Origin of the sequence: Funiculus sociatus GB2-C1 (assembly GCF_039962115.1) — a bacterium.
GTDB lineage: Bacteria > Cyanobacteriota > Cyanobacteriia > Cyanobacteriales > FACHB-T130 > Funiculus > Funiculus sociatus.
Map to the genome: position 1 here is coordinate 1 of NZ_JAMPKJ010000023.1, position 57,671 is coordinate 57,671.

Below are 57,671 nucleotides of genomic sequence, written 5' to 3' on the forward strand. Positions count from 1 at the left end.
TAACTCAGGATGGTTAGCATTGACCATTTTTTGAATTTTTCTCTACGCCCTTTTTTTCAGATTTTTACCCGCTTTGCAACCCCACTTCTTGAGAATGGTGCAAGATGTCAGTTTTAACGGGTTTTAGCTTTAAGCCTGAACTTTAGTTCAAGGCATTTATGCAAGAGGTCTATTGATTGTCATGCGTGAGCGATAATTTTAGCGTTTATCAAGGTAAAAATTCTATCTAGTTCTAATATTGCAGCTAATTCGGCTACTTCTTCTGGTGTCAGTAAGTCAGCCTTTTTTTCTGCAAAAGTTCTTCCATGCGAGACTGTAGCTCATCAGTAAACTTAAAGAGATTCAGGTTATCTACTTGACTAATCTGGATACCTTTGGATACTAAGGATGAGGGGTTAATAATTGATTTAGTAGTCATAATATTTTTAGAGCGCTGGTACTATTGTAATAGGTTAGCGATCGCGCCTTACTCTTCCATCATCTTCTCTCTAATCTAACCCTCGATTCTTGCAACTAAATTAGCTTGAATGAGCAAGAAAGATTGCCAGGGAATATTTGAGCGATCGCTCACACAAATATACTATCAACTTTGCTTACATTTAACTTAACGAGTTGTTTCAGCTCGAATTTCTCTCAGAATTAATAAAACTTCTTCTTCTGATTCTATATGCCGCGCTAAAACTTGAGCGGTTGATTCAATCAGGCGGTCGGAAAATGCTTTGGCTAAGTCTTGCCGCAGACTTTGCCCAATATAAAATTTAAGTAAGGCTTCAAGAGACATATCTCGACTGGCTGCAACTTTTTTGAGCGATTCCAAGGTGTCTGTTGGTATTTTTATAGATACTGTCTCTGCTGCACGGGGTCGTAAATGGAGTTCAAATTCTTCTTCAGGCATCTTCATATAACTTCCTTTCAGTGCGAGTAGCGGGACGGGCGGAAATTAGGCGCGTTCGCCTACCACGTTCTATATAAACTACGAACAAGAGGCGTTGAGAAAGAGAATATCCAAGGATGAAATCGCGCTGTTCTTCATTAGCAGTAGCGTCACCGACTTGGTAGAAAGGGTCAAAGAAAACCTCTGCGGCTTCTTCAAATGTAACATCATGTTTTTCAATATTGCTTTGCGCCTTGTTTTCATCCCACTCAAATTCAACGCCTTGCAATCGATAAATAATATCCATGTATAAATTTGACGGTTATATTAATCGCGCTTTATTCTTCCATCATCTTCTCTCTAATCCAACTTACAATATCGGCAACTAAATTCGGCTGACTGGGGGAAAATGTTTGGAGATTACAAGGCTGTTCGCTCACTACACAAATTCTCCTCGTGTTATGAAATTTGCTCAGAGATGTGAGGAAAGTTTGGCTGAAGCCTTGGGGTGGTTCGCCACTTGTATCTTCGTAAAAAATTAGGAAGACTCCCTGGCATTTTAGCTGACAATAAACTTTGAGAGCCTGCATGGTTTCCGGTTCCCCATTTTGACGTTCGGGACAGCCTTGCATTACCATCTCGGCGTAAATTTCCGAGGCGGGGTTATCTGGGTTATCGAATTTGCTGGCGTCGATGCAAATGGGTTGTACTTTTTCCCTAAGATGAGGATCGTTGTTAATGGCCGCGTGAAGAAGTTCGGGTAATACTGCCAAGTTATGGCATTGGGTGAAGGGAGTGAAACCAACTTCGGTAGTTTCTGCAACTTGTGGATGGGGAGTGATAAGTGGATGATGCCAAGCTTGATAAAAGGTTGGGTAAGGCAGAGTTTGAGCGCACTGCCAGATAACTTTGTAGCAGTTTTCGTAGAGGTCAGAATTGCTTTCAAAGACTTCATCTGTTAGACAGTGCCGTAAATCTGAGACAGCTGAGAGCATCTGGTGGTTTTGTAAGATTTCCCCCAAAATCTCGGCAGCGATCCTACGGGTAAACTCATTTTCAGTAGTTTCCAGAAGCCTGAGTAACCCAGCAATTGCCACTTCGTTTCCTGGGTCAATTTTCCCCAAAATCTCGGCAGCCATCCTACGGGTAAACCCATTTTCAGTAGTTTCCAGAAGCCTGAGTAACCCAGCAATTGCCACTTCGTTTCCTGGGTCAATTTTCCCCAAAATCTCGGCAGCCCCCGAACGGATAAACTCATTTTCAGTCGTTTCTAGAATCCGGAGTAACCCAGCAATTGCCACTTCGTTTCCTGGGTCAATTTTTCCCAAACTGTCGGCAGCTATCATACAGGTAAACTCATCTTCAGTGGTTTCCAGAACCTGAAGTAATCCAGCAATTGTCACTTCGTTTCCTGGGTCAATTTTCCCCAAACTCTTGGCAGCAGTCCTACGGGTAAACTCATCTTCAGTGGTTTCTAGGATCCGGAGTAACCCAGCAATTGCCACTTCGTTTCCTAGGTCAATTTTTCCCAAACTGTCGGCAGCTATCATACGGGTAAACTCATTTTCAGTAGTTTCCAGAAACCGGAGTAACCCAGCAATTGCCACTTCGTTTCCTGGGTCTATTTTCCCCAAACTCTCGGCAGCTCCCGAACGGGTAAACTCATCTTCAGTGGTTTCTAGAAGCCGGAGTAACCCAGCAATTGCCACTTCGTTTCCTGGGTCAATTTTCCCCAAACTCTCGGCAGCAATCCTACGGATAGACTCATCTTCAGTGGTTTCTAGAAGCCGGAGTAACCCAGCAATTGCCACTTCGTTTCCTGGGTCAATTTTCCCCAAACTCTCGGCAGCAATCCTACGGGTAAGCTCATTTTCAGTCGTTTCCAGAAGCCGGAGTAACCCAGCAATTGCCACTTCGTTTCCTGGGTCAATTTCCCCCAAACTCTCGGCAGCCTCCGAACGGGTAAACTCATTTTCAGTCGTTTCCAGAAGCCGGAGTAACCCAGCAATTGCCACTTCGTTTCCTGGGTCAATTTTTCCCAAACTCTCGGCAGCCATCCTATGGGTAAACTTATTTTCAGTCGTTTCCATAAGCCGGAGTAACCCAGCAATTGCCACTTCGTTTCCTGGGTCTATTTCCCCCAAACTGTAGGCAGTCTTCCAACGGGTATCCTCAGATTCTGTGGTTTCCAATAAGTTAATGAGTTTATTAATGGCTATACCCCGGTTAGTCTGCAACAGCGATGCTCTCGCTGCCTCTGCACTCGGATCGAGATATGTCCGCCACTCTTGTTTTTCAATGTTGAAATAACCAAAGCCCCACTTAACGATTTGCGCTACTATTTCATCTGCCCAAGGGCAATCCTGAAACTCAACAACCCCAGATGAGGCTAGAAAATAGGCTCGATCTCCATAAAAATTTGTATTTCCGCACCCGTCCTCAAACTCTACCAATGCCTGAATAAACTTCTCTTTCTGCTGCTTTACCACATCCTCTCGCCCCAGCCATAGCAAAATCACCTCCTTCCACTGCGGCTCAAAAATGCGGTAAATATTGCCCGGTAACGGTTGAGGATTGTCATTTTCATGAGTCAAGAAAAAGTGCCAATCCTCAATCGCCAGCGCTGCAAAATATTCCTGAAACGTCAGATGATAGAACGCATAGACAGGTTCATCGGTTTCCCCATCTCGGTACACCAAATTCAGCCAACCAATCTGTCGCGCTAACTCAAACAGACATTCCCCCATTAGCTGATATGCCAGCGATTCCCTCAGCGGTGTCTGATTCTCAATTGCCGCAACTGCCAACCTTCCTAACGCTGCATTCAAATCCTGCCGTTGCTGCCAGCCGATGGGAAACTCGTTTTTTTTCCACTCATAGAAATCCTCTCGAAATCGCAGGTAAAGCGTCGCCTTCGTCTTCGGCAACTCCCCTTGCTTCACCGCCCAGGTTTGACACAACAGCGCCAACCGCAAAGGATTTCTAATCAAATCCCGAATCCGTTCCCGCCCCGTTTCCCCTAACTTCTCACCTAACTGCTTCCCTAACTGGCGTTTCCCCGCCCTAGCAAACCACTCCCCAATAAACTCCCCCACCTGCGAATCGTCAAAATCCAGGGTGCGATAGGTATCACAATTCGGCACTACCCGATCGTTCGCCTGCCAAACATTCAGCCGACAGGTTAACAGGGTTTGCGCCTGTGCCACCCAACCCCTCAGCTGATTTGCAATTCCTTGTAGGGGCGAATTTGCCCCCGTGGATGTATTCCCCCGTATTTCATCCACCCCATCCAACAGCAACCACACCTGATGAGAATTAAATAACTGCATCAACTCAGTTTGCATGTGGGCTGATACCACCATTCCTTGAAGAGACAGCACCTCCTTCAGCCAAACCTGAAGTAAATACTCTTCCAAGGTTTTTCCATCCAAACTCCCCAACTGAATGCAAATCGGCAACCGGGAAACATTTTCTGAATCCTTGAGATGACGCGCAATTTGCTCTAACCACGTACTTTTCCCCGCCCCCGGTTCCCCAATAATTGCAATCGTCTTGCCTTCCCCCGCCTCAATCACCTCCCGGAGAAACTCATCCGCTTCAAACCGCTTCTCAATTTCCTTCTCATTCAGCTGATATTGTGAACTCCCCTCATCTGGAGATGGGCCAGACTCCTCACTCCGTCGCGGCTGAGTTGTCGGTTTCACCAATCCCAATGGCACATAGATACCCACCTCATGACCCAACCCCGTACCCGTCGCCTGTCGCCGGAATTGGTAACGCTTGAGCTGTTCCTCCAGCATTTTGTGGCAGATATCGCCCCAGTCAATCCGGGTTTCTGGTGGTGGAGGTGGAGGATCTGACTTCGGATCGATTAATTCTTCTAGTTCTAAATTTAGGGATTTAGCGATCGCGATCGCAGTATCACAATCAACAGATTGTCCCGCAAAAAACCGCTTAACCGTCTTTTCACTCACGTTAGAGGCTTCAGCGATGTCCAAATACCTCCAAAGCTTGTCCTCATAATTACGTTTAGCAGCCTTAACCTCTATGAGTTTCTGCTTTCCAGCCTCGTTTACCTGGACGCTGTTGCGATTGCGGATTTCAGCCATAGTCAACGGATAAGAGCAATTGCGGATATTAATAGCTTAGGTGGCTTCAGCCGTTGGATGAGGGTCAGAAAGGGTAACTTAATCTCTGTCCCTAAGAGTTCGGCGGTTTCTCTAGTCGATTCGCTTTCGTGGAATTGTAGGGTTCAGCAATTCCACAAATGACCACCAACCTGTTTAAATATCTCCTCGTAGTTGAAAATTCCCAATTTCAGACTTTAATCCTACTTGCTCTTATTCTGCCTTTACAGCCAGTCAATTCTAAGGAAATTAGCGATGCTTTATTTCTGGTGCAAGGCGGAATAATCGTTGTGACAGGCCTTATCTCAATTTTGTCGGGAACTCCCTTGCCATTGGTAATCTTTCAAATGACGGCGCAAGGCGGCTGTTTGATTATCGATGCCCACCGCGCCCAAAAAAGTGCCAAGTAGACGAAGCGCGATCGCATCCTTCGTTTGTACAGCCCCAAGTTTCAACCTGCGGGTTGGATGAATTTGGCAGAATTAAGAGAGTGCCAAAATAGCTTCTCACTCTCCCAAAAATGAAACACCGCCGATGGTATTGGTTCTTTAGTATGCTCTTTGCTTCGTTTTTCGCCGTTACCAGCTGCGCTAGTCAACCCGAAACTGTTAAAAACCTTAAAGCTGGTGCTGGTACGCAAATCATTGCTTTAGGCGATAGCATTACCGCTGGATATGGCGTAGCGCAAACCGAAGCTTATCCCAGCGTTCTCTCTCGTCAGTTGGGTATACCAATTGTAAATCGCGGTGTCAGCGGTGATACAACTGCAATGGCACTTAGTCGCTTGCAAAAAGATGTGATTTCCGCCCAACCTTGGATAGTTATTGTGGGAATAGGTGGAAATGATTTCTTGGGAAGAATTCCCAAAACTGAGACAGAACAGAATCTGCGGCAAATAGTGACAACAATTCAACAACAAAAAGCAATTGTTGTGTTGTTGGGAATGAACCTTAGTTTACCGGAGCTGGGGTTAGCTAGAGATGAATACAACGAACTTGTCCAGCGCGTTGCTAAAGATACACAAGCGTACTTAATTCCAGATGTGCTGAAGGGAATAATCGATAATCCGCAATATCGCCAACAGGATATTATTCATCCAAACGCAGCCGGACAGAAACTTTTAGCGGTTCGCGTTGCCCAAGGTTTACAGCCATTATTAGCAGATGCTACTTTTCCGAACGCTTTATTGCAATATCGAAAAAGTAATGAATAATTGATAATTGGCATCTCTTAACTAGGTCAGTGTAATTAAACTTACAACTCGCTCTCCTCAAGGAAAACCCGGTTTTTTAGAAGAACCGGGTTTCTCTATTTTTGGTTTAATTTAACAATGAGTTTTTTTAACCAGTAGCCCCTATTTAGTCGCTAAAGTAATAGAATAGGTAGTTGCCTCTGGAGCCGACTTTCATAGCTCAAAGGCAAAAATTTTGTAACAAAATTGACAGAATTGGAGCATGGAAAGTCTGTATCCAATAGTATTTCGCATCTAATCCACCTGAGATTTTTTTTATGAGTTCCCCGATCCGCTTTTTGATGTGCGCTCCCGATCATTACGATGTGGATTATGTGATTAATCCCTGGATGGAGGGCAATATTCACAAGTCGTCACGCGATCGCGCCGTCGAGCAGTGGCAAAAGCTTCACCACGTCCTCAAAGACCATGCAATTGTTGATTTAGTTAAACCCCAACGCGGCGTGCCTGATATGGTGTTCACAGCCAACGCTGGGCTAGTGCTGGGAGATACTGTCGTTCTCAGTCGCTTCTTCCACAAAGAGCGACAAGGGGAAGAGCCATACTTTAAAGAGTGGTTTGAGTCGCAGGGCTGCACCGTGCATGAATTGCCCAAAGACTTGCCCTTTGAAGGTGCTGGTGATGCGCTGCTGGATCGGGAAGGGCGCTGGCTGTGGGCGGGGTACGGTTTCCGTTCGGAACTCGACTCGCACCCGTATCTAGCAAAGTGGTTGGATATCGAAGTGCTTTCCCTGCGACTGATGGATGAGCGCTTCTATCACTTGGATACCTGCTTTTGTCCCTTGAATGGCGGCTATCTGCTGTATTATCCCCCGGCGTTTGATTCTTACTCAAACCGCGTCATTGAAATGCGAGTCGCGCCAGAGAAGCGAATTGCGATCGCAGAAGCGGACGCTGTGAATTTCGCCTGCAACGCCGTAAATATTGACAGCGTTGTAGTGATGAATAAGGCGAGTGAAAGCCTGAAAAAACGCCTTACCGATGTTGGTTTCCAAGTAATTGAAACGCCGCTAACGGAATTCTTGAAAGCAGGCGGTGCAGCTAAGTGCTTGACGCTGCGGGTGACGGAACCTGTGCGAACGGAAGTTCATGAATCTGTCTCCGTAGAGAGCCGCACGGTTCGCATGGAAGGGCATTTGCTGGACACTGGCTTAATCAACCGGGCTTTAGATTTAGTTGTGGAAAATGGGGGTAGTTTCCAGGTTCTCAATTTCCAACTGGGAGCACAGCGACAAAGTACCTCAAGTGCTGAGGTGAAGGTGTCGGCTCCTTCCCACGAAGTGATGGAAGCGATTTTATCGCAGTTGATTGATTTGGGTGCGGTGGATCTGCCTCAAGACGAGCGCGATGCGAAACTGGAACCAGTCCTGCAAGCGGGTGTAGCTCCCGATGATTTCTACGTATCAACTATTTATCCGACACAAGTACGGGTAAATGGGGAATGGATCAAGGTGCTGGGACAGCGCATGGATGGCGCGATCGCGATTACCGAAACTTCCAACGGGATCGTGGCGCGGTGTAAGCTGCTGCGAGATTTAGAAGTTGGTGATCGCGTAGTTGTCGATGTCGTCGGTATCCGCACCGTGCGTAAAACAGAATCGCGGGAAGTGCGAAATACCCAGGAATTCAGCTTTATGTCTGCTGGCGTTTCCAGCGAACGCCGCGTAGAATTGGTGGTTGAGCAAGTTGCTTGGGAACTTCGCCAAGTCCGGGATCAAGGCGGCAAAGTGGTTGTGACGGCTGGGCCTGTTGTGATTCACACTGGCGGCGGCGAACACTTGGCACATCTAATTCGCCAAGGTTACGTGCAGGCGTTGCTAGGAGGAAATGCGATCGCAGTCCACGACATCGAACAGTCAATGATGGGAACCTCCCTTGGTGTGGATATGAAACGCGGCGTTTCTGTGCGCGGCGGACACCGCCATCACCTGAAGGTAATTAACATGATTCGTCGTTGTGGCAGCATCGAGAAAGCGGTTGAGCAAGGTGTTGTTACCAGTGGTGTTTTATACGAGTGCGTCCGTGCTGGCGTGCCGTTCTCCCTAGCTGGTTCCATCCGCGATGATGGCCCTTTGCCAGATACTCAGACGGATATGATTAAGGCGCAGGAAGAATATGCCCGGTTGTTGGAAGGCGCAGACATGATTCTGATGCTGTCGTCTATGCTACATTCCATCGGTGTCGGAAATATGACCCCAGCTGGGGTGAAGATGGTCTGCGTCGATATTAACCCAGCAGTGGTGACGAAGTTAAGCGATCGCGGTTCTGTGGAATCTGTCGGCGTTGTCACCGATGTGGGTTTATTCCTCAGCTTGTTAGTGCAACAGTTGGATAAGTTGACGAGTCCTTATCAAACTGTTCACACTGTTTAATTTACTTGTAAGGTGGGAAATAAAAAGGCAAAAGGAAAATATCAAGACTTCTTTTGTCTTTTTATATCAAATGTGGTTTATTGCTGATAAAAAAAGAACCCCACCCCCAACCCCTCTTTGCAGGCGATGGACAGGTGGGGTTCTTCTTAATTACGGGCAATCAACCGGATTTGATATTATTCCTCATCTTTATTTCTAAAACTGGTGAAAACTGACTCGATTTTCTATCAACTATTTCAAAAGTTTCCCGGCATCTTCTTTGAACTCATCGGACAACCTCTCTCAACAGGTGATGCCTATGAATTCAAATCAGTAGAAGTCAAACAAACTGCCTTTCGCATCGATGGTATATTTCTACCTGCTGAAGATTTGCCCGACCAACCTATTTACTTTGTAGAAGTACAATTTCAACGCGATACCAGATTCTATCAGCGGTTTTTTGGCGAAACATTTCTCTACCTTTCTCAATATGAACAATCAAACGATTGGCGGGGAGTAGTTCTGTTTAAAACTAGAAGCCAAGATCCAGGCGTAAAGTCACAGTATCGGGAGTTACTGACAAGTCCGCGAATTAGGCGGATATATCTAAATGAATTAGGGGAAGCGGCAGAACAATCCCTTGGCGTGGGGGTGGTGAAATTAATCGTAGAAACTAGAAAAAAAGCAATTGATACGGCAAGACAGCTATTAAACAAAGCTGGACAGGAAATTGCCGATGCAACCCTGAGAAAGCAAATTATAGAATTGATAGAGACAATAGTCTTGTACAAGTTGCCGGAAATGACTCGTCAGGAGTTAGAAGCTATGTTTGGATTTAGTGAGTTAAAGCAAACGAGAATCTATCAAGAAGCCCTCGAAGAAGGTGAAATGAAAGCCAAGTTAGAATCAGTTCCCCGCTTGCTGGCAATGGGGTTGACTGTGGAACAGGTGGCTCAAGGTTTGGGGTTGACAGAGGAACAAGTAAGACAGGCATCTTCCTCTGGGCAAACTTCCGATTAATGTTATGCCAAATGAGTCGAGATTTTAGGGTGCGCTCGCATTCTCCCCCAAACGCGATCGCTTACTAAAATCTCGCTATCCCATTAGTATCACCTATAACAGACATGATTATTTTTTACACTGCTTTTCAGCCATAACCCGCTTTGCTAATAAATAAATATGTGCTTCATAAAATGCTTGAAATTTGGCTCTATGTAAATTTTGGTAATTATTAAAATATTTAACCAAAACTTTAATTTTAAATTAATGATAATACCTACGAATTTAAAGTAGGCAATCGAGGGATTCTACTGAAGTAAAATTAATAAAAATAGAGAAAAATGTAAGAGGTAGTTTTATGAATATTATTGTATGTTAAAGCTTTCTACTTTAACTTTAGCTTTGACCGCAGCCTATGTTTTTTTACCAAGCAAGGTTGGTTTTACTCAAACTCCCGCCCCTGTTAATAAGTCCCGACCTGAGACACCATATTGCTATATGCAAACTCAGGCGGGATCAACTCTTGATTTAAGCAAATTGTGTGTCTCTAATACTCCTATTCCTAATAGAAGAATTTATACTCCTCCTATTCCTAATAGAAGAATCTATACTCCTCCTATTCCTAATAGAAACATTAATACTGGAGGTGCTGCTGCCAGTAGTGCTAGTGGTTTCAGTAGGAGAGGTGGGATGAATTGTGTAACTGCTGCCAGTAGTGCCAGTGCTTCGAGTAGTGTAAGCCGTGGAGGTGTTACAAGTAGCACCAGTGCTGCCAGCAATTCCAGCGCTTACAGCTGTGTCGGTTACTGAGGATTCATCGAGTCGCTTTGAACCATTGAGTAATGCCATTTGCGATTGCTTGCGCCATTCTCTGCTGTTCGGTGGGATTCGTAATCCATTCAAATTCCTCTGGATTGCTCATAAAACCGAGTTCTAGCAACACTGAAGGTGCGGAGGCGGGACGAGCAAGCGCTAGATTATTCCAAAAAACACCATAGGAAGGACGACCCCCTTCCTGCACTATGTGGTTATGTAGAAATACCGCTAAATCCTGAGCTTGGGGATGATACCAAAAAGTCCCGAATCCTTTGGTGTTTTGAGGATCGCCATCGTCGGGAAGAGAATTGTAATGGATGGAAAGCGCGATCGCGGGTTTCACTGCATCAATGAGCGCCGCCCGTTGGGGCAAGGACAATTCCTTATCCGTCTCGCGGGTAAGATACACAGTAGCCCCCCGTGCAATCAGCTGATTTGCGATCAGCTTCGACACATATAAATTGGCATCTTTTTCCGCATAACCCGTAGGCCCCGCCGCACCCGATTCTTTACCGCCATGTCCGGGATCGAGAAGAATTTTGATCCCAGATAAAGGCTTGCTAGAGGACGCAGAACTCAAGCGAGGCGGATGGCGCAGAGAAAGCACCAAACTCGTTCCCTCGTATCTGACTGTATAACCCCATTGCTGCGCTTGTTTCAGATTAAAGGTATATTGCACCATTCCCGGCATTACCTGTTCCCAGTCGAGGCGAGAAATCACGGGATCGGGATCGAGGCGAATAATGTCTGTTTGGGCGGTGGTGTTGTAAAGTGTTAATCTCAAAGCGCGATCGCCTTGCTGCACAACTAGCGGTACTGGCACTTGCAAGGGAAAAATCACCTCTGTCGCACCGGGAACCTGACGCGCGCGGATACTGCGAATGAAGGTGCGCGGCGGTACTGCACCTTTAACAATTTGAACTTCCTGACTATTAATCCAACCGCCATAGTCTAAGCGCACCCATTCCCCTTCTCTACCTGTAACCGTTGCTTGCGTTCCTTTCGGTAGCGGCGTGAGGCGAGAATAATCTGTACTTGGCCCAGTTCTGGCGACACCAGCATCAACAATCACAGAAGCAACCTCTAGATTGGCTGGATTCAAAATCTGCACCTTACCAGGCCCAGTCTGAGTCGTAGAAGCGGGTGTTTTTGTAGTAGTCGGTTTTGGTTTGTCGCTTTCGGCAGGCTTTTGTGTAACCTGTAGGGGTTTTTGGGGAAGGGGAATGGGAAGACCAGGATTTGCTGTTTTCGGATTCATCGTCAATTGAAATTGAGGATGTCCTAAATCTGCTGCTGCTGCTGCTGCTGCACAACCTAGATATTGTCCGGCTCCAGCAATAGCATAAGGTTGATTTTGTTCGGTCAACGCCGCCGAATTTGCTGGTAATTGTACCACCTGCGGCTGTTCCATCAGGGGAATAGTTTGACCGCCCAGCATGACAGAAACATCGCCGTTTTCCGGAGCAATCGCGCCAAAACAAATTAGCTCTCCGGGCAGTCTAGCAATATCCACCGCTGGAGTCAGAGAATCTTTCGCAAATCCCAATCCTTTCGGTGGAGTTGGCTGTGTTGAAGTCCGCGTGACTTTTATTTTGACTTCTTGATTCTGATATCGAACCGTCAATAAATTCTCTCCCGGCTTCAGCCCAAAGCTAGGCGCAAAATGCCCCTTTTTACTTCGTACAATAGCCTTTCCATTCACCAAAACCTGTCCTGTCGGTGGAGCCGTCCCTATCAGGAAAATCTTGTCAGATGTGGTTTTGTGGTTAGTTGGAGGATAGGAAATGTGGAGAGATTGTTTCGCCGATGCTGGCGCTGCCATGACCAAACTTAATACAGCAATTCCCAGGATGTTTTTCATTTGTCATTCTTCCCTAGTTTATTGCTAATGGCTAATTGTCTTTCCATTAGCAAATGACTAATATCTCAATCTTCTAAAAGTTTTGTTTCTAGTCCGTCAATACTTTTTTTATTCTTCGCTTGCCAATATTCAAATATACCCTGTTCTCCTTTTTTATCCGCCCATTCTCGAATAGTTTTTCTTTCTTCTTGCAGTTCATAAAGTGGTACGCCATAACCGCAAGATGTTTGCACAGAGTTAATATTTAATACCATTATTTGGCGTTCCCCTAAGATGGGAGTGAAAAAAGCATAAAAATGTTCCCATTCTTTATCTCTGGGTAAAATAACTCTTCCCTGACCGTATAAACGAAGAATCATCGGCTTTTCAGAAAAGCTGCAAAACATAATTGTCATTCGACCATTTTCATTAAGATGTGCCGCTGTTTCGTTGCCACTACCAGTTAAATCAAGATAAGCCACTGTTACATTATTAATACAGCGGAAAGTATCTACTCCTTTTGGGGATAGATTAATCCGACCTTCCTTTGGTGCTGTGGCTGTAAAGAAGATTTTCTGTTCTTCGATAAACTCTCTTAATGATGGATTCAATTCAGTGTAAAATTTAGCCATTTATAATTACCAAATCTATAACGCAGCAATTAAAGTTATCAAATCCTTATTAATTTTAAAACCGCCAAGCATTACCAGCTATCAGTAGTTGAAAATTTCACCAGTCAGCTGTTGCACTTTTGTTACCTTGTAATAGAGATGCTATCCTAGCCTCTGGCTTGGGGTAATCAGCAAACCTGCCATTACCAGAATCCTAGCAGCGATCGCAGGCAAACTCTGGAATAACATAAGACAGGGTTTCAACTCTAGGATAGTAGCGATCGCCACTCAGTTGGAACTTGTCCCTATTCCGAGTCCTTTGAGCGACTTAAAGCTTTGTAGCAGCTAGCGTTGCGCGTTCCTAAAGGATAAGGTAAATTCAACAAAAGCCAATGCAGCTATCCAAAACAGGATTTCTCACCACTGACAACTGATTGCTACCGACAAACAAGTCGTTAACTCTGTGGCACAATTAACGGGGTGGGTTGCTGATCTGGCTCTTCTTTTTAGCATTTTATGACTAAGTTTGTCTTTGTTACTGGGGGCGTAGTTTCTAGCATCGGCAAAGGGATTGTAGCAGCAAGCTTAGGCCGATTGCTAAAGTCGCGTGACTATTCAGTTTCGATTTTGAAACTAGACCCGTATATTAACGTCGATCCGGGAACGATGAGTCCTTTTCAGCACGGCGAGGTTTTCGTAACGGCAGATGGTGCCGAGACGGATCTAGACTTAGGACACTACGAACGCTTCACGGATACGTCGATGTCTCGCCTGAATAGCGTCACGACGGGATCTATTTATCAGGCGGTGCTGAATAAAGAGCGTCGCGGCGATTATATGGGGGGGACGGTGCAGGTGATTCCCCATATTACCAATGAGATTAAAGATCGTATTCAGCGGGTAGCAAGAAATACTAACCCTGATGTGGTGATTACTGAGATTGGTGGCACGGTGGGGGATATTGAATCGCTGCCATTTTTGGAAGCGATTCGCCAAATCCGCAAAGATGTGGGACGGCACAACGTACTATATATGCACGTAACGCTGGTGCCGTGGATTCCTTCGGCGGGAGAGATGAAAACTAAGCCGACGCAGCACTCTGTAAAGGAATTGCGATCGATAGGGATACAACCAGATGTTTTGGTTTGTAGATGCGATCGCCCACTCGCACCGGGAATGAAAGAAAAACTCTCGGAATTCTGCGATGTTCCCGTAGAAAGCGTCATTACAGCGATTGATGCTAAGAGTATCTATGAAGTGCCGCTGATTTTAGAACAGGAAGGACTGGCGCAACAGACACTGGAGTTGCTGCAATTAGAAAAACGCCAACCCGAATTGAGCCAGTGGCAAACTCTCGTCAATCGTCTGTATAATCCAACTCATCAGGTAGAGATTGCCATCGTTGGCAAATATGTAAGGCTAACTGATGCCTATCTCTCAGTAGTGGAAGCTTTGCGCCATGCAGCGATCGCTATGGATTGCGAACTTAACGTGCGTTGGGTCAGCGCCGAAAACCTGGAATTAGAAGGTGCCGAACCATACCTCGCCGGGGTAAATGGCATCATCGTCCCCGGTGGTTTTGGTTCGCGGGGTGTCGATGGCAAAATTATCGCCATTGAGTACGCCAGAACCCATCGGATTCCCTTCTTGGGGTTGTGTTTGGGGATGCAATGTTCTGTAATAGAATGGGCGCGGCACCTTGCCGGATTAGAAGATGCCAACAGTGCAGAGTTTGATCCTAATGGAACAAATCCAGTAATTAACTTGTTACCGGAACAGCAAGATGTCGTAGATTTGGGAGGAACAATGCGATTGGGTTTATATCCCTGCCGCCTGACACCCAATACTCTCGCTTTGGGCCTTTATCAAGATGAAGTGGTTTACGAACGGCACAGACATCGGTATGAGTTTAACAATGCTTATCGCAACCTGTTCTTAGAATCAGGTTATGTAATTAGTGGCACCTCACCTGATGGTCGGTTGGTGGAAATCATAGAACTACCCAACCATCCGTTCTTTATTGCCACCCAGTTCCACCCAGAATTCCGCTCTCGACCCAATACGCCTCACCCCCTGTTCCAGGGATTGATTCAAGCAGCGTTAGGTAAGCTTGACCGTGGAATTGCCCATCCTGACGACTCCAGAGAGCAGACCAAGGAAGATGCGACAACCCTCCAAGCAGCTGAGGTATCTTAACTGTTGCTTCAAGTTACAGCAGGACGTATTGCGATCGCAATACGTCCTGCTTTGGCGCGCGAGCTTGAATGGGAGAGTGTTGTCAGTGACAAAACTCACCTTTATGTGAGGAGGCCTTGTGGCGTATTGGATAAAAGTTAGTTATGAGCGAAATGAATATGTAGTTGATCTTGACCGCATCAGTGCTTTTGCTTGCACCCAAAACGGTAAGGTAACGTTTTGGTTGCCTGATAGTGCCATCCCGATTATTATCAACCGGCAAAGTAATGCGGATGGCTATCAACAAGTCATGGACTATGTGCAGCAGGTAAGCTTCCATTCGATAGCGGCATCGTGGATCAAAGTTATTTATGAGCGCAATGAGTATGTAGTCGATCTCAACCGTATCAGTAGCTTTTCCTATTCTCAAAGCGGTAGGATAACGTTTTGGTTGCCTAATTGTGCCATTCCTATCATTATCAATAAGCAAAGCGATCCAGATTCCTATGAGAAAATTCTCGACTACATTAAACGGAAAACTGGACACGCATTCCTTTAAAAAAGGCTAATAGCTAATGGCTAATAGTAACAAAAAAAGCAATTAGCAATTAGCTTTTCCCCAAGCCAGTTTTGCCGCACCCACCATTCCAGCAGAGTTGCCTAACTCGGCTTTCAACAGCTGCAAACCAGCACGAGAACTAGGCAGCACTCGCCGTTCAATTTCTCCCAGAACAGCTGGGAAGAAAAATTCTGCACTCGCACTAACGCCGCCGCCAATTGCGATCGCTTGCGGTGTCAAAACATAAATCAGACTCGCCAACCCAACACCCAAGTCACGTCCGTAGCTTTCCCAAAATTTCAAAGCCTCTGCGTCGCCTGAAGAAGCCAACTTACCTAGTTCCTCTGGTTCTAATCCAGTGCGGCGGCGAATAGCTGGTACTGATAAATATTGTTCTAAAGAACCTTGATTGCCACTATTACACACAGGGCCATCTGGGTTCAAAGTAATTAATCCCAACTCGCCAGCAGCACCTTGATTACCGACGAACAGCTTACCATCCAGAATAATCGCACCACCGACACCAGTTCCCAGTGTCAGCAAAATCATATCGCGGTAGTGACGACCTGCCCCTAACCAAGCTTCTCCTAGACCAGCACAGTTGGCATCATTAGCAAGAACTGTCGGTAAACCAGTTTTTGCCTCTAACCATTCTGCCAGGGGAACATCGTGCCAACTTGTGAGATTAATCGCTACTCTGGCAATTCTACCAGCAGCATCGGCGGGGCCGGGGGTGCCAAGACCAATAGCGATCGCGCATTTTTGGGGATCGAGGCGGGAAATGGCGGATGCGATCGCTTCCATTACCGCTTCCGGCGTCGCAGGTTGCGGTGTCGCCACACTAAAAGACTGCAAGCAAGTCCCATCCTCGCGGAATCTCCCCAACTTAATCGCCGTTCCCCCCAAATCGATACCAATTACTTCCCGATTCACCACAATCGTTCTCACATCCCAAATTTCATCTTATTCCACTATATTGCCGCTATGTGCAACTTTTACCTACCGAGAGGCAATCCGTATATTCAACCAGCTAACTTTTAACTTGTAACTAATTTTGAAGTTTCTGAGCCCCCACTTCAGGTATTAATACGTGTATTTTTCCTCTCAATTGTAAAGTAAAGATGAAGTAAGGGGGGATTTGTATGAAGCTTTGGAGAATTATTTAATTTATGGGCAGTTTTTTCCGGTAAGGACTATGAATATTTCTCAAAAAATTCATACAATAAGCACTTATTTTAAAAGAGGGTGTTATGCTGCCAGCAAGAATTTGCCTCAGCTTATTTCTATCTACTTTGTTCTCAAAAAACAGCAAAAAAGGGAAAAATTACTTACTTTTGCTGTTAATTTTTAGTTTTTGGTCAAATCAAGCCAAAGCTCAGAATATCACACCTGCACCAGATGGTACGGGAACGGTTGTAACTCCAGAAGCTTCGCGCATCGATATCACAGGCGGTACATTCTCCAGGGATGGCAAGAATCTATTTCACAGTTTTAGTCAGTTTGGTGTGCAAGCTGAACAAATTGCCAACTTTTTATCAAATCCCAGTATCCGCAATATTTTGGGGCGGGTAACAGGAGGCGATCGCTCAATTATTAATGGGCTAATACAGGTAAGTGGCGGTAATTCTAATCTTTATTTAGTTAATCCTGCCGGGATGATATTTGGCGCAAATGCACAATTAAATGTTCCCGCATCTTTCACTGCTACTACCGCCACAGGCATTGGTTTTGGTAATAACAATTGGTTAAATGCTAGTGGCGCAAGTAATTATTCTGAGTTAGTAGGAACACCGAGCGATTTTGCCTTTAATGTTAGCGTCCCTGGAAGCATTGTTAACGTTGGGAATCTAACAGTTAGTTCAGGGCAGAATCTGGCTTTAGTTGGCGGTAATGTAATTAGTACCGGGGCGCTGACAGCACCAGGAGGAAATATCACCATTGCCGGCGTGCCTGGATCGAGTAATGTGAAAATTTCCAAACCTGGACATCTGCTAAGTTTAGAGATTGACCCTTCAGACGTTGGGGGAAATGGGATTACTTCCGCTTCCCTACCTCAGTTGCTGACGGGAGATGGTGGCAGTACAGCGACAGGAGTGACAGTTGATAGTAGTAACCAATTGGTACTGACAGCTTCAGGAACCAGAGTACCAATTGACGGAGGCGCACATAAACCATTAGCGATCGCTTCTGGCTCCCTAAATGTATCAGGAGCAACTGGCGGCACAGTCCAGGTGCTAGGTGAAAAAGTAGGGCTAATAGGTGCCAATATCAACGCTTCTGGCACAACTGGCGGCGGTACAGTGCTGATTGGCGGAGATTATCAAGGCAAAGGAAGCGCCATAAATGCCTCCAGCACATTTGTCAGCAGTGACTCAGCGATCGATGCTTCGGCATTGCAAAATGGTAACGCTGGTCGTGTCATCGTGTGGGCAAATGAGACAACTCGGTTCTTGGGCAACATCAGCGCCCGTGGCGGTAAAAATTCTGGCAATGGCGGCTTTGTCGAAGTATCCGGTAAGAACAATCTAGAATTTGCTGGGATTGTCGATACTACAGCAGCCGCTGGTGAGAAGGGAACGCTGCTACTCGACCCCAAAAATATTCTGATTCGCGCCAACGGCCTCGATCCAGTTGCCGGACAATTATTTACCTCAATCCCGGATGGCACAGCAACTATCAGCGGAGCCAACCTTTCGGCAGCAATTGATTTGAACGATGTCACCTTGCAGGCAAATAATGACATCACCATTAACGATAATATTACCGCCACAACACCAGGCAAAGGTCTAACCTTGCAAGCTGGGCGTTCAATTATTCTCAACTTCAATCGAGTTATTGACCTCAAGGGCGGCAACTTTATCGCCAAGATTAATGACGAAAATGCCAGCCCAGCCCAGCGAGACGTTGGAAATGCCCAGTTTTTTATGGAAACTGGCTCGAAAATTTTGACCAACGGCGGCAACGTTACCATTGCTCCTGGGACGTTCGGAGGCAGTGCCATCGGTTATGTGCCTATATTCGCATCAACCATCAATTCTGGTTCGGGTAACATTTCAATTACTGGTACCGCAAGCCCTGGTGGTAGCGACAACATCGGCATCTTTCTGGAAAAAGGCAGCGTACTTGAAGCGACAGGGGCGGGGAATATTACCCTAATAGGTACTGGCGGTGCTGGGATTGATGACAATCGAGGAATATGGCTTGATGAAGGCTCCAGCGTAAGTTCGGTTAATGGAAATATCAACCTAACTGGCACTGGTCAAGGAACTGGAGAAAGCAACCAGGGCATTTATATTCTCGACAACAGCGCGGTGCGTTCGACCGGGAGAGGGAATATTACACTCAGAGGCACAGGCTCCAATACCGGGATTAATAACAACAATGACGGCATTGCATTGATCGACGGTGGCTTCGTGGAAGCAACGGGAACCGGGAGTATTACCTTAATAGGCACTAGCGGTACTGGAGGAGACGATAATAACGGGATAAACGTTGCTAACACCAGTATCAGGTCGGTGGATGGCAATATTAGCTTGACAGGAATTGTCAATGGGACTGGAAGCAATAATATAGGTGTTTCTGTTTTCAACAACACCGCGGTGCGTTCAACTGGAAAAGGAAATATCACCATTACTGGACAAAGTACGGCGACTGGAGTTCAGGAAAATCAGGGTGTTAGAATTAGTACCTTTAGCCGGGTGGAATCAACCGGAACAGGGAATATTAGTTTGACGGGTACTGCTGCCAATGGTTTAGAAGGGATTGCCGTGAAGACCAACTCTTTTATTAACCAGCCTGGAACAGGTAGTAAAATCACGCTGACATCTGATGAAATCCAATTCGACGAGACGAGCCAAATCGGGGGCAAGGGCGTTGTCCAGTTACAGCCGCTTACTCCCGGTTTGGGGATAACTGTCGGTGATGTTACCGCCGATGCACGTTTAAATCTAGACACAGCTAAATTAAACAGGCTGCAAAACGGGTTTTCTCAAATTATTATTGGACGAGATAATGGTAGAGGCGCGATCGCTATCAATTCCCACAGCTTTAGCGATCCGGTAAAGATTCAATCACCAGTAGGAAATAGCACCATCACCTCAACAGGTGCGATCGCAGGTACAGGCGATGCTTCAATTACTCTACTTGCCAAGACTGTTAACGTTAACAGCACTATCGCATCCCCCGCAGGTATTACTCTCACCGCTGATGAAATTAATTTGCTTGGTGGAGCAAATTCTGTCAGCAGCAATAACGCGATCGCCCTACAACCATTAACACCAAGTCTAAACATCACCATCGGGGGAATCGGCAACGATGCCAGCTTAAATCTGAATAATATCGATTTAGCCGCCTTGAAAGATGGTAGCAGCATCAACATCGGACTGGCAGCTGGTACAGGCACCATCACCGTAGACAGCACTGCCACCTTTAACGGCTCGGTAAATGTTGTCGGAGGTTCCAACCTAGTTGCTGCCAACAGAAGCAACACCTGGAACATCACAGGCACCAATGCTGGCAACCTTAATTACCCCAACGGCTTCAGCTTCGCTAATATTGAGAACCTTACAGGCGGAAACCTCGACGACACCTTTAAGGTAAACAACGGTGGTTCCATCAGTGGCAACATCAACGGATTAAACGCCATCGACACCCTTGACTACTCCGCTTATAGTAATCCCGTCACCGTGAGATTGGGAACTGGAAACCAAGTCACCGCCACAGGCATTGGTGGCACTGTTATTAACATTGAAACCCTGATTGGCGGCGCTACTCCAAATAACAACTTGATTGGTGCCAACACCGTCAATAACTGGAATATCACAGACACCAACTCAGGCAATCTCGGTCGTGTCAACTTCCGTGGTTTCCAAAATCTCACAGGCGGCAGTAACACCGATAACTTCAACCTTGGTACTGGTGGCAGCGTTGTCAATATTAACGGTAATGCTGGCAACAACACCATTATTGGTGCCAATATCAACAACACCTGGAACATCACAGGTAACAACACCGGAAACCTCAATGGCGCCAACACTTACGCCAACATCCAAACCCTCACAGGCGGCAGCGAAACCGACACCTTTAAGATAAATAATGGTGGTTTCTTCAGCGGCAACATCAACGGATTAAACGGCAGCGATGCCCTTGACTACTCCGCTTATAGTAGTCCCGCCACCGTGACCCTGGGAACTGGAAACCAAGTCACTGCCACAGGCATTGGCGGCACTGTCTTCAACATTGAAACCCTAATTGGCGGCACTACAAGTAACAACACTGTAATTGGTGCCAATACCGCCAACAACTGGAATATCACAGACATCAACTCAGGCAATATCGGTAGTGTCAACTTCCGTGGCTTCCAAAATCTCAAAGGTGGCACTGATACCGACAACTTCACCCTCAGTCCTCAAGGCAGCGTTGTTACTATTGACGGCACGGCTGGCAACAACACCATTATTGGTGCCAATATCAACAACACCTGGAACATTACGGGTAACAACACCGGAAACCTCAATGGTGCCAACACTTACAGCAATATCCAAACTGTCATCGGCGGCAGCGAAGCCGACACCTTTAAGGTAAACAACGGTGTCAACATTGCTGGCATCATTGATGGCAGTGCAGGTAACGACACCATAGATTATTCCGCCAACACCAGTCCTGCCACTTTAACTCTGGCAAATCTAGTCAACATTGAAAATGCTATTGGTAGTGCTGCCAGCGACACAATTATCGCCACTAACACCGCCAACAACTGGAACATCACTGGCACCAACTCAGGCGATGTAAACGGCTTTAAATTCTCAGATTTTGAGAACCTCACAGGCGGCACTGACATCGACAACTTCACCCTCAGTCCTCAAGGCAGCGTTGTTACTATTGACGGCACGGCTGGCAATAACACCATTATTGGTGCCAATATCAACAACACCTGGAACATCACAGGTAACAGCACCGGAAGCCTCAATGGTGCCAACACTTACAGCAATATCCAAACTGTCATCGGCGGCAGCAATGTTGACACCTTTAAGGTAAACAACGGTGTCAACATTGCTGGCATCATTGATGGCAGTGCAGGCAACGACACCATAGATTATTCCGCCAACACCAGTCCTGCCACTTTAACTCTGGCAAATCTAGTCAACATCGAAAATGCTATTGGTAGTGCTGCCAGTGACACAATTATCGCCACTAACACCGCCAACAACTGGAACATCACTGCCACCAACTCAGGCGATGTGAACGGCTTCAAATTCTCAGATTTTGAGAACCTCACAGGTGGCACTGATACCGACAACTTCACCCTCGGCAATAGAGGCAATGTATCCAGCATCGACGGGAATGCTGGCAACAACACCATTATTGGTGCCAACAAAGTCAACACTTGGAATATTACGGGTAACAATGCCGGAAACGTTAATAGTGCCAACGCTTACACCAATATCCAAAACCTCACAGGTGGTAACAGCAATGACACTTTTAAATTCAACTCAGGCAGTTACATAAGTGGCAACATTGATGGCCTTAACAAAAAGGACACCCTCGACTACTCCGCCTACAGCAGTCCAGTAGAGGTGACTCTGGGGATTAATAATCAAATAACAGCCACAGGCGTTGGCGGCACCATCCTCAGTATTGAAAACCTGATTGGTGGAACTTCTGGCGATAACAACCTGATTGGTGCAAATACCGTCAATAGCTGGAATATCACTGATACTAATTCCGGCAATATCAGCGACATCACCTTCAGTGGCTTCCAAAAACTCACAGGCGGTAGCGATACCGACAACTTCATAGTTAGCGATCGCGCCAAGATTACTGGCACGATTATTGATGGCAGTGCAGGTAACGACACCATAGATTACTCCGCCAACACCAGTGCCGTCACTCTGACTTTAGAGAATTTAGTCAACGTCGAAAATGGCATCGGTAGCGCTGCTGACAACGACACCATTATCGCTACCAACACCGCCAACAACTGGAACATCACAGGCACCAACTCAGGCAATGCGAACGGCTTCAATTTCTCCAACTTTGAAAATGTCACAGGCGGCAATGACGCCGACACCTTCACTCTTAGCACTGATGGCAGTGTTGCCAAGCTCGATGGAGGTGGTGGCAACAATACCTTAGTTGGTGCCAACACCGTCAATAACTGGAACCTGGAAGGCCCTAACTCAGGCAATGTTAATGATGGTAATTCTTTCACCAACATCCAAAATCTCACAGGTGGCGCTGAATCTGACACCTTCAAGGTAAAAGAGGGCGCAACCATCGCCAACAACATCGACGGTAACGCTGGCACCGATACCCTAGATTACTCTACCCACAGCGCGAAAATCACGGTAGATATGGGCGCACGTAAAGCCACAGCCGTCGGCGGCACCATCAGCAACATTGAAGGCACAGTTGGCGGTACTAATACCGAGAACACTCTAGTCGCCACGGACACCAAAAACGTCTGGAACCTCACCAGCAACAACAGCGGCGAAGTTAACGGTGTCACCTTCTCCAACTTCCAAAACCTGACTGGTGGTAAGCTGACTGACACCTTCAAATTTAGCGATGCCGTACAAATCTCTGGCATCATTGATGGCGGTGCCGGGTTTGATGACCTTGACTACACCGCCTACACCACCCCAGTCACGGTAGATATACCAACAGGTACAGCGACAGGTACAGGCGGCATCAAAAACATCGATCCGCTGCCTACCTCAGACTTTTCCGCCGATTTACAAGGTGAAACACCACCTCCTGTATCGGTAGAAAATCAGCCGGATAACACTCCCGTATTGTGTATGGATGGAAGCCTAGAACAACAGATATCAGAAACTCAAAATCTGCCGCGTTGTCAGTAATAGCACCCCAACAGCCCTCGCCCCTAATTAAGGCAGGGCTGTTTCATCAACTTGGGCTGCTTCTCTCTTCCTTGTCTTTCCTCAGCGCAGGCTATGCCAACGTGTCCTTTGCGTCTAACGCTTCGCTTCGCCTTCGGCTGATGCGGTTCATTTTTGGGATCATCTTCGCCTACCCACTCAGGAATCCCAAGAATCAAACAACCCTACTATTAAGGCTATCAAGCCTTATCTAAAAACTATGGACTCAATAGGGCGGTAATAATCGGCGGAATCCATGCAAAATCACTACCAGCATAAAGAAGAGATTCCGCAAAAAAAGTATCATTACTGGCAGTGGCAATGCTTTCTGTCCAATACCCCTAGAAGACACATCAGCCAATCTTCTGCCAAGCTTCTCCATCCACTTTACACTTCTCGGCGATTCCCACAAACCATCGAGCCACTGTTGAGGAATGCCTGTTTTCCCTACACCTGCGCCGATGATCCCACCTAAAATTGCTGCTGTTGTGTCTGTATCGCCGCCACAACGGATGATTTCTCTAACCCCAACTTGATAATCTTTTGGATACTTAAACCAAGCATGAATCGCAACTGGAACTGTGTGATAAACATATCCGCTGACACCTGATTTTAGTCCCAACTGCTCTGCAAATGATTCCGTTGTTTGCTCTTGCGCTGCACTTTCCACAGCTTTTTTGATTAGTTCCAGAAATTCCTTCGCCTCTTCTCCTAAAACTTCTTGAAGAGTTTGATAATAACTCCGAGGATAAACACCCTCTTGGCAACTAGAGAGATAAGCTGCGATCGCAACAGCTAATGCCCCATATTCTGCTTTTGGATCGGTATGTGTAAGCCGGGTAGATGCCCTAACTAATTCGCGTAATTTTTGACTGTTATTTCCATAACAAACGCCAATAATTGCGCTTCTCATAGCAGGGCCATTTCCTGCGGAGAATACACCACTACGACTACTGGGAAATCCTAACCATAACTTTAAGATTGCTCTTAAAGTGGCGTATCCGATACCAGCTGGCAAACCAAGTAACCAAAAACGCGATCGCATCGCCAGCTGATTCGTAAATATCTCCGTATCCCCAGCTGAAACTATTATGGCTTGGGCGACCATGCAGGTATGCTCTGTGTCATCGGACACCATCCCCCTACCAAATAGAAATTTGTGTCCGTTGATTTCACGATAGATTCTGCGTTGCCTGCACTTTGACAAGCCTTCAAAAGGCAACCCGATGGCATCTCCAATCGCTGTTCCAAGTAAACAACCAATCGCAGAATCTGCTTTTTCCAAGGTTACTTCACTGCTCTAAGGTTAACTCATAAAAGAACCTAATTGTAAATTACAAAAAAAATTCAAACCCTTTGAAATTCCTCTTTAGCTTGCCGATATTTGGCTGCCTTCTTAGCTAACACCTCTTTAGTAATTTCATTGTCTTCGTAATCCTTTTTAGCTAATTTATAATCCAGCTTTTTAAACTGATAATCTTGTTGCTTTAGCGTACCCTCAACCGAGCTAAGCCAGTTAATAAACCCCAAATATTGAATTGACCAATCAGGATTTCCCGTCCCAGAAATTGCTTTATCTTCCAAAGCATTATTTAACACTCTGTTAGGGATAACGCGCATGGCATCCGAAGAAACCTTTTTATTAAGGGTATCTTTAACTGGTGCGTCAGAACTCACAGTTTTGAGCTGCAACTGAGTTACTTGAGTTGAAGTAGAACTGGGTTGCGCCTGCAAGGATTGTACAGGAGCAGCCCTCAGTATTCCAGCAACGGCGATGGAAATCATAAAACCACCAGCAGCGGCGGCAATTAAGGAAATATTATCTTTCATAACTCACAAAAGTTGTATTGTCAGAGTTCAGTGGTCAGGGGTCAGCGAACCGTTACGAATGACTGTTAGTGGCCAGTGGTTAGCAATCCGTTACGAATGACTAATGACCACTAAAATATTTGACTCTACTCAGGGGATTTTTGGTTCCAATTTTCTCTCCGCAATCGGGGATTGACAAACTCGCTCAACCCTTCTCCCAGTAGAGACAAGCCTACCACCATCAGCGTCATCGCCAAACCAGGGAACAAAGTTGTCCACCAAATGCCCGTAGGTAGAGCATCCAGAGCCTGACGTAGATCGTAGCCCCATTCTGGAACCTGATCGGCAAGTCCCAATCCGAGAAATCCCAAACTACCTAAAATCAAAATTGCATCAGCAGCATTCAGGGTGAATAACACTGGTACGCTCTGAATCACGTTGAGAAACAGGTAGCGAGAGAGAACCGTCCAGGTGTCTGCTCCCATTGCTTGTGCAGCTTCTATGAACAGTTCATTTTTCACGCTGGCGGTGTGGTTGCGGACAACGCGATAATATTGAGGAATGTAAGATATGCTGAGCGCGATCGCTGCATTGAAAACCCCCCGCCCCACTACAAATGCCAGCGTCACTGACAGTAGCAATCCCGGCAAAGTATAAATTGTATCCATGAAAAACAGCAGCACCCGATCTGGTCTGCCGCCCAAATAACCACTGACTAAGCCCAGTGGCACCCCAATGACAACACTTAAGAGGGTTGCCAAAATTACTACTTGCAACGCTGCTTGGCTACCAAACAGTGTGCGCGAAAAAACATCGTAGCCTTGGCGACTCGTACCAAACCAATGACGTAACGAGGGCGGTTCGTGAATTGGGTTAGCCAGAGACTCCAGTGGATTTTGCAGCCATCCCCAAGCCTGAAACGCGGGAGCAAAAATAGCTGTCACCACGAAAATCAGCGTAATAACCAGCCCCACCCACATCATCTGCATAGACAGACTGGGGCGACCAGATAAATGCAAAAATGGAAGTTTGGTAAGGGTCATAGGCTTCTGTTCAACTTGGCACATCAACGCCCTGAGGCTACACAAAAGAAGTTATACCAATTTGCCCTACAATGCTAACTATTTGCTCCCGCCAATAGAGCTAAAAAAGGAAAGAACAGAATTTGTTGTCTGACACTGGAAAAATGTTATTAGCCCGCGAAGGCGGGCTTTGTTTGTGTAGCCGCGACTTGAGTCGTCAGGCTACATATATTGTTCAATCATTTGACGAAACTGGCTCTTTTGCTTAACGCCCTTCATTTCGCCCACTAATTCCTTATTTTTGAAGAATTGCACCGTGGGCGTTCCGGTAACACCAGCATTCTCGGCAATTTCTCTATCTTCCGCGATGTCAATCTCGACAAAGTGAATTTTGCCATCGAACTCATCCACCACCTTATTTAAAATCGGCTTCAGAGTGTGACAAGGGCCGCAGTTGGGAGAAACGTATTTCACCATCAGCAGGCGATCGCTATCATGATACAACTTCCGCAGCGCATAGCCACCCTCATGCCGCGTCGCTTGCGAGTTAAACGCCTTCTCTGGATTCAGTTCAGCTACGTTATCCCCAGGCGCATCTCCTGGCGTATCCGCGTCTTCAGACGTGTGTATCTGCTGACGGTACTCCTGAATCAAACCATTAACAGAAAGCCACCGTTCCGCCAACATCGCCGCCATACAGCCAGTACCAGCAGCAGTAATCGCCTGACGAAACTCATGATCCTGAACATCGCCAGCAGCAAAAACGCCCTCAACGCTGGTTTCCACAGAACCTGGTTTCGTCACAACGTAACCAACCTCATCCAGTTCCAACTGTCCTTGGAATAGAGATGTGTTCGGCTTATGTCCAATCGCGTAGAATAAACCCTTAACAGGTAAAATGCTCTCTTCTCCAGTCTTAGTATTCTGGAGTTTGATACCCGTCATGCGATCGTTTTCACCGACAACATCCACAGGCTGACTATTCCAGTGAACCGTAATTTTGGGGTTATTCAAAACCCGATCCTGCATCGCCTTACTTGCCCGCATCTTCTCTGTGCGTACTAACATATGAACGCGAGATCCATACTTAGTCAAGTAAACCGATTCTTCCGCCGCCGAGTCGCCACCCCCAATCACAGCCAGTTCCGCACCGTGGAAAATCGGTGTCGCACCATCACAGATAGCACAAGCCGAAATTCCCCGACTCCAAAATTCATGCTCGCTAGGCAATCCCAAGCGTTTCGCCGTCGCCCCAGTAGCAATTACAATACTATGAGTTCTAACTTCCCGTTCCTCAGAACGCACAGTAAAAGGACGTTGACTCAAATCCACCGCGATCGCATCCTCAGTGTATAACTCAGCCCCCCAACGCTCAGCCTGAGCCTTCATCCGATCCATCAACTCCGGCCCAGTAATCCCCTGCGGAAACCCCGGAAAGTTCTCCACCTCCGTCGTTGTCATCAACTGTCCCCCAGGTAGCCCCCCAGCTTGAAAGCCTTCAAACACAACGGGTTTCAGATTCGCCCGCGCCGCATAGATAGCAGCAGTATACCCCGCAGGGCCAGAGCCGATAATCACTAAGTTCTCTACTGTTGTGTTGGTCATGGCAATTATACAAACTCATAACGACTACGTTTTATTTTATTATAACTAGGTGAACAGGCGATCGCCAGAAACTTTCCCCGGAGAGTATATTTTTGTCCTACGAAAGGGAACAATTGAAGGGCAGTGCTGGCATAAACTAGATTTTGGCCCAGTTCCCAGACTGACAAAAACTCAGCATCAGGAGACATTCATAATGAACGACCAGGCATCGGAGTTATTAGAAAAAATTCGTCAGCAATTTGACTTTGGCCCCTATCCCAGAATTGCGGTAGACAAATCTCCTAAAGATGACGCTAACTTGCTCTTTATTCATAATTTAGTAACACCTTACTATTTAAGAAACCAAAAAATTATAGATACTGAAGGAAAATTAATTTTAGATGCAGGTTGTGGCACTGGCTATAAATCCCTAACTTTAGCAGAAGCAAATCCAGGCGCAAAAATAGTTGGTATTGATATATCAGAAGAGTCAGTAAAGCTAGCACGCCAACGCCTAAAACATCATGGAATAGAAAATGCGGAGTTTCACGTTCTCTCCATTTATGACTTACCAAACCTAGGGCTTGAATTTGATTACATCAATTGCGATGAACTTCTTTATTTATTTCCCGATATATCTGTAGGCTTAGCAGCTATGAAGTCTGTCCTAAAGCCAAAGGGAATCATTCGCAGCAATCTGCACAGTTTACTACAAAGATTGAACCTGTTTCGTGCTCAAGAACTTTTCAAAATGATGGGTCTAATGGATAGTAACCCAGAGGACATGGAGATCGAAATTGCATTAGAAACCATGAAGGCTTTAAAGGACGGTGTTTATCTTAAAGCTCAGATTTGGAATTCTAACTATGAAGGACAAGATGGGAAAGAGACAGTTTTGATGAACTATCTATTCCAAGGTGATAAAGGTTACACTGTACCCGATTTGTTCACGGCATTGAGGGCGAGCGATTTAGAATTTATCAACATGGTGTATTGGCGGTATTGGGACTTAATAGATTTATTCAAAGACCCAGATAACTTGCCTGCCTTTTGGGGTATGAGTTTACCAGAACTTTCTATGGAAGAACGGTTACATCTGTATGAACTCCTACACCCAGTTCATCGGTTGTTAGACTTCTGGTGCGCTCATCCTGGTGAGGCAGACTCCTTCACACCAGTTGCTCGGTGGGAGTTATCTGACTGGCAAGCAGCGAAAGTACATCTACATCCTCAGCTAAGAACCCCTCAGGTAAAAGAAGAGCTGCTCAAGTGCCTAGCTGAACAAAAACCCTATGAAATTAGCCGTCATGTCAGCGTCCCAGTTCTGACTCCGGTGCAGATAGAAAGCAGTGTGGCAACTTGCCTGCTACCCCTGTGGGAAGGGTCAAAGCCTTTCATGTCCTTAGTGGAACGCTGGTTCAAGGTTAGACCGCTAAACCCTGTAACCTTGGAACCCGTGACAGAAATGGAAGCTTTAGACCAAGTAAAACAACTTTTAAGCAAGCTAGAAGTATTTCTATATGTGCTTTTAGAGCGCTCGGCTTGAAACCTCTGCATGGCTGAAAAAATTTTTTTGGCAAAGATGATATGAAATTGAGCGGAAGTGGGTAAGTTAACTCCAGCAGATACAAGTCAAGCATTCCCCACCTCAAGGAGACATTTACTCATGAAGACCGAACTGAAAGCCAAGTTCCTGCAACACCTGAACCAGAAAAAGCAGGAGGAAGGTTTTACCCTAATTGAACTATTGGTTGTTATCATTATCATCGGTATTCTGGCTGCTATTGCTCTGCCTTCCTTCCTCAACCAGGCAAACAAAGCGCGGGAATCTGAAGCCAAGTCAATTGTAGGTTCAATGAACCGAGCTCAACAAGCCTTTTATTTGGAAAATCAAGATTTTGTAGGACAAGCCGACTTCACTCGCTTAGGTCTTGGCATTGCCAAAACAACTAGCAATTACAGCTATGTTATTGACGGTGGCGCTGCTACTAATGATACTGCTGTGACGAACCAAGCCCAGCCAGTGAAAGGCAACCAAGCTCCGGTAAGAGCTTATATTGGTGGTGTGGCTGTTGGAACGCAAGGTGTTGGTGGTGAAGCAACCACTTTGGCATCACTGTGTCAAGCTGTCGATCCTCCTATCAAATCCGGTGCTGCTGTAAATGGTGCCCAAAAACCAGGATTTAGTGCCAATGCTGTACCAGACTGCAAAGCTGGCACAACTGGTGGTAAATATGACGCGATCAAGTAGGAAAAAGTCTCGGCTAGCTGAGGTAATTTTGCTAGAGTAGTGTTAAAAACTTTACCAAAGTGGGTAGAAGCATCTACTCACTTTCTTCCATTGAATTAGAAAAACATCTTGCATTAGCAGTATTTGGCCGGTAAGGCAGATTTTATTAAGAAAGGGAACGGTCTATGAATGCTGATGGTGCTTTTATGGATTTAATTAATTGGGAAACCCAAGCCTATCAATATCTCATTCAAGGAGACTATAGCAAAGCTGCAAATTTATACGAACAGGCAATTGAAGCTCAACCTTGTGTTAAATCCAACTACTGGTATTTAGGATTACTGTTGCTACTACAGGCGCAAGAGGTAGAAGCACAGACAACTTGGTGGTTAGGAATGGCAGACGGGGAACCGGAAGAAATCGAACAGTGGACAACCGAAATAGGACAGATTTTGCGAACAGAAGCCGAGCGGCGCGAGTTACTAGGTGACTATAACGTTGCTTGGGTAATTCGTCAATATCTGCGGGAAATCAGCCTTGATGCTATTAATAAAGATGCTATTAATAATTTGTTAATGATTATTGATTTAGCAATTAAGTTGGAGAAGTTTACTGGAGAAGAGATAACTCAACTAGAAATCATTCAAATTCTTCAGTCAGAGCAAGAGGTAGCACTTAATCAAGACTTACTGCTACAGGTAATAAAAAATATTTTAAACACTACGCCTCTAGAGCCATCGGTGCCAGAATTTGTTGAAGCTTGCCTACCTTATGTTACCAATGCTGAAACTTTCATCGATTTATTGATGGCTTTTGCGCGTAACCTAGGATATTTTGAAGGGCATCTAGACCTAGCAATACGCTTTGCGGAACTATCCCTATGTCTAGATGCTAATAATATAGAAACGCTACGACATCTAGCCTGTTTTTATCAAAATTCTCGGAAATACGAACAGGGTATAGAAACTGCAAAACAATGCTATCTTTTAGCACAGAAGCTGACGGATAAAATTTCTGCTAATCACATGGTTATACGAGGATTGATGAGTGCCGGTGGTTATTGGGAAAAAGCACTTTCTGCGTTCCAACACCAGCTATCATTGTTGTCATCATTGAGTGAGAAAGAGTACATTGTTATTGATCGCAACTCTACCCTTCGGCTATTTACAGCCACCTTTTTTCAACCTTATTTTAGAGATAGTTTAAAAAGCAATCGATTAATTCAAAACCGAGTAGCTCACATCTGTCAATCTGTCATTCAAATTTATGCTAAGGAACAAGTAGAAAGATATAGTAAAAGACCACTTCCCAAACAGAAAGGAGGGGCTTCTAGAGAAGTCCTCAAAATTGGCTATATATCTTCTTGCCTAAGAACACATTCTGTTGGCTGGCTGGCTAGATGGTTGTTTAAGTATCACGCTCACAGCAAGTTTCAAGTCCATGCCTATTTTGTAAGCTACCCTTCTCAAACATGCGACATACTCCAAGAATGGTATGCCGAACAAGCGGATATAGCGCATAAAATGTCAGGTTATAGCTATGATATTGCTGAACAGATTTATCAGGATGAAATTGATATTTTAATTGATATTGATAGCATCACTTTAGATACTACGTGTGAGGTGATGGCGCTAAAACCTGCCCCTGTTCAAGTTACCTGGTTGGGTTGGGATGCTTCAGGGATACCTGCGATTGATTACTTTATTGCCGATCCCTATGTTCTACCAGAATCAGCGGAGGATTACTACACAGAAAAAATCTGGCGCTTGCCCCAAACGTATGTAGCAGTAGATGGTTTTGAAGTGGGCGTACCAACTTTACGTCGAGATAATCTGGATATTCCTAGTGATGCAGTGGTGTATCTCACTGCCCAGAAGGGATACAAGCGGCATCCTCATACCACGCGGCTGCAAATGAAGATTATTAAAGAAGTGCCGAATAGTTACTTCTTAATTAAAGGTTTAGCTAATCAAGAATCAATAAAAAATTTTGTAACTCAGATTGCACAAGAGGAAGGTATGGATTGTTCACGCCTGCGATTCCTTGAGGAGGTTTCATCAGAAGCAGTTCACCGTGCCAACTTGGGTATTGCTGATGTGGTACTGGATACTTATCCTTACAACGGTGCCACTACTACTCTAGAAACCCTCTGGATGTGCATTCCCTTAGTAACGCGAGTTGGAGAGCAATTCTCTGCTCGTAACAGCTACGGCATGATGATGAATGCAGGTGTGACAGAAGGTATCGCCTGGACTGATGAAGAATATGTCGAGTGGGGCGTTCGCTTAGGGAAAGATGCAGCCCTGCGGCAAAAAATTTCCTGGCAATTGCGGCAATCAAGACAAACGGCTCCTCTTTGGAACGCTAAACAGTTTACGAAGGAGATGGAAAAAGCTTACCAACAAATGTGGACAAATTATCTTGAAAACAATTGCTAACAGTTGGTTTTCAGTGATACTTCTGTTTCATAGGAATATCTTCAAGCAAAAGTTGATTGTTCAAATGTTGTTTTGATGCTATAAATACAGACCGGGTGAAAGCTCTGGTCGATGGAGGAGAAGTCCAATCTATAGGAAACTCTTCATGGTTTGGTTGAGTAACTGGCATATAAACAAAATCAAAATATCGCTTAAGCTGGTTATACACCCACTTTCTGGTAGGTCTGCAACCCTGACCTGATACTGCCTGTGATGGACTTTCTGCCATCTCTGTACAAGGATTGATAGATTCTTCATCACCAAATGAGACGCAGGTTTCCAGTAAAAGCATTTTTCGGCAACAACGAGACATAAACTCTATAGCCTCAGTTGGGTTTTGTAGATGGTATAGCAACCCATAGCAGTAAACTATGTCGAACAATTCATTAAATGAAGGATCTGGATTGTCTAAATCCAAATGCCTTACCTGTATATTAGGGTATCGGGAGCTAAGTATTTCTAGATTCTCTTGTCTTGCTTCGGTGCTAACGACTTGACATCCACGATCTAAAAAGAAGCTTGTATGATCGCCAATACCAGCCCTTACTTCTAATACGCTAGTACCAGCTATATCCAAGCCTAAACTAGCTAGATGTTCTAATCTTCTCTGATTGTGTCGCTGATAGTGATCGGAATGAAACACGCCGACTGGAGAAATAGACTTCTGTGGTTGAGAAATTGCATTTACTTGTAATGAATCTAGGTCGTAACTACTAACGTAATCCCGGATACTAGCAACAATAGGTAGGGAAGCTAATCCTTGTTGTACTAGATCGGGAAATTGAACTAGACTTTCAACGATGTTATCAGCAAAGTTATACTTTTTGTCATTACCATATTGCAGGGTCAAATGCTCTAATAACTCCAGAGCATAATCTGGAAAATTCATTATGTCGGCAATGCAAGCTAACTTCAGAACTTGCTCTGGTGTCTTTAATGGAGTACTGATATCCTCCCGAATTAAATCGCGGAAGTAAAAACCATCTGCCCAGAGTAATTGTCCAGCACGAACTGTTGACTGAATTGGCGAGCGCGCACGAACACGGTATGAAGTAGCTAAGTCAAATAATGTAAAGCCTTTGTCGCGGAGATAGGTATCTACATCTGCAAACAAAGGCTGTTTAGCGTATAAATGAGAAAATTCAGCTTCAATTTGAATAGCCAGAATACTACGTTTTAATATCTCAGAAGCTCCTTCTAAAACTTGCAGATCCGCACCCTGAACATCAACCTGGAGAAAATCAATTTCATTTATGCCTTCCGCTTGACAAAACGCATCTAAAGTTGTTGTTTCAATTTCAACAGTAAAATCTAAATTTACTAACTCTGGAAGCCCACCAAACCGAGCCAAGTAAGGTTCATTCGGTGGATATAACGAACTACACATAGGATGTTTTGTTACATACAGTGTAGACTCTCCTACAGAATTTCCCAGTGCTAAGGGAATGTGTTTTTCTGTCCAATTTATTTGTCTAGCTTCGAGTTCAGCATTGGCTTCATCACAAGCATCTGCATCTGCATCAAATCCGAATATAGTGAGCCGAGGTGCAAAGATATTCCAGCCAAGGCTGGTGTAGTCATCGTGGCTTCCTAATTTACGAGAACCCACATTACATATAGTTATGTGGATCTGATCCAAGTGACCACTTTTCTTTAAGCTGGAAAGAAAAACTGACATTTTATACTCCTGGCTTTTGATGTTTTAAGAATTAATTGACAGCTGAGCTTTTATAATTGTTGGGTATGTAAAGCAATTATATTCAATCTACCTTGCAAATCTTCAGCAGAATTCACCGGAATAAGTTGCTGTAAGTAAGGCTGATATCGAAACAGTTGATAGCCTCTAAATGTCAGAAATTCAGCAACAGCTAGATTACTGCCTTTATTACCTGCAATATTTTCGTAAAGGATAGCAGGGGCAAATTCATTTAAGATTCTGCTACTGCCCTCTAAAACTTGCATCTCATGCCCTTCGGCATCAATTTTTAAGAAATTAACCTGATTAACATTTTCTCGCTCAATTAGACTGTCAAGAGAAAAGCAGTCAACTTCCTCAAAAGCATCAGGCTGGGTTGATCCTTCTGCATCAATAGCAACTAATTCGTTGAGTTCACTAGCTGCTTGTAAGGAAAGTCGGGCTGTACCATTGCGATCGCTTGCTGCTCCTGCACATACTTTAACCCAGCTTAACTCATTAATTTTACAGGTTTCTTGTAAACAACGAACGCAACCTGAAAAAGGTTCAACGGCTAGTACGCAACCTTCCGATCCCACTTTTAGAGCAGCACTGAAAGTGTAAACTCCTACATTCGCTCCCACATCGATAACCGTCATACCGGGTTTTATCCAGTTTCGCCAAAACTCCATTTCTTGCTCAAACCAGTCTCCTTCAGCAATGAGTACGCTGGTTACAATACTGCGTAAACTTGGTTCAACTGCTAGTATTATGTTATTTTCAAAAGGCACATAAGTTAATAAGCTATCTGCCTCTAATTTAGTCCATTGCAACTCTGGAGAAGCGGGATTTTGACGGCTGAGATCGCGCCCAATACCCAGCCAAAAACTTGCAATCTCTATCTCACCCATATTTCGATAAGCTAAATATAGAGCTTGCACGATATTTGCCGAATCTGGTGCTATTTCTCTAGCGCGCTGCAAATGTAAAATTCCTTCCCATTGATTGTTCATCAAGCTAGATATCCCTAGCTTTAAATTAAGGGAAGTGGAATTGGACGACAGATGAGCAGCTAAATGTAGAAATCGAAGTCCTGTGACGTTGTAAAAAACGAGACTTGAACGACACATAACTTCACTTAACAATATCAGCAATTGCTTGTAGCCATCCTCAGTTTGCAGAATTTGAGCAAGTTTGCCATAATGACTATCTATTAAGCTTGTTGAAGTAGGAGGCAGATATACTATACCTAGGGCAATTAGTTTATCATTGATATAAGCAGGATGGAGGTTGGTGATAAAGGTAGAAAATGCTATTTGCATTGCTAGGTCAATCTCTCCAATTATGGCGAGAACTAGAGCAAGATGAGCAGCACAGAGTGGATTACCTAACTCGACTCCGGTATTTAATGCCTGTAGTGCCATTTCAACATAAAGCGCCCGAAAAGATGAATCCTCGGACTGTTCTGCCTCAATCAGTGCCACTACTGCAAAGTTGTTCAAATCAAGGGCAGATGTAGGGTTATCCCAAGAAGTAGCTTCAAGAATTGTGGTTACACGAGACGAAGCATCTGAATCAAGAGCAACCCCAGCCTTTTCAAGATATTTCCAATAGGAATCAGCAGAAGCAAAATTAGTTTCCATAATCCAGAGAGTAAATTACGATACGATAAAAGACACACTTTTATAAGTTTTATCAAATAATACTATATTCACAACGATGTTTACAAGCGATCATTCATCGCCTAATTTTTATAAAAGTATAGGTTTAGCTACAAATGATATAGACTCAAAGATTGGAATAACAGTTACACTGTTGGCTGTTTGTAAGCATAGGACGATGTAAATGCTCTATAAACTTCGACCCAATTCAAGTCAATGCATAAGTGCGTCCATAGTCACTATTGGGTGCACGCTGGCAATTGGATTACTTCAAGTACCTCAATTGCAACAGCTCAGTATAGCAAAAACTGCTTCACCAGCAGCATTTAAAAAAGAATTACAAACAGAAAGATTACGTCTCAATCTGCTACAAAAAACTCCTTCTTTTGGTTTTGATAATATTGTGGCAGACTGGGTAATGCTTGGCTTTCTGTCTTATTTTGGTGATGATTCAGCACGAGGACAGACGGGGTATAGCCTCAGCCCAGAATATTTTGAAATAATTCTGGATAGAGATCCGCGTTTTTTAACATCGTATCTGTTTCTTTCTAACAGTATTTCTATGTATGCAGCGATGCCAGAAAAATCTGTTGCTTTGATGGAGAAAGGATTAAAGTCACTTTCTCCATCAGCCCCACCAAAGTCTTATTATGTCTGGCGTTATAAAGGGACTGATGAATTATTATTTTTAGGGGATGCCCAAGCTGCTAGGAAATCATTTGAAAAGGCAGCGGAGTGGGCGAGTGTTTATGCTGATCCAGACAGCCAGAATGTAGCGGCTATTTCTCGCCAGACTGCCCAATTTTTAGCCCGCAATCCTAACAGCAGGTATGCTCAAGTGGGTGCTTGGTCAATGGTTTTACAGAATGCGGTTGACGATCGCACGCGCAAGATTGCCATTAGTCGCATTGAGGCGCTGGGTGGCAAGATGGTGGTTACGCCGGAAGGAGAGGTGCGGGTTCAGCTACCGGAAAAAGATTAAGGGGATACGGCGCTTCAAAAATAAAACTGCCCTACAGCAAAACCACTGTAGAGCAAGAGGACAGTTAAACGCTTTCTTTAGTTTCCGGAAATTTCGCACCCAGCGACTTATCCTTTGTGACGGTATTTACAGTGTCCATTGTCGGCTGAATAGAGTCCGCGTGTTTGTTTGCTAAATCAGCTGGTTTAACAATACCCCTAGACTAAACCCGGTCATCGATACAATGGCGATAATCCAAAACGATTGCGTTCCACTGAAGCCAGCAGTCTGGAGGTCTAGTCTGGTTAATGCTCCTGCTGAGAGTAGAACAAGAATATGAGCAAAAAAACTAAACCATGTCATGATGAAAACTCCGGCTAAAGCACTTGCAATCACGCAGAGGAAAGCTCTGGTGTCGGAGTTCATCCACTGGGAGAAAAAGGCTCTCAGGAGTGTTAGCGGAGCGGTTAAAAGCAAAGCAATGAGTATGACTAAAGCTGTTTCAATCAGCCAAAAATTCCAAGAGAATTTAGAGGAAAACAACCAGCCGAATACGCTATATGTAACCAGAAGCAGTGCCAGAGTTGCCCAAGGCAATTTCTTCAGGAAAGACATTCATTAGTGGCGCTCATTTTAGCGACGGATTTGTTTAACACGATCATTACACTGAAATGGTAAACTTTCGGCATTTTTTTCAGAATTTTTATAGGCTGGCGAGGACGCCTTGTGAGTTATTTTCTTCTGTGATTAGGATCACAGGAAAGGATGATCGATATCGTCTTCAACAAGTTCCTGAATGGGCATACTAAGAGACGACTGAACTCTAGCCGAGTCATCAATAGGGAACACACGACCAGCCGACAGGTTCTGTAGAGGGACTGTCGGTTTTTTGTTTGTAATTTTAGCAATCCAGATTAGCAATCGAGGCGATAGGGAATTCTGGGAATGGGCAACTTTTTATCGCCTATCACCAGAATTACCTATCGCCTCCCTACTACGCTTGTCGCCTACTTGGGCTAAGGGCTAAAAACGCTAGAATTAAGACATGGCTTGAATGATGTAATCAAAGTAGGGAGCAGCAGCGATCGCATCTTCCTCTCCCAATAAGTCAAGAGATGCTTTTTTCAAGCAACGGATTGACTCAACCATGCCTGGAACAGGCACGCCGAGGGAGTTATACATTTCCCGCACACCAATCAAACCAATTTTTTCAATCGGTTCTTTATCACCCGCAAGAACTCCGTAGGTGATTAGACGCAAGTACCAGCCATAATCGCGCAGGCATAGCGCCCGTTGGCGCTCCCCGTAAGCATTACCGCCAGGGGCGATAAAGTCAGGGCGTTTCTGCCAGAGTTGCTTGCTGGCTTCTTGAACAATTTTTTTCTCATTTTCGGCTAGCGTGGCAGCAATCCGCGTCCGCTGTAGCCCAGTTTCCAAAAATTCTTTGATGCTCTTGAGTTCGCCGCTGCTGGGATAACGCAGTTCGTCGTCGGCTTTAAGAATAACTTGGCTTATTACACTCATGGTATTGGGATATATCGGGATATCATTCGTTAGTTTAACGACTTGGTGGGACACAAATAAAGGGAAGGAAATACTATGTCACTAACAAAAGTGCTAGATACTGGTGCCAACGGGGCTAATGAAGCTCAGTGGAAACAAGGTGAATTGGTAGAAGCAGTCATTAGCGATCTCACTGATAGCGGTGAAGGAGTGGGACGAATCGGCGACAGAGTGGTATTTGTAGCAGATACTGTTCCCGGCGATCGCGTCCTGGTTCGATTAGTACGAGTCAAACCCCAATACGCTCATGGTAAGCTGCACGAGATACTAGAAGCGTCCGCTTCGCGCATCCGCCCTGGCTGTATCGTCGCCGATAAGTGCGGCGGTTGTCAGTGGCAACATATTAACTATGAGTTTCAGCTTGAAGCCAAGCGCAATCAAGTAGTTCAAGCCCTACAACGCATCGGCGGATTCAACCAGCCACCAGTCGATCCCCTCTTGGCAGCTGAATCTCCTTTGGGTTATCGCAACAAAGCCACCTATCCCCTCAAAAGGTCATCCACAGGTCAAGTACAAACAGGATACTACCAAAAAGGCAGCCACCACCTGATTAACCTGAATCAGTGTCCAGTGCAAGATCCCCGCTTAAATCCCCTGCTTGCTGAAGTCAAGCAAGACATCCAAAAACGGGGTTGGGGAATTTACGACGAAAAACTGCACCGGGGGAAAGTGCGTCACCTATCCCTGCGGATTGGACGACGCACTGGTGAAATATTGCTGACTTTGGTAGTAAAAGACTGGAACTTGGTGGATATTGAGGCTCAAGCGCAAGAATGGCTAACTCGCTATCCGCAGTTAGTGGGTGTCTCGCTGAATCTCAACCCAGACCGCACAAATGCCATTTTTGGGACAGAAACTCGTTCTATTGCTGGTCAGTCTTACTTGTGCGAGGAATTCGCTGGCTTACAGTTCCAGGTGCGCCCGGATACATTTTTCCAGGTGTATACAGAGCAAGCTGAAAAATTGTTGCAGGTCATTATAGACCAGTTGAATCTGCAAGGCAACGAGGTGCTAGTTGATGCCTACTGCGGCATTGGCACCTTAACTCTACCCTTGGCGCAGCGGGTGCGGCAAGCAATTGGCTTGGAGGTGCAGCCAGAAGCAGTTGAACAAGCTACTCTGAATGCTCAGTTGAATAATATTACCAATGCGACGTTTCAGGCGGGAGCGGTGGAGACATTACTACCACAGCTAGATGTCACGCCGGATATTGTGTTAATTGATCCCCCGCGCCAGGGATGCGATCGCGCTGTACTCGAAACCCTCCTCAAAACTAAGCCCCGCCAGATTGTCTACGTCAGTTGTAAACCTGCTACCCTAGCCCGCGACCTCAAATTATTGTCTCAAGGAAATAGCGACTATCAATTAACCCGCGTACAACCCGCTGACTTCTTCCCGCAAACGTCTCACGTCGAGTGCGCCGCCTTCTTGGTACTAAGCGATCCCACCTAACCGAGCTTTTTATTCACCTTAAAGGTAGCTTTTTCCGCAGATTTTGTTACAATAAAGGAGGTGGTTTTCCCTACTACTTATGGGCTAGAAACCACACCTCTAGAGGTCATAAGGCAAGCGAATTAGTCGCTTTTTGTTGGCAAACTTGCCAAAACCAGCAGCGAACCAACAAAAATGCAATTAATCTCATGTTAATAAAAATGAGATTACCACGCTTTGCATAGGAAATTCAAAGCTTGTGGCGTAGGTGTATAAAGCCTGGACATCATCTCGAAGATACCTATGATGCTGTTTCTTCCCTTACGAAAAGATGAGTCCAAAACTACAAGCCTCAAAACTTACAAGTTTCAAAGGTGTATAGTGCTAACGCGCATACCCGTCAGGATCGGACTGTTAATTCTATTGAATGAAAGTCTAGAGGTTTTTTTGAGTGATTGCTATCTCACAGCGTCCGATGGGACGAACTTCGGGCATGATTAGCTTCGCTTCTACCCTCTATCTTTGCCCCGTTCTGGATCTGCTGCTAGCAGAGATTCCCGAAAGGTGGCAAGCGGAAGTTAGACTAGGGCTGCAAGAAGCGCTAGTCAATGCGGCGAAACACGGGAATAAGCTAGATCCTAGTAAAACGGTTTCGGTACGCTTTTCGGTGGTAGAAGGTCAGTATTGGTGGGTAATCTCAGACGAAGGAGTGGGCTTTTCTCCTCCCTGTGACTGCCGTTGCGATCCCGAAGAATTCCTCCCTCACGACGAGTCTGAAAGCGGTAGAGGGATGTGTATCCTCCACCAAATCTTCGATCAAGTTCACTGGAACAATCAGGGAACGGAACTGAGACTCTGCAAGCAAGTCAAAAATCGCTTCCGCAACCCTCTGATTTGGTAAAAAAGGCAAAAGTAAAAAACAAAAAAATAAGTTTAATAACTAATTTAACTTTTTTGTTTAACTTTTCTTTTTTATCTTTACTTTTGCCTTCCTTTAGCGACCATGTGTTGGACAAGGCGGTGCTGAGATAGATTTGTCTAGCCATCCGGAAGCCTGCTGAAACCGAACCAAGGCTTCTTCTGGCTGATCTTTCAGGAGAAATACCAGTGCGGCGGCGGCTTGTTCGCCAGCGCGAACTTTGCGGTTAGACTTGAGACGATGCCAATCATTGGGAGTAATGGCAAGACGTTCTGCTAGGGCTTGAGCTAGTTCTAAGGTAGTAAATTCGTTCAAAATGGCGGTTTTAGAAAGCTGGCTGGGTTGAGACATACTGTAAAGTTGGTAATTGGTAATGGGTAATTGGGAAAAGTTAGGAGCCTGGAGTCAAGAGTTGTTAATTTAAAACTCATAACTCAAAACGCGATATATCCCGTCTCCACAAAACCCTTGAAGGTATCGTATTTATCCCTACTGTAGTGTATGCCGCCCGAAGCGCCCCTGCCATCGTCCAGCGATGAAGTAGATTTAAGCCAAGAAATCGCAGAAGTTGAGCAAAATCTTGCCCTCCTCAAAGAACGTTATGCTCAAGTGCAGCAAGACACGCAGCGTCAGGGTGAACTTCAGCAGCGTTTAAACTCTGTGCAGAAAGAATTACGTCGCAACCGATCCCAGGAAGTGCAAGCCGAGTTACAGCGCCTCAAACAAGAACTCGAAACCATAGAATTTAACCTAGAAAGCCGTCTATTTTCTTGGGACGCTTTTAAAGAACCTTTTTGGCAAGCTGTCCGCTTTGCAGGACTGGGCATTGTTGTAGGCTGGATACTAAAGTCCTGTGCTGGATAGATTGGTTTTGGGCGAGGTAGAAATATGGTGAAGCGGATTGTAGATATTTTACGAAATGGTCAACCTGAAGAATCTGTCACAGTTCAGGGCTGGGTACGCACGAAACGGGAATCGAAGGAATTTGCCTTTCTGGAAGTCAATGATGGCTCATCAATGGCTAACCTGCAAGTTGTACTCAATCAGGATCTGCCAAACTACGCCGAGGTAATTAAGCAGCTAAATACGGGTGCATCCGTAGAAATTGCTGGGGTGCTAGTACCTTCTCTGGGGAAAGGACAGCGGATTGAGTTAAAGGCCCAAACGGTGAAAGTCTACGGGGAGGCTGATCCCGAAAGTTATCCCCTGCAAAAGAAACGCCACTCGTTTGAGTTTTTGCGGACAATTGGACACTTGCGATCGCGTACTAATTCCTTTGGCGCAGTTTTCCGCGTCCGCAACGCCTGCTCTTACGCCATCCACCAATTTTTTCAAGAGCGGGGATTCCTCTGGATTCACACTCCCATCATCAGCGCTAGCGACTGTGAAGGCGCGGGAGAGATGTTTACCGTCACCAGCCTCAACCTGAAGAATGTCCCCCGCACAGAGGCTCAAGAGGTCGATTACAGCCAAGATTTCTTCGGTCGTCCCGCTTACCTCACCGTCAGCGGACAACTGGAAGCCGAAGTTATGGCGATGGCTTTTAGCAATGTATACACTTTTGGCCCCACTTTCCGGGCAGAAAACTCTAACACTTCTCGCCACTTGGCAGAATTTTGGATGGTGGAGCCTGAGATGGCTTTTTGCGACTTGGAAGGCGATATGGATTTAGCCGAAGCCTTCCTGAAGCACATTTTCAAGTATGTGATGGAAACTTGCCCAGAAGACATGGAGTTTTTCAATCAGCGAATTGATAACTCCGTTCTCGCCACCGCTGAAAATATTATCAATAACCAGTTTGAGCGCCTGACTTATACGGATGCGATCGCGCTCCTTGAAAAAACTGATAAAACCTTTGAGTATCCCGTCAAATGGGGCTTGGATTTGCAGTCAGAACACGAACGTTATCTGGCAGAAGAAGTATTCAAGAAACCCGTCATCCTCACCGATTACCCAACAGAAATAAAAGCCTTTTATATGCGCCTAAACGACGACGAAAAAACCGTTCGGGCGATGGATATCCTCGCTCCAAAAATAGGCGAAATTATTGGTGGTTCGCAGCGAGAAGAACGTTTGGAAGTTTTACAGCGCCGAATAGAAGCTCAAGGTTTAAATCCGGCTGATTATTGGTGGTATCTCGACTTACGCCGATACGGAACTGTACCTCATGCTGGCTTTGGTTTAGGCTTTGAAAGATTGGTGCAATTTATGACCGGAATGGGCAATATCCGAGATGTAATTCCTTTCCCACGTGCGCCTTTGACTGTGGATTTTTAAGCAGTAGCTGCAATAATTCTTATTGCCGAAAACGTAACTACTCTCAGGTAGAGGATAAATTTAACCTCACGCAAGCAGACAGCGACGAATTTTTCTCTGAATAGTTTGAGGGTTTGCCTGAAATTACCGACCAGGAAACAGAAACCTTGGATAGGGGAAAAAAAGATACTACTACCACAGGAAAGGAGGGCCTTTAGCGGAAGGAGCCGTTAATTTAATGGTTTTGTCTCCGCTACTGGAACTCGGTGGTTTTTACGATTATCCCTTTACAAGAAGTGCGGAACCAACGGTACAAATCTCCGTTGAAGACAAAGAGGAAATCTATCGGGGACGTATTGATGTTTTAGTGCTACAAGAGCAATTATGGGTTTTGGTAGTTGAGTCGAAGCGTACAAACTTCGCGTTCTCTTAGGCAATACCGCAGGCTCTAACCTATATGATGGCTAGTCCCAATTCTGACAGACCAACTTTTGGAATGGTGACTAATGGCGAAACTTTCATGTTCATAAAGTTGGTTAAACAAGGCAAACCGCAGTATGCTTTGTCAGATGATTTCTCCCTCTACCGTTGTCGCAATCAATTGTATGATGTAGTGCGGGTGTTAAGACGAAGTGGGAGAGCGATCGCGCATTCCTGATTCGCTTGGTTTTAGGCTCAAGATTTACGACTGGCGGACGTTTGTGAGCCTCAGCCGAACAATGAACTGTGGTTTAAAGCAAAATGTTTTAAATCGTAGATATAGCAATTTGTTTATGGCTGGTGAACGCCCATAAAACCGATAAATTTATCGAAACCGGGTTAAAACACAGCATTTTTACAACTGTAAATTAACTGGATCGCGTTGTCGCCGATAGTGTAAAAAAACTTCCTGTTCAATTGTATGAACTGACAATAATTCCAGACGAGGTGCCAAATCTGGCAAAAATCCCGAACCTTCCACAGGTGTAGGCGCTGTTGCACCCCCCAGAATCACCGGACACACAGTTAGCCACAATTCATCGATCAAATCAGCTGCAAACAGTGATGCTACCAGTTCCCCGCCCCCCAAAACAGCCAAATTTTGCAAACCCAACTCCGAAAACTGGGCAAAAGTAGCAATCCAGTTGAATCCCTCTCTTGTCACCTCAACCACCAACACCCGCTCAAATTCTGCGCGTCCTTCCCAGCGTCTAGCACCAGCATCTGTCGTAAGCAACCATCGGGGTACAGGTTGACGAAAAAAGCGCCATTCGGGATCTAAATCCCCTAAAGAGGAGCAAACAATTTGCACAGGCTGCGGCGATTTGCCACACTGTAGTCGTAAGGTGAGCAGTTCTGGATTAGAAACGCTCAATGTTGTCCCATAAGCGCGGAGAGTACCTGCACCAAACAAAACGCCATCAGCTTGAGAAACTTGTTTTTCCAAGTGAATGCGATCGCTACCAGAAGAAAACCTTGCGCGATCGCGCCGCACATCCGCAATCTTGCCATCAGCACTCATAGCTAAAACAACCGTCGTCGAAGGGCGTTTCCCGGCAAGATTTGCAGTCATGGCTGCTGAAGGCGATAAAATAATTAATTTTACATTAATTATTTTTTATACTGAGGTATTTGGTGTAGAAATTCTGCAAAGTCAACCTCCCCAGGCTATACGAGAATCAAAGAACCGTTCTAGGATGTAATGGATCTGTCAGAAAGTATCGCTTGCCCGACACGATTAACCAAGAAAAAAAGTAGGCTAATCAATACCCCATTCTGGCAAGGTGAGTTATTTATAGTTGTTACAGCTTGGGTTTTACACCTCAAATTAGAGACTTCCTATGGCTAAGCCGGGTCAATCCTCCTTCCGTCGCATCCTGCTGTCACGCATTTTGCTTTTGAGCGTCCCGGTGCTACTGATGGGGGTGTATGTAACCTACAGAAAAGCACGATCTAGCATACTGGAAACAGCTCGCCAAAATCTTACCGAAAGCGCGGTTAAGAAAGGAGAGAGCATTAGCGAGTCAATCAAAACGCTCTCTACCAACCTGGTGAGTGCAAGTGAATCAGTGGTGCTGCAATCGGGATCGCCATACCAAAAGCAAGAATTTTTAGACCAACTCGCCAAACAATTGCCTACGCAAGTCCAGTGCCTTCAGCTGGTCAGCATCGACACCCAAAATCTTGCCGCTAGCACTTGCGGGGAACAGGCAATTAGTGGGTTTTCAGCTTCTGAGTGGTCACAGCAAGAAACAGCATTACTCTTAGACCCCTCTCAAGTCCAGGTGAAAGCGCTACTTCCGGGAACCTCACCGTTAGATTCTACTGCCAAGCCGAGTAAAAACGCCTCAAAAAGCCAACTCAGGTTGGTTTTAAGTGCGCCTGTTTATGACAGCGCAGGTTCCCTCCGTTATGCCCTGAGCGTCCAGTCAGCCTTGCTTAAACAAGAACGAGGCAAGCCGGGGTCTTTGGTGGGCTATCCGGTCGTGATTGCCCAGGATGGAACGATTTTGGCGCATCCAATCGTCCAGCGAGTTGGGCGAAATATTGAGCAGGAGGCAGATGGCGAAAGGCTCAAAACGGTGATGAAGAATGCGATCGCCGAGCAACCGCCAAACTTTCTCCACCTGTTCTCTTTTGAAAAAAATGGTGTAGAACTACTAGCTGGCTACTCCGCAATTTCCAGTCCCATTACCACCCAGCCAGATCACAAGTGGATTATCTTAGCCGTCACTCGCCTAGACAGCGCCCTTTCTGGTCTGACAGAAATTCAACAAGTTCTGGTGGTTCTGACATTTGGCTTAATCGCCGCTAGCCTGTTAGCAACCCTGTATATATCTCGCGAACTGGCGCTACCTCTGGAGCAATTGCGAGATTACGCCGGAACTGAGGGACACCTACACTCGATAGACCGAGTTCCCCACAACTTCAAAATTCGAGAGTTCAATCAATTATCTGAAGCCCTCGATAGTATGGTAGAGCGGCTCAAAGCTTGGGCAGAAGAACTCGAAACCGCATGGAAAGAAGCACAAGCAGCTAACCAACTGAAAAATGAGTTTCTGGCGAATACTTCCCATGAATTAAGAACCCCTCTAAATGCCATCATTGGCTGCATCCGACTGGTACGGGATGACTGCTGCGATGATCGAGAAGAGGAAATGGATTTTTTACAGCGAGCCGATGATGCAGCGATTCACCTGCTGGGAATTATCAATGATGTTTTGGACATTGCAAAAATTGAAGCAGGCAAGCTTTCTGTAGTCTTAGAGCCACTTGATTTGCGAAAGTTGCTCAAGGATGTGATAGATTTACAGGCTGTTCAAATTCATCAGAAAGGTTTACAGTTCATTACGCCAGACGTGCAAGAGCCGATTACTGTCCATGCTGATCCCGCAAAGCTCAAGCAGGTGCTGCTGAATGTCGTTGGCAACGCCACGAAGTTCACCGACAAAGGCAGCATCACTATTACCATCCGCATAGAGAAACATCATGGCAAACAGGCTGTGGGCAGCCTCTCCTCCCCTAGCCCTTCCTTAGTACGAGGGCAAGAGGCAAGACCTGAAGAATCCGTCTCTAGCCTTTCTCGCAGCCTCTCGCCAACAGCCTTCAGTTCTGCAAAAGAACGCCTTTCACCGCCTTTGCTTGTTGTTGTGACGGTTCAGGATACCGGGATAGGTATTGAACCGGCTCAACAGCATAAACTCTTTCGCCCCTTTGTGATGATTGATGGTACAACCACGCGCAAGTTTGGCGGCACAGGACTTGGCCTTGCTATTTCCCGAAACTTAATGGAATTAATGGGAGGTAGCATTACTTTGTCGAGTGCTGGCATAGGTTTTGGCACGGCGGTTGAGATTACTTTGCCTCTATTAGATCCTTCAGCTTTGCCAATTGAATCTACCAATGGAGCTAAAAATTAAGAAGGAAAAATTGAACAATCCCTAATTTTTAATTGCCTGGGGAACTATAACTGTTCGTCCTCCCTGTTGCAAGGATTCGCTCAAACAACTGAGAATCTGTACTAGCTGGACACCAACCCATCCAGAAGAAATCTCAGAAGGTTGGTTTTGGCGGATAGATAAAAGAAAGCGATCGCAAACTCTTCCTAATGGTTCGCCCGGTTCCAGGCTAACCACTTCAAGGCTTTGATTAACTGGCGTGTAAGGACTACTATCGGTTTTTTCAAACCGTCCATGCTGAATAGTTAGGGGTGTCTCTGTCTGTAACTCATCAAAAATCAAAGTTCCCTCACTTCCCGCTACACACAAACGTCGCTGTTTATCAGGATTAAGCCAGCACAGATGAATAAATGCTTGAAAGCCACTGGGGTAGGTAAGCGTTACCCAAACTAAATCAGCCAAACCGCTTGTATTTTGACCCCCCTTTTTTAGCGGGGATTGAGGGGTATCGGATTGTGGATTTGGGATTTGGGATTCCGCTTCCTGTAGCCAGACAGTACCAGTGGCTTGCACTTGAGTAGGTGTTTCCGAAAGCCAGTTGTTAAAAATAGCGATGTCGTGAATGGCTAAGTCCCATAAAGCATCAACATCAAAGCGCACTGGCCCTAAATGAGTACGGGCGGCGTAACCATAACGCAAATCTCCCAAAATGCCTGAGAGAACTACAGCTTTGCCACGCTCAACAGCCGGGTGAAACAAATAGGTGTGGTCTACAAAAAGTTGCCGCTGCTGTTGTTGAGCTAACTCGCACAGTTGCAAAGATTCAGATGGGTCGAGGGTAAGAGGTTTTTCTGCCAGGACGTGATAGCCAAGACGTAAAGCATCAGCGATCAGATTGTAGTGCGAAGAAGCTGGGGTAGCGATCGCTACTGCCTGAACTTCTGGCATCAAGCGCACTTGTGACCACTCAGTTGCCAGAACAACATCAGAGTTCAACTCAAACCGCTTTTTTACTGCCTCCAAGCGATCGCGGCTATGGTCTACCACCGCCACCAGGCGAACTTGGGGATGCTCCAGAAAATTTCGCACCAAGTGTACTCCCCATCGCCCAGCGCCCAACACAGCAACCCCAATCCTCTCTAAGCTATCAGCCATTAATTTAAACTTTGAACAATCAGTTTAAACTCCAGAATAACTTCTGACCGAACTGGGGACTAGGGGATTGGGGGCTGGGGATTGGGGACTGGGGACTAGGGGCTGGGGATTGGGGACTGGGGACTGGGGACTGGGAACTAGGGGCTAGGGACTAGGGGCTAGGGGCTAGCGACTGGGAACTAGGGGCTAGGTAAGACTTTTTCCCAATTCCCAATTCCCAATCCCCAATTCCCAATTCCCAATCCCCAATCCCTCATTCTTCATCCCCTATGCTTAAAAAAGCCTCCTTAGCCGCAGCTTGTTCGGCAGCTTTTTTAGAGTGTCCTTTGCCTTGACCTAATAGCCGCCCCTGAAACCAAACCTCAGCTGAGAACCGCTCTGGATCGCCATGAAACCGTCTGGTTTCCTTGACGCGATACTCTGGAAGTGTTTGGTAATGGGCTTGCGTCCATTCTTGCAGGGCATCTTTATAATTTTGGTAGGCTGGGTCAGTGCGGATTTCTGATGACAGATATTTAAAGTGAGGGTCAAGCCACGGGCGCACCAGTTCCAATGTATGCGTACTTAGGTAGAGTGCGCCCAGCACAGCTTCAAAAGCGTCTGCCATCCGCGATGTCAAACCTGCTTTATCGCCAGCAGCACTTTCCGAAACCAGTAGGTAGCGATCCAGCCCATAACTATCAGCAATTCGGGCGAGAGTGCGATCGCTCACCAATACCTTCCGAATCGCCGAAAACTCACCCACCGAACAATTCGGATAAATTTCCCATAACAACTCAGAAGCCGCCATCCGCACTACTGCATCCCCCAAAAACTCCAGTTGCTCATAATTTCCCGATGGCGAGACTGTTGGGTGCGTCAGCGCCAAATCAAGAAGCGACCATTGCACTGGTGCCTGTTCTGGGAGTCCCAATTTTTGAATGAATTTCTCCAGTTGCTTCTGACGGCGAGGATCTTTGAAAGTCATAAACCGATATAGGGGCGAAGCATTGCCACTGAATAATTGCCTGAGATTAATTACAATTTTTGCTCACAAATGCTTTGCCCTAAAATCCCAAATCAAAAATATAGGGAGAGAGTTGGACATAAGCCGGGTTCTGTTCTACCTAGCAGCTGTGCCGCCAGGAGGGCGGTTATCTATCTGGGACACCTGTTACCAGATGCCTCAAGCGGTTAAAGTAGCGGAACCGGGAAAAGACCAACCGTGGTTCCTACCTTGCTCCCAACCGGGGTTTACCGAGCCAGCGCCTCTCGACGCTGCTGGTGCGCTCTTACCGCACCTTTGCACCCTTACCAAGCAATTTTGAATCTAAAATCCAAAATCCAAAATTGGTTGGCGGTATCTTTCTGTGGCACTATCCTCACGGTCGCCCGCACTGGGCGTTACCCAGCAAGTTTGGTCTTTCGGGAGTCCGGACTTTCCTCAGACTCGGTATGAACGAGTCCGCAACCACCTGCGCCTACTCTCTCCCAACATCCAGTGTTGCATAATCTCAAGCGCTATTCTATTACCGGAATTATCACTTTGCTTTCCGACATTTTTCAGCATAAATACTCAATTTCAGTAAAACTTAAAGAACAACAGCGGAAATTAGATTATCCTGATAAAAGAACTTTTAATGTAACTTTACAATTTGACTGATAAAGAAAATATGAGATGCATCATTAACCGCCGCGCTCAGTTTTCAGCAAGTCATCGGTACTGGTTGCCAGAACTGAGTGAAGCAGAGAATATTGAGCGCTTTGGTCGCTGCACTCAGTCGCCTGGACACGGACACAATTATGTTCTCTTTGTCTCCTTGGCGGGCGAACTGGATCAGTATGGCATGGTGCAGAACTTGTCACAGGTAAAACGGGTTATCAAGCAGGAAGTCACCAGCCAGTTAGACTTCTCTTATCTAAACGATGCTTGGTCGGAATTTCAACAAACTCTACCCACAACAGAAAATCTAGCGCGAACCATTTGGCAGCGACTCGCTCCTCACTTACCGCTGGTAAATATTCAACTATTTGAACATCCTGAACTCTGGGCTGACTATCAAGGAAACGGTATGGAAGCTTATCTGACAATTTCTACTCACTTTAGCGCTGCTCATCGGCTAGCGCTTCCCGATCTCAGTTATGAAGAAAACTGCGATATTTATGGCAAATGCGCTCGTCCCAATGGTCACGGTCACAATTATCATCTGGAAGTGACGGTCAAAGGCGAAATTGACCCGCGCACTGGGATGCTTGTCGATTTAGGGGCTTTGCAAAAGGTAGTAGATGACTATGTGGTAGAGCCGTTCGATCATACGTTCCTGAACAAAGACATTGCCTATTTTGCCTTAGTTGTTCCCACGGCAGAAAACATCGCCGTGCATATTCGCAATCTTCTGTCTTCTCCAATTCGGGAACTAGGAGCTGAGCTACATAAGATAAAACTGGTTGAAAGCCCGAATAATTCTTGTGAAGTTTACTGCACTGACACCGTTGCAGACGCATCTGAGATGCAAAATAGCGATCGCGTTCTGACTCAGGTTTCCGCTTGAGGGTTCAGCCGTCGCGATATCAATGAAAGCAGAATTAGGGAGGCTTTAGCCTCCCTTTGTTCTTCACACAAGCTTTTTGCTGCCTTTATCAAACTTTTTCCCAGAATCTGAGCAACTCATGGTAAATTAACTTGCCACTTTGGGAACTATAGAAAGAGACAACAATAGCCTCATGCCGTTTCGCGGTGCTAGCGAATCAAGGTCTTGAGAGAAAAAAATGGATTGCCCGGTTACATACCACAACTACGAACCAGAAAGCATCATACCTCAGGAGGGGCGGGAAACCCTTGTGTCTACGAGTAATAACACCGCTAGTAGCGAGGTGCGGAGAACGAAAAACCATTTACCAAAGGCGCAAGCCGACCAACTGATCGAGCAAGGGGTGCAGCAGCACCAGCACGGTCAATTGGAGCAAGCCGTGCAGTCTTTTCAAGAGGCTCACGCAGCCTACTGCGAACTCAAAGACCGACGGGGAGCGGGAAGAACCCTTGGCAATCTCGGACTCGTGTATTATGCCTTGGGAGACTTTGCCAAAGCAATTGAGTATTCTATGCAAAGTTTAGCGATCGCCCAAGTCATCCAAGACCGACGTTTAGAAAGTCAGGCGCTTGGAAATATCGGCAATGCTTACCGTCACCTGGGCAACCACGCCAAAGCCGTTGAGCATCAGCAACAGAGTCTAATGGTGGTGCGAGAACTCAAAGACTCCACAGGAGAAGTGGCGGCGCTGAACAATCTCGGACTAGCTTACAAGGCTCTAGGAGATTACATTAACGCCATTGACTACCAGAATCAGGCTTTGACAGTAGCCCGGAATATCCAAGACGATCAGGCAGAGGGGCAGATCCTGAGAAATCTGGCGAATGCTTGCTATGCCGTAGGGGATTACACCAAGGCAATTGATTACTATCAGCAGCGGTTGGTACTGGTGCAGCAAAGTGGCGATCGCCGGGTCGAAGCACAAATTCTGAGAAACTTGGGGAATGCTTGCTATGCCATAGGTGACTACCAGGCGGCAATTGAGTATGCTAAACAGCGCCTTGCGATCGCTATTGCTATAAATGACCCCCGCGCCCAAGAGCAGGCACTTTCCCATCTAGGAGTAGCTTACGAGGCACTGGGAGACTACGCTACAGCAATTGAATACTACGAGCAACGCTTATTCATGGCACGAGTCCTCCAAGACCGCCGGATAGAGGGGCAGGCTCTAGGAAGTCTCAGAGTCGCTTGCTATGCTTTGGGCGACTACGCGAAAGTGATGGAATACGACCATCAAGGTTTAATGAATAGTTAAAAATTAATTAAATTAGCTTATTGATTCCAGGTTGATTCCAGGTATTTTTTTTGGCGTTCTCAAGAAATACCTCCACCGTATACCTGTAGGCTCTTGTTTCTCATTCATCTACCTGAAACTAATAGCCAGCAAAAAAGTTTTTTTATTTTTTTAATCTTTAATTTCCTCTAGTCCCGCTTTTGGGGGATGTATGGCCGCCTCAGTCCGGATTATCACTAAGTTTTAACAGAAAAAATGCTGGAGTCAATGAAGTATTTCAGGGGTGTCTGATAATATGAGCAAAAGTAATTCACCCCGTAATTGTACCCAGCTGTTTTGCATAAACGATAAACAGTGGTACTTAAGACAACCATATGGAGGAAATGGATACCATGCAAACGTCTGAATATTCTGATATCGCCCCAGATGCTGAGAAGACCAAGGTAGAAGTGAAAGTTGACGCACCGGGGGGCTTGGCAGCACTACCCCCAGCCAGCGAATCATCAGAAAAGTGGCGGCAAATTGGAGAACAAATTTCCGGATTCTTCGCAGAATTACCAGAGTACTTGGGTGAGTTTTTCTCCGAGTACCAGCGTCCGCTTACCACGTTGGGTCTGATATTGGCTAGTGTCATCACCGTTAAGGTGACGTTGGCGGTGCTGGATGCAATCAATGATATTCCCCTGCTAGCGCCTACTTTTGAACTGGTAGGAATTGGCTACTCAGCTTGGTTTGTGTACCGTTATCTACTGCGGGCCTCTAATCGTCAGGAGCTATCAGAAGAGTTTAAAACTCTCAAGGGGCAAGTTATCGGTCAAGATACCATGAGCCAGTAAATTTTCTATGCTCAAAAAAGTAGAGACGCGATGCTCCTCGCGTCTCTACAAATCAATAGTAGAGGGCGATCGCATTCGAGTGACGATCGCTTCTCTGTAGCTCATAAATTTAAAGTAGAGCGATCGCCGACTATCGGCACGACCGCCCCTTCCAAATTTGCCCCGCTCAAATCCGCTCCACTCAGGTCGGTTTCAGTTAAGTCGGCTTGAGTTAGATTCGCTTCCATTAAGTCGGTTCTGTTCAGATTAACCCCAATTAGTAAGGCGCTACTCAGGTTGGCTTGACAAAGGATCGCATCGCTGAGGTTAGCATAGCTCAGGTTTGCCCTTCTCAAATCTGCCCCAGTCAGATTCGCCCCCGTCAAGTTGGCTCCGGAGAGTTCAGCTCCAATCGGTTCAGTTTTAACCAGTCTGGCACCAATTAATCTAGCATTATCAAAATTCGTCCCAATTAGATCGGCACCTGTTAAATCAGCACCAGTAAGGTCAGACCGGCTCAAGTTAGCTCCGCTGAGATCGGCTTTGCTCAGGTTTACCCCCCGCAGGTTGGCTCCCACCAAGTTGACACCCTCTAAAATTGCTTCCCTTAAATCGCTCTGACGCAGGTTGGCTCCTTCTAGGTTGGCTCCTTTGAGATCCACTTCCCGGAAATCCCGTTCTCCAGCAGCATATCGCTTTAAAATTTCATCTTCATCCATATTTACTGCCTCTAAATTGCTTCCGATTAGCTTGAAATTAAGAATTTGGGATACATTAATCGCCAATTCTTCAATCTAAAATCGCACAACTCGGTAGCTATTCGTGAGTGGCTGCATTAGGCATTATGGCACCGCTCATGTCCGCATCGCGGAGGTTAACCCGATTTAGGTTGGCATCGATCAAAACAGCTTCAGTTAAAATTGCCCCAGTCAGGTTTGACCAGCATAATTTTGACCGGTACAGGTTGGCTCCGCTGAGATTAGCTCCCCGCAGGGTTGCCCAAGATATATTTGCTCCTCTAAGATTTGCCTTAGACAAATTGACATTTGTCAGATTGGTTCCGCTTAGATTAGCTCGGCTCAAGTCTGCCGCAGTTAGGTTCGCTCCAATGCCAGACGCTCCATTCAAGATAGCGTTGGATAAATTTGCCTTTTCCATGTTGGCTCCAATCAGGATGGCATTCGTCAAGTTAGCACCTTCCATGTTGGCTCCAACTAAGATGGCATTCGTCAAATTGGCTCGACTCAAGGGTGCATACATGAGTTTTGCTCCACTGAGATTGGCATCGCGGAGAATAGTTTCACTTAAAAGAGCGTAATTCAGGTTAGCTCCTCTCAGGTTGGCTCCACTCATATTTGCGGCTCGCAGGCTAGCATCGCTCAAATTCGCCTCACTCAGATTCGCCTCGCTCAGGTTGGCTCCAATCAGGTTAGCCTCGCTCAGGTTAGCACGTAGGATGGCACCAGCCATATTCGCTTCTCGGAGGTTAACGCCGATCATTAATGCCCCAATCAGGTTAGCCTCGCGCAGATCCGCCCCTCGTAAGTTGACTTCGCTAAGGTCAATGCCCATCAGGTCTGCCTTCCGCAGGTTTACTTCCCGAAAATCCCTTTGACCTGCGGCGTAGAGCTGTTTCACTTCATCGGCATCCATCTAGACCTCCCTCATAGGTACTGCCGCTATTGATAAAAAGGCTCTCAAGCTCTTTCCTATAGCGTCTGGTGATTGGCGATCGCGCTCTATACCCACCGCCCAATAGTGGAATGATAGAAAATCAACACCAAAAATCGGTGTCGGAATCGAAAATTTGAAGTTTTCACACGGAACCAAGACACGTTGAGGTAGGAAGTTGTACTCATCGTGAAACCTTGAGGGCGTAAAACCTTTTGGGTAAAAAGGTACAGCGGACATTTGTATTAGATCCTTCACTTTGATCGAGACTCAAAAACGGTGGATATCTCGTTTGAGTCAGGGTCGGCTTACTTAATTGTTAGACAGCCGATGTAGATGCTCTCGTCGGCGGTCATGGGAACTTTCAAGAGCTAGTAGCCGCGAGTTCGGCAGAGCTTACACTATAACCGTAAGCTTTAGGGTGGGAGAAAGTCACTCTTATCTCGCAAGAGCTAACGAACTCGCGATTTCGGACATTGGCATCGCCTTAGTCATCCAGATAACCGCTATTGCTAGTGTCAAAATTTGCTACAAAATCCTATTCGTAACTTGACTGCTCTAGTCCGTTAAGTTAAGTCTAATTGTTACAAAATACTTCGGCGCTTATCAGCACTCAAAAGACAGCTATTTCACAGGAAGATTCCTGTAATCTAGTTAATAGAGAGATTTTGGTCTCAAGCGCCAAGAAAATCAAAGCTCTTCGAGTAATGGCTGATAGCCAGTAAAGGATAGAGAATGCCGGACAATTTTAGGAGCCAAGTCGTAACCCAAGGCGTACAGCGATCGCCCAACCGGGCGATGTTGCGTGCTGTGGGTTTTGGGGATCGGGATTTCACTAAACCCATTGTAGGCATTGCCAATGGGTACAGCACTATTACTCCATGCAATATGGGGTTAAACGAGTTGGCTTCACGGGCTGAGAGTGGGGCTAAAGAAGCTGGTGCGATGCCTCAGAAGTTCGGCACGATTACTATCAGTGACGGCATTTCGATGGGGACGGAGGGAATGAAATATTCCCTGGTGTCGCGAGAAGTAATTGCAGACTCGATTGAAACAGTCTGTAACGGGCAAAGTATGGATGGGGTACTGGCAATTGGCGGTTGCGATAAGAATATGCCAGGAGCGATGATTGCGATCGCTCGAATCAATATTCCCGCCATTTTCGTCTACGGCGGTACGATTAAACCGGGTCATCACAACGGGCGCGATTTGACTGTGGTCAGTTCCTTTGAAGCTGTCGGACAATTCAGCGCTGGGAAAATTGACGAGATGGAGTTACAGGAAGTAGAACGCAAGGCTTGCCCTGGTGCTGGTTCTTGTGGCGGAATGTACACTGCCAATACCATGTCTAGTGCTTTTGAGGTAATGGGCATGAGTTTGCCTTATTCCTCGACGATGGCAGCAGAAGATGCAGAAAAAGCCGACAGTGCCGAAAAATCTGCCTTTGTGCTGGTAGAGGCAATTAAAAAACAAATTTTGCCGCGTCAGATTCTCACCCGCCAGGCTTTTGAAAATGCCATTTCTGTGATTATGGCAGTGGGTGGTTCCACAAATGCCGTTTTGCATTTGCTGGCGATCGCTAATGCCGTCGGCGTCGAATTAACTCTGGACGACTTTGAAACAATTCGCGCCAAAGTTCCCGTACTGTGCGATCTCAAACCTAGCGGTCGCTATGTAGCAAATGATTTACACAAAGCTGGTGGAATACCGCAGGTAATGAAGATGCTCCTGGTACGCGGTCTACTGCACGGCGATGCCCTTACCGTAACCGGGCAAACAATCGCCGAAGTATTGACCGATGTGCCAGAGGAGCCATCCCCTAACCAAGATGTCATCCGTCCTTGGAATAACCCCATGTATGCACAAGGACACTTAGCCATCCTGAGAGGAAATTTGGCAACAGAGGGCGCTGTCGCTAAAATTACCGGAGTCAAAATACCGACAATGACAGGCCCCGCGCGGGTGTTTGAATCAGAGGAAGCTTGCTTACAGGCAATTCTGGCGGGCAAGATTAATCGTGGTGATGTGCTGGTGATTCGTTACGAAGGCCCCAAAGGTGGCCCGGGAATGAGGGAAATGCTGGCTCCTACTTCTGCCCTTATCGGTGCTGGCTTGGGAGATGCTGTAGGCTTGATTACCGACGGACGCTTTTCGGGCGGTACATATGGGATGGTAGTCGGTCATGTGGCACCAGAGGCGGCTGTAGGGGGCGCGATCGCTCTCGTTGAAGAAGGCGATAGCATTACCATAGACGCACCAAATCGGCTGTTAAACCTCAACGTCACCGACGAAGAATTACAGCGGCGACGTGCTGCTTGGCAACCACCCACACCCCGTTATACAAAGGGCGTATTGGCAAAATATGCCAAATTGGTATCGTCTAGCAGTGTTGGTGCGGTGACAGATTTAAACTTAGGTTGATAAGTGAATTCGCTTGTCTATTCATGATTAGATGCAGAGGAATTTTATTTTCCCCTGCATCTACCCAAAAACCTTTACTTAAATCTCTATAATCGGCCAAATGAACAGCGTTTTAGGCTAGTCGCAACAACTTCTACCAGTTTCCACGTTTTCCAAAATCGTTTTGGAGCATCTTTTTTTGACACCTTGCCACAAACTTCCTGCGGCGACCAAAAATGATCGTTAAAGTCGTAGTATCCCACTGCTTTTGATCCAAGTTCTATAATCTTAGGATTCCCAGAAGTACAGAGGCTTGGAACACAGAACAGAAAAAACTTTAACTTAGTTCACATAAACAACTAAACCCATTCCTGAAGTAGATGGCTTTTTGAGAAAGTTTCTCAAAACAATAATATAGATACAAACTTGATTTTTCAGAATTTATAACATTACCTATTGATGGACAACTATCAATTTACTCCAGTCCAAGTCGGTGTGCCTATAATTGGCGAGACACTGGAGTTTTTGTCAGACCCCAACTTTATCGAAAAGCGCTACCAGCAATACGGTTTTATCTTTAAGACTCGTCTAATTGCCAGACCAACTGTAGTTATGGTAGGCCCAGAAGCAGCAGAAGTTATCCTTTCTAGCCACATGAATTGTTTTTCGTGACGCGAAGGATGACCGAATACTTTCAAAATTTATGTTGGTTTTTGTGTCAAGAGTTTTTACTGGGCTGGCCCTCTAGGTTTGACCTATCGCACTGAGGTTCAACATGGTAAAGCTTGTACAATTGCTGCTAGAGCAGCCACAACTGCTGCTACTGTAGCTACTATTTTTACCTGACCTCTTATAAAAAGAGTTATAAATATTACGAAA

At 45.8% G+C, this 57,671-nt stretch carries 45 protein-coding genes, 1 other RNA gene and 2 pseudogenes (1 of these 48 running past the window's edge); 23 read left to right on the forward strand and 25 right to left on the reverse strand.

Translation table 11 applies throughout. The annotated features are described in order from the left end of the window. Positions 1-179: 179 nt before the first annotated feature. The 4 genes and pseudogenes from NDI42_RS12825 to NDI42_RS12840 form a co-directional block, all read right to left on the reverse strand. Positions 180-418, reverse strand: a pseudogene (locus NDI42_RS12825) (hypothetical protein). Between the two features lie 186 nt (positions 419-604). Next, positions 605-901 carry a hypothetical protein gene (locus NDI42_RS12830; RefSeq protein ID WP_190459240.1) on the reverse strand — a complete coding sequence of 99 codons (297 nt, stop codon included), beginning with the start codon at positions 899-901 and terminating at the stop codon, positions 605-607. Then, positions 888-1,181: a BrnT family toxin gene (locus NDI42_RS12835; protein WP_190459241.1), complete on the reverse strand. Its 294-nt coding sequence runs from the start codon at positions 1,179-1,181 to the stop codon at positions 888-890. Before NDI42_RS12835 ends, NDI42_RS12830 begins: the two co-directional genes overlap by 14 nt. Positions 1,182-1,212: 31 nt before the next feature. Then, positions 1,213-4,983, reverse strand: a complete 3,771-nt coding sequence (locus tag NDI42_RS12840) for a HEAT repeat domain-containing protein (protein ID WP_190459242.1) — start codon at positions 4,981-4,983, stop codon at positions 1,213-1,215. A 158-nt stretch (positions 4,984-5,141) separates the two neighbouring features. On the opposite strand from NDI42_RS12840, the gene NDI42_RS12845 reads away from it, so the two are divergent. From NDI42_RS12845 to NDI42_RS12860, 4 genes are all read left to right on the forward strand, one after another. Further along, on the forward strand, positions 5,142-5,411 hold the full coding sequence (locus NDI42_RS12845; protein ID WP_190459244.1) for a hypothetical protein: 270 nt from the start codon (positions 5,142-5,144) through the stop codon (positions 5,409-5,411). Positions 5,412-5,521: 110 nt separating this feature from the next. Then, entirely contained in the window at positions 5,522-6,214 is a 693-nt protein-coding gene (locus NDI42_RS12850; protein WP_190459245.1) for a GDSL-type esterase/lipase family protein, read from the forward strand. Between the two features lie 296 nt (positions 6,215-6,510). Next, a complete protein-coding gene (argZ, locus tag NDI42_RS12855; protein ID WP_190459247.1) occupies positions 6,511-8,625 on the forward strand; it encodes a bifunctional arginine dihydrolase/ornithine cyclodeaminase in 2,115 nt (704 codons plus the stop codon). A gap of 204 nt (positions 8,626-8,829) precedes the next feature. Beyond that, entirely contained in the window at positions 8,830-9,624 is a 795-nt protein-coding gene (locus NDI42_RS12860) for an Rpn family recombination-promoting nuclease/putative transposase (RefSeq protein ID WP_190459249.1), read from the forward strand. Between the two features lie 793 nt (positions 9,625-10,417). Here NDI42_RS12860 and NDI42_RS12865 read toward each other — a convergent pair. Then, positions 10,418-12,280, reverse strand: a complete 1,863-nt coding sequence (locus tag NDI42_RS12865) for an N-acetylmuramoyl-L-alanine amidase family protein (RefSeq protein ID WP_190459251.1) — start codon at positions 12,278-12,280, stop codon at positions 10,418-10,420. A 65-nt stretch (positions 12,281-12,345) separates the two neighbouring features. After that, entirely contained in the window at positions 12,346-12,891 is a 546-nt protein-coding gene (locus NDI42_RS12870) for a pyridoxamine 5'-phosphate oxidase family protein (protein ID WP_190459253.1), read from the reverse strand. Between the two features lie 495 nt (positions 12,892-13,386). Between NDI42_RS12870 and pyrG the strand changes: the two genes are divergently transcribed. Together pyrG and NDI42_RS12880 are read left to right on the forward strand one after the other, a co-directional pair. After that, complete coding sequence (pyrG, locus tag NDI42_RS12875; RefSeq protein WP_190459255.1) at positions 13,387-15,066, forward strand: CTP synthase; 1,680 nt, start codon at positions 13,387-13,389, stop codon at positions 15,064-15,066. A gap of 118 nt (positions 15,067-15,184) precedes the next feature. Continuing rightward, positions 15,185-15,604: a hypothetical protein gene (locus NDI42_RS12880; RefSeq protein WP_190422194.1), complete on the forward strand. Its 420-nt coding sequence runs from the start codon at positions 15,185-15,187 to the stop codon at positions 15,602-15,604. A gap of 42 nt (positions 15,605-15,646) precedes the next feature. Here NDI42_RS12880 and NDI42_RS12885 read toward each other — a convergent pair whose 3' ends face one another. Continuing rightward, positions 15,647-16,552 carry an ROK family protein gene (locus tag NDI42_RS12885; RefSeq protein ID WP_313931473.1) on the reverse strand — a complete coding sequence of 302 codons (906 nt, stop codon included), beginning with the start codon at positions 16,550-16,552 and terminating at the stop codon, positions 15,647-15,649. Between the two features lie 302 nt (positions 16,553-16,854). On the opposite strand from NDI42_RS12885, the gene NDI42_RS12890 reads away from it, so the two are divergent. Further along, a complete protein-coding gene (locus NDI42_RS12890; RefSeq protein WP_190459257.1) occupies positions 16,855-23,463 on the forward strand; it encodes a two-partner secretion domain-containing protein in 6,609 nt (2,202 codons plus the stop codon). A gap of 244 nt (positions 23,464-23,707) precedes the next feature. Here NDI42_RS12890 and NDI42_RS12895 read toward each other — a convergent pair whose 3' ends face one another. The 4 genes from NDI42_RS12895 to trxB all read right to left on the reverse strand — a co-directional run bounded on the left by NDI42_RS12895 (position 23,708) and on the right by trxB (position 27,917). Then, positions 23,708-24,766, reverse strand: a complete 1,059-nt coding sequence (locus tag NDI42_RS12895; RefSeq protein ID WP_190459260.1) for an ADP-ribosylglycohydrolase family protein — start codon at positions 24,764-24,766, stop codon at positions 23,708-23,710. 62 nt (positions 24,767-24,828) lie between these two features. Continuing rightward, positions 24,829-25,311, reverse strand: coding sequence for a hypothetical protein (locus NDI42_RS12900; protein WP_190459347.1), 483 nt, complete (start codon positions 25,309-25,311; stop codon positions 24,829-24,831). 125 nt (positions 25,312-25,436) lie between these two features. Next, positions 25,437-26,333 (reverse strand): ABC transporter permease, encoded by an 897-nt coding sequence (locus NDI42_RS12905; RefSeq protein WP_190459261.1) that lies wholly within the window; start codon positions 26,331-26,333, stop codon positions 25,437-25,439. A gap of 201 nt (positions 26,334-26,534) precedes the next feature. Then, positions 26,535-27,917, reverse strand: a complete 1,383-nt coding sequence (gene trxB, locus NDI42_RS12910; protein ID WP_190459264.1) for a thioredoxin-disulfide reductase — start codon at positions 27,915-27,917, stop codon at positions 26,535-26,537. 49 nt (positions 27,918-27,966) lie between these two features. Between trxB and NDI42_RS12915 the strand changes: the two genes are divergently transcribed. From NDI42_RS12915 to NDI42_RS12925, 3 genes are all read left to right on the forward strand, one after another. After that, positions 27,967-29,442 (forward strand): class I SAM-dependent methyltransferase, encoded by a 1,476-nt coding sequence (locus NDI42_RS12915; protein WP_313931475.1) that lies wholly within the window; start codon positions 27,967-27,969, stop codon positions 29,440-29,442. Positions 29,443-29,562: 120 nt separating this feature from the next. Continuing rightward, positions 29,563-30,147 carry a type IV pilin-like G/H family protein gene (locus NDI42_RS12920; RefSeq protein ID WP_190459266.1) on the forward strand — a complete coding sequence of 195 codons (585 nt, stop codon included), beginning with the start codon at positions 29,563-29,565 and terminating at the stop codon, positions 30,145-30,147. A gap of 164 nt (positions 30,148-30,311) precedes the next feature. Further along, positions 30,312-32,564, forward strand: coding sequence for an O-linked N-acetylglucosamine transferase, SPINDLY family protein (locus NDI42_RS12925; protein WP_190459268.1), 2,253 nt, complete (start codon positions 30,312-30,314; stop codon positions 32,562-32,564). 10 nt (positions 32,565-32,574) lie between these two features. On the opposite strand, the gene NDI42_RS28905 is transcribed toward NDI42_RS12925, so the two are convergent. The 3 genes and pseudogenes from NDI42_RS28905 to NDI42_RS12935 form a co-directional block, all read right to left on the reverse strand. Continuing rightward, entirely contained in the window at positions 32,575-33,282 is a 708-nt protein-coding gene (locus tag NDI42_RS28905) for a class I SAM-dependent methyltransferase (RefSeq protein WP_190459339.1), read from the reverse strand. Between the two features lie 402 nt (positions 33,283-33,684). Next, positions 33,685-34,281 (reverse strand): annotated as a pseudogene (locus tag NDI42_RS28910) (FkbM family methyltransferase); the annotation flags it as partial. Positions 34,282-34,331: 50 nt separating this feature from the next. Beyond that, on the reverse strand, positions 34,332-35,921 hold the full coding sequence (locus tag NDI42_RS12935; protein ID WP_190459271.1) for an FkbM family methyltransferase: 1,590 nt from the start codon (positions 35,919-35,921) through the stop codon (positions 34,332-34,334). Between the two features lie 202 nt (positions 35,922-36,123). Here NDI42_RS12935 and NDI42_RS12940 point away from each other — a divergent pair, with 202 nt between their 5' ends. Continuing rightward, the gene (locus tag NDI42_RS12940) at positions 36,124-36,921 is read left to right on the forward strand and encodes a hypothetical protein (RefSeq protein WP_190459272.1); all 798 of its coding nucleotides are present in this window, start codon (positions 36,124-36,126) and stop codon (positions 36,919-36,921) included. A gap of 171 nt (positions 36,922-37,092) precedes the next feature. Here the strand turns inward: NDI42_RS12940 and NDI42_RS12945 are convergent, their stop codons facing one another. Both NDI42_RS12945 and NDI42_RS12950 read right to left on the reverse strand, forming a co-directional pair. Beyond that, positions 37,093-37,515: a hypothetical protein gene (locus tag NDI42_RS12945; RefSeq protein WP_190459274.1), complete on the reverse strand. Its 423-nt coding sequence runs from the start codon at positions 37,513-37,515 to the stop codon at positions 37,093-37,095. A gap of 423 nt (positions 37,516-37,938) precedes the next feature. Further along, positions 37,939-38,424 (reverse strand): allophycocyanin subunit alpha-B, encoded by a 486-nt coding sequence (locus tag NDI42_RS12950; RefSeq protein ID WP_190422248.1) that lies wholly within the window; start codon positions 38,422-38,424, stop codon positions 37,939-37,941. Positions 38,425-38,499: 75 nt separating this feature from the next. On the opposite strand from NDI42_RS12950, the gene rlmD reads away from it, so the two are divergent. Together rlmD and NDI42_RS12960 are read left to right on the forward strand one after the other, a co-directional pair. After that, on the forward strand, positions 38,500-39,915 hold the full coding sequence (gene rlmD, locus NDI42_RS12955) for a 23S rRNA (uracil(1939)-C(5))-methyltransferase RlmD (protein WP_190459276.1): 1,416 nt from the start codon (positions 38,500-38,502) through the stop codon (positions 39,913-39,915). Positions 39,916-40,345: 430 nt separating this feature from the next. Then, on the forward strand, positions 40,346-40,795 hold the full coding sequence (locus NDI42_RS12960) for an ATP-binding protein (RefSeq protein WP_190459277.1): 450 nt from the start codon (positions 40,346-40,348) through the stop codon (positions 40,793-40,795). A 93-nt stretch (positions 40,796-40,888) separates the two neighbouring features. On the opposite strand, the gene NDI42_RS12965 is transcribed toward NDI42_RS12960, so the two are convergent. After that, a complete protein-coding gene (locus NDI42_RS12965; RefSeq protein ID WP_190441322.1) occupies positions 40,889-41,164 on the reverse strand; it encodes a DUF6439 family protein in 276 nt (91 codons plus the stop codon). Between the two features lie 150 nt (positions 41,165-41,314). Between NDI42_RS12965 and NDI42_RS12970 the strand changes: the two genes are divergently transcribed. The 4 genes from NDI42_RS12970 (at position 41,315) to NDI42_RS12985 (ending at position 43,727) form a co-directional block, all read left to right on the forward strand. Beyond that, positions 41,315-41,677 carry a sll0565 family protein gene (locus NDI42_RS12970; protein WP_190459279.1) on the forward strand — a complete coding sequence of 121 codons (363 nt, stop codon included), beginning with the start codon at positions 41,315-41,317 and terminating at the stop codon, positions 41,675-41,677. A 24-nt stretch (positions 41,678-41,701) separates the two neighbouring features. Further along, positions 41,702-43,090 (forward strand): asparagine--tRNA ligase, encoded by a 1,389-nt coding sequence (gene asnS / locus NDI42_RS12975; RefSeq protein WP_190459281.1) that lies wholly within the window; start codon positions 41,702-41,704, stop codon positions 43,088-43,090. A gap of 217 nt (positions 43,091-43,307) precedes the next feature. Then, positions 43,308-43,502: a hypothetical protein gene (locus tag NDI42_RS12980; RefSeq protein ID WP_199311397.1), complete on the forward strand. Its 195-nt coding sequence runs from the start codon at positions 43,308-43,310 to the stop codon at positions 43,500-43,502. 24 nt (positions 43,503-43,526) lie between these two features. Beyond that, positions 43,527-43,727, forward strand: coding sequence for a hypothetical protein (locus tag NDI42_RS12985; RefSeq protein ID WP_199311398.1), 201 nt, complete (start codon positions 43,527-43,529; stop codon positions 43,725-43,727). A 177-nt stretch (positions 43,728-43,904) separates the two neighbouring features. On the opposite strand, the gene NDI42_RS12990 is transcribed toward NDI42_RS12985, so the two are convergent. Beyond that, complete coding sequence (locus NDI42_RS12990) at positions 43,905-44,621, reverse strand: RibD family protein (protein WP_190459283.1); 717 nt, start codon at positions 44,619-44,621, stop codon at positions 43,905-43,907. Positions 44,622-44,889: 268 nt separating this feature from the next. Here NDI42_RS12990 and NDI42_RS12995 point away from each other — a divergent pair, with 268 nt between their 5' ends. Next, on the forward strand, positions 44,890-46,968 hold the full coding sequence (locus NDI42_RS12995; RefSeq protein ID WP_190459284.1) for a sensor histidine kinase: 2,079 nt from the start codon (positions 44,890-44,892) through the stop codon (positions 46,966-46,968). Positions 46,969-46,989: 21 nt separating this feature from the next. Here the strand turns inward: NDI42_RS12995 and NDI42_RS13000 are convergent, their stop codons facing one another. From NDI42_RS13000 to rnpB, 3 genes are all read right to left on the reverse strand, one after another. After that, a complete protein-coding gene (locus NDI42_RS13000) occupies positions 46,990-48,102 on the reverse strand; it encodes a Gfo/Idh/MocA family protein (protein WP_190459286.1) in 1,113 nt (370 codons plus the stop codon). A 253-nt stretch (positions 48,103-48,355) separates the two neighbouring features. Continuing rightward, entirely contained in the window at positions 48,356-49,069 is a 714-nt protein-coding gene (gene rnc / locus NDI42_RS13005) for a ribonuclease III (protein ID WP_190459287.1), read from the reverse strand. A gap of 104 nt (positions 49,070-49,173) precedes the next feature. Then, an RNA gene (gene rnpB / locus NDI42_RS13010) (RNase P RNA component class A) lies at positions 49,174-49,569 on the reverse strand. 185 nt (positions 49,570-49,754) lie between these two features. On the opposite strand from rnpB, the gene NDI42_RS13015 reads away from it, so the two are divergent. From NDI42_RS13015 to NDI42_RS13025, 3 genes are all read left to right on the forward strand, one after another. Continuing rightward, entirely contained in the window at positions 49,755-50,633 is an 879-nt protein-coding gene (locus tag NDI42_RS13015; protein ID WP_190459289.1) for a 6-pyruvoyl trahydropterin synthase family protein, read from the forward strand. Positions 50,634-50,850: 217 nt separating this feature from the next. Further along, positions 50,851-51,927 (forward strand): tetratricopeptide repeat protein, encoded by a 1,077-nt coding sequence (locus tag NDI42_RS13020; RefSeq protein WP_190459291.1) that lies wholly within the window; start codon positions 50,851-50,853, stop codon positions 51,925-51,927. Between the two features lie 371 nt (positions 51,928-52,298). Beyond that, on the forward strand, positions 52,299-52,742 hold the full coding sequence (locus tag NDI42_RS13025; protein ID WP_242017830.1) for a CAAD domain-containing protein: 444 nt from the start codon (positions 52,299-52,301) through the stop codon (positions 52,740-52,742). A gap of 101 nt (positions 52,743-52,843) precedes the next feature. Here NDI42_RS13025 and NDI42_RS13030 read toward each other — a convergent pair whose 3' ends face one another. From NDI42_RS13030 to NDI42_RS13040, 3 genes are all read right to left on the reverse strand, one after another. Further along, the gene (locus NDI42_RS13030; protein WP_190459295.1) at positions 52,844-53,440 is read right to left on the reverse strand and encodes a pentapeptide repeat-containing protein; all 597 of its coding nucleotides are present in this window, start codon (positions 53,438-53,440) and stop codon (positions 52,844-52,846) included. 97 nt (positions 53,441-53,537) lie between these two features. Next, a complete protein-coding gene (locus tag NDI42_RS13035; RefSeq protein ID WP_190422240.1) occupies positions 53,538-54,374 on the reverse strand; it encodes a pentapeptide repeat-containing protein in 837 nt (278 codons plus the stop codon). Beyond that, the gene (locus NDI42_RS13040; protein WP_348231408.1) at positions 54,375-54,632 is read right to left on the reverse strand and encodes a hypothetical protein; all 258 of its coding nucleotides are present in this window, start codon (positions 54,630-54,632) and stop codon (positions 54,375-54,377) included. A gap of 495 nt (positions 54,633-55,127) precedes the next feature. On the opposite strand from NDI42_RS13040, the gene ilvD reads away from it, so the two are divergent. Together ilvD and NDI42_RS13050 are read left to right on the forward strand one after the other, a co-directional pair. Continuing rightward, a complete protein-coding gene (ilvD, locus tag NDI42_RS13045; RefSeq protein ID WP_190459297.1) occupies positions 55,128-56,813 on the forward strand; it encodes a dihydroxy-acid dehydratase in 1,686 nt (561 codons plus the stop codon). A gap of 438 nt (positions 56,814-57,251) precedes the next feature. After that, on the forward strand, positions 57,252-57,464 hold the full coding sequence (locus NDI42_RS13050) for a hypothetical protein (RefSeq protein ID WP_190459300.1): 213 nt from the start codon (positions 57,252-57,254) through the stop codon (positions 57,462-57,464). Positions 57,465-57,562: 98 nt separating this feature from the next. Here NDI42_RS13050 and NDI42_RS13055 read toward each other — a convergent pair whose 3' ends face one another. Further along, positions 57,563-57,671, reverse strand: the 3' portion of a protein-coding gene (locus tag NDI42_RS13055; RefSeq protein WP_190459302.1) for a vWA domain-containing protein. Its footprint extends 956 nt past the window's final position; only the last 109 of its 1,065 coding nucleotides appear in the window; its start codon lies off the right edge, out of view; its stop codon occupies positions 57,563-57,565.

Bases quoted from the DNA above. Each gene is read 5' to 3' on its own strand.
- NDI42_RS12830 (WP_190459240.1), bottom strand. From the start codon at position 901: ATGAAGATGCCTGAAGAAGAATTTGAACTCCATTTACGACCCCGTGCA.
- NDI42_RS12835 (WP_190459241.1), bottom strand. From the start codon at position 1,181: ATGGATATTATTTATCGATTGCAAGGCGTTGAATTTGAGTGGGATGAA.
- NDI42_RS12840 (WP_190459242.1), bottom strand. From the start codon at position 4,983: ATGGCTGAAATCCGCAATCGCAACAGCGTCCAGGTAAACGAGGCTGGA.
- NDI42_RS12845 (WP_190459244.1), top strand. From the start codon at position 5,142: ATGACCACCAACCTGTTTAAATATCTCCTCGTAGTTGAAAATTCCCAA.
- NDI42_RS12850 (WP_190459245.1), top strand. From the start codon at position 5,522: ATGAAACACCGCCGATGGTATTGGTTCTTTAGTATGCTCTTTGCTTCG.
- argZ (WP_190459247.1), top strand. From the start codon at position 6,511: ATGAGTTCCCCGATCCGCTTTTTGATGTGCGCTCCCGATCATTACGAT.
- NDI42_RS12865 (WP_190459251.1), bottom strand. From the start codon at position 12,280: ATGAAAAACATCCTGGGAATTGCTGTATTAAGTTTGGTCATGGCAGCG.
- NDI42_RS12870 (WP_190459253.1), bottom strand. From the start codon at position 12,891: ATGGCTAAATTTTACACTGAATTGAATCCATCATTAAGAGAGTTTATC.
- pyrG (WP_190459255.1), top strand. From the start codon at position 13,387: ATGACTAAGTTTGTCTTTGTTACTGGGGGCGTAGTTTCTAGCATCGGC.
- NDI42_RS12890 (WP_190459257.1), top strand. From the start codon at position 16,855: ATGCTGCCAGCAAGAATTTGCCTCAGCTTATTTCTATCTACTTTGTTC.
- NDI42_RS12900 (WP_190459347.1), bottom strand. From the start codon at position 25,311: ATGAAAGATAATATTTCCTTAATTGCCGCCGCTGCTGGTGGTTTTATG.
- NDI42_RS12905 (WP_190459261.1), bottom strand. From the start codon at position 26,333: ATGACCCTTACCAAACTTCCATTTTTGCATTTATCTGGTCGCCCCAGT.
- trxB (WP_190459264.1), bottom strand. From the start codon at position 27,917: ATGACCAACACAACAGTAGAGAACTTAGTGATTATCGGCTCTGGCCCT.
- NDI42_RS12920 (WP_190459266.1), top strand. From the start codon at position 29,563: ATGAAGACCGAACTGAAAGCCAAGTTCCTGCAACACCTGAACCAGAAA.
- NDI42_RS12925 (WP_190459268.1), top strand. From the start codon at position 30,312: ATGAATGCTGATGGTGCTTTTATGGATTTAATTAATTGGGAAACCCAA.
- NDI42_RS12935 (WP_190459271.1), bottom strand. From the start codon at position 35,921: ATGGAAACTAATTTTGCTTCTGCTGATTCCTATTGGAAATATCTTGAA.
- NDI42_RS12940 (WP_190459272.1), top strand. From the start codon at position 36,124: ATGCTCTATAAACTTCGACCCAATTCAAGTCAATGCATAAGTGCGTCC.
- NDI42_RS12945 (WP_190459274.1), bottom strand. From the start codon at position 37,515: ATGTCTTTCCTGAAGAAATTGCCTTGGGCAACTCTGGCACTGCTTCTG.
- NDI42_RS12950 (WP_190422248.1), bottom strand. From the start codon at position 38,424: ATGAGTGTAATAAGCCAAGTTATTCTTAAAGCCGACGACGAACTGCGT.
- rlmD (WP_190459276.1), top strand. From the start codon at position 38,500: ATGTCACTAACAAAAGTGCTAGATACTGGTGCCAACGGGGCTAATGAA.
- NDI42_RS12965 (WP_190441322.1), bottom strand. From the start codon at position 41,164: ATGTCTCAACCCAGCCAGCTTTCTAAAACCGCCATTTTGAACGAATTT.
- NDI42_RS12970 (WP_190459279.1), top strand. From the start codon at position 41,315: ATGCCGCCCGAAGCGCCCCTGCCATCGTCCAGCGATGAAGTAGATTTA.
- asnS (WP_190459281.1), top strand. From the start codon at position 41,702: ATGGTGAAGCGGATTGTAGATATTTTACGAAATGGTCAACCTGAAGAA.
- NDI42_RS12980 (WP_199311397.1), top strand. From the start codon at position 43,308: ATGGTTTTGTCTCCGCTACTGGAACTCGGTGGTTTTTACGATTATCCC.
- NDI42_RS12985 (WP_199311398.1), top strand. From the start codon at position 43,527: ATGATGGCTAGTCCCAATTCTGACAGACCAACTTTTGGAATGGTGACT.
- NDI42_RS12990 (WP_190459283.1), bottom strand. From the start codon at position 44,621: ATGACTGCAAATCTTGCCGGGAAACGCCCTTCGACGACGGTTGTTTTA.
- NDI42_RS12995 (WP_190459284.1), top strand. From the start codon at position 44,890: ATGGCTAAGCCGGGTCAATCCTCCTTCCGTCGCATCCTGCTGTCACGC.
- NDI42_RS13000 (WP_190459286.1), bottom strand. From the start codon at position 48,102: ATGGCTGATAGCTTAGAGAGGATTGGGGTTGCTGTGTTGGGCGCTGGG.
- rnc (WP_190459287.1), bottom strand. From the start codon at position 49,069: ATGACTTTCAAAGATCCTCGCCGTCAGAAGCAACTGGAGAAATTCATT.
- NDI42_RS13015 (WP_190459289.1), top strand. From the start codon at position 49,755: ATGAGATGCATCATTAACCGCCGCGCTCAGTTTTCAGCAAGTCATCGG.
- NDI42_RS13020 (WP_190459291.1), top strand. From the start codon at position 50,851: ATGGATTGCCCGGTTACATACCACAACTACGAACCAGAAAGCATCATA.
- NDI42_RS13025 (WP_242017830.1), top strand. From the start codon at position 52,299: ATGCAAACGTCTGAATATTCTGATATCGCCCCAGATGCTGAGAAGACC.
- NDI42_RS13030 (WP_190459295.1), bottom strand. From the start codon at position 53,440: ATGGATGAAGATGAAATTTTAAAGCGATATGCTGCTGGAGAACGGGAT.
- NDI42_RS13035 (WP_190422240.1), bottom strand. From the start codon at position 54,374: ATGGATGCCGATGAAGTGAAACAGCTCTACGCCGCAGGTCAAAGGGAT.
- NDI42_RS13040 (WP_348231408.1), bottom strand. From the start codon at position 54,632: ATGTCCGCTGTACCTTTTTACCCAAAAGGTTTTACGCCCTCAAGGTTT.
- ilvD (WP_190459297.1), top strand. From the start codon at position 55,128: ATGCCGGACAATTTTAGGAGCCAAGTCGTAACCCAAGGCGTACAGCGA.
- NDI42_RS13050 (WP_190459300.1), top strand. From the start codon at position 57,252: ATGGACAACTATCAATTTACTCCAGTCCAAGTCGGTGTGCCTATAATT.